The organism is Rhodoblastus acidophilus, assembly GCF_009720655.1.
GTDB lineage: Bacteria > Pseudomonadota > Alphaproteobacteria > Rhizobiales > Beijerinckiaceae > Rhodoblastus > Rhodoblastus acidophilus_A.
Map to the genome: position 1 here is coordinate 1 of NZ_WNKS01000007.1, position 56,075 is coordinate 56,075.

The following is a 56,075-nucleotide window of genomic DNA, read 5'->3' on the forward strand; positions in this document are numbered from 1 at the left end:
GACGTGAACACGGCGGAGACGAGGCGCTGGTGCGCCCCCACGACATCGTCATCCATCGCGACCCAGATAAGGCCGGCGCGGGCGCCCAGCCGGGCGTGGTCTCCCATATCGGCTTCGGCGGCCCGGTGGTGAAAGTGGAGTTGCAAACCGAAGGCAAGGATCATGTCGATGTGGAGGTGACCGCGACGACCTTCCGCGACCTCGATCTGAAGCGCGGCGAACGCGTCTTTTTTGCGCTGCGGTCACAGCAGGAATACGCGCACGATTTCGCAATCTGACGCAACCGCTCGCGGTCGCGCCGCGCGAATTTCTTGCGCCGCGCATCATGCCGACCTCGAGCAAAGCCGAGATCGGGGCCTTGAGGAATTTCAATAGGTTTGATGGTGCTGCGAGAGAGGATTGAACTCTCGACCTCTCCATTACCAATGGAGTGCTCTACCACTGAGCTACCGCAGCTGATGTCTCGGTCGCGGTGTGTGCGCCCCGGAGTGCGCGGTTTCTGCCACAGCGAAAGCGTCATGGCAAGCGCCGGTTTCGCCTTTTTCCGCATTTCCTTGAACAAGACTGGACGCGGGCTTATGAAATGCCCAGAAAGTCAGGCCATGTCCGATCCAGACAAACCCAAACAGGCGCCTCCCCTCTCGCCGCAAAAAGTGGCGGAAAAACAGCGGCTCGCCGAAGCTCTTCGCGAGAATCTCAAGCGCCGCAAGGCGCAGGCGCGCGGGCGCCGCTCCGAATCGAGCGGAAATTCTGGCCCCGAGGGCGAATAGCCGCTATAGAGCCCCAAATTTTTGAGGCGCGCAGGGCGCCGTGAGCGAGGACGGATGGATCGCATACGCATTGTCGGTGGCGCGAAACTGAACGGGACCATTCCGATTTCCGGCGCGAAAAACGCGGCCTTGCCGCTGATGATCGCCTCGCTGCTCACCGACCGCACCGTCACGCTGGAAAACCTGCCCCGACTCGCCGACGTCAGCCAGCTCGTCCGCATCCTCTCCAACCACGGCGTCGACTATTCCATAGACGGACGCCGCCAGGGCGAGGGCAGCGAGGCCGGCCAGACCGTGCATATGACCGCGCGCGAGATCGTCGACACCACCGCCCCCTACGAACTGGTCTCGCGCATGCGCGCCTCGTTCTGGGTGATCGCGCCCCTGCTCGCCCGCTGCGGCGAGGCGCGCGTCTCCCTGCCCGGCGGCTGCGCCATCGGCACCCGCCCGGTCGACCTGCTGCTCATGGCGCTGGAAAAACTCGGCGGCAGCATCGAGATTGAAGGCGGCTATGCCGTCGCCAAGGCGCCGAAAGGCTTGCGCGGCGCCGAGATCACGTTTCCAAAGGTCACCGTGGGCGGCACTCATGTGGCGTTGATGGCCGCCGCTCTGGCGCAGGGGACGACCGTGCTGCACAATGCGGCGCGCGAGCCGGAGGTGATCGACCTCGCCGAACTCCTGAACAAGATGGGCGCGAAGATCACCGGCGCCGGCCAATCCACGGTCGAGATCACCGGCGTGGCGCGGCTGAACGGCGCCAAGCATCGCGTCCTGCCAGACCGAATCGAGGCCGGCACTTACGCCATGGCCGTGGCCATGACCGGCGGCGACGTTTTGCTCGAAGGCGCGCAGGCGCATGATTTTCAGGCGGCGCTCGACGTGCTCGCGCTGAGCGGCGCGACCGTCGAATCAACAAATGAGGGCGTGCGCGTCTCGCGCAATGGCGGACCGATCCTGCCGGTGGACGTCGAAACCGCCCCCTTCCCCGCCTTCCCCACCGATCTCCAGGCGCAGTTCATGGCGCTGATGACGCGCGCGAACGGCGTGTCGCGCATCACCGAGACGATTTTCGAAAACCGTTTTATGCACGTCCAAGAACTCGCCCGGTTCGGCGCGCGGATCAAACTCGACGGCGACAGCGCCGTTGTCGAGGGCGTGCCGGTGCTCAAGGGCGCGCCGGTTATGGCGACGGACCTGCGCGCCTCCGCCTCGCTGGTGATCGCGGCGCTGGCCGCCGAAGGCGAAACCATGATCCAGCGCGTCTATCACCTCGATCGCGGGTTTGAGGCGCTCGAACGAAAACTCAGCCTGTGCGGCGCCGAAGTGGAGCGGATTTCAGCGGGCGGGTAAGGGCGGTCAGAGTTCCTTGCGCAACTGAAACCGCGTGTGCCCCCAAGGAAAATCCTCCATGCGGGCATATTCGACATAGCCGCGCCGGGAATAAAAATCCGGGGCCTGGTAGTCGAACGTGGCGAGAATCGCCCATTTGCAGCCGCGCCGCCGCCCTTCCGCCTCCGCCGCATCCAGCACGCGCGCGCCGAGGCCGCGCAGGCGAAACGCATCCTCGACCCAGACAGTGTCCAGCGCCAGCCACGCGCCGACCGTCACACCCTGCGCGCCGCCGCGCACGCGGCCCTCGCGGTCGCGCGCGACGATGCAAACGTGGCTGCGCGGATCACGCACCGGGTCTGGACCGACCTGCGCTTCGTTGTAGGCGGTCAGGCCGGCCATCAAAATGATTTGCGCCGCCTCGTCGTTTTCCGAGGCGACAACAAAATCATCGTCCTGCGCCGCGGCGCTCCCGCTCATTCGGCGGCGGCTTTGGAATAGCCGAGACGGGCGTTGAGTTCGTCGATCAGTTTGCCCGCGGCTTCGGCGACCACGGTCCCCGGCGGGAAAATGGCGCTGGCGCCATCCTTGTAAAGCGCGTCAAAATCCTGCGGCGGGATGACGCCGCCGACGACGATCATGATGTCGCCGCGCCCTTCCTTCTCCAACGCGACTTTCAACGCCGGGACCAGCGTCAGATGGCCCGCCGCCAGTGAGGAAATGCCGACGATGTGCACGTCGTTCTCGACCGCCTGCCGCGCGGCCTCCTCGGGCGTGGCGAACAGCGGCCCGATGTCCACGTCGAAGCCGAGGTCGGCGAAAGCCGAGGCGATCACTTTTTGCCCACGGTCATGCCCGTCCTGGCCGACCTTGGCGACGAGCACGCGCGGGCGGCGGCCATCGTTCTCGATGAAAGCCTCAACCTGGCGCTGCACCTTGACAATCGCGGTGGAATCCACACCCGCCTCCCGCTTGTAGACGCCGGAAATGCTCTTGATCTCGGCGCGATGCCGCCCGAACACTTTCTCCAGGGCGTCGGAAATTTCACCCACCGTGGCCTTGGCGCGCGCCGCTTCGATCGACAGCGCCAACAAGTTGGCGCCGCTTTTCGCGCCTTCGGTCAAAGCGGCGAGTTTGGCTTGCGTTTCCGCCTCGTTGCGCTCGGCGCGCAGGCGCTTCAGTTTTTCCAGCTGCTGGGCGCGCACCGAGGAATTGTCGACCTTGAGCACGTCGATGGGCTTTTCGTCGACCGGACGGTGCTTGTTGACGCCGATCACCGACTGTTTTCCCGAATCGATGCGAGCCTGTGTCTTGGCGGCCGCCTCCTCGATGCGCAGCTTGGGAATGCCGGCCTCGATGGCCTTGGACATGCCGCCGAGCGCCTCGACCTCCTGGATATGCGCCCAGGCCTTTTGCGTCAGTTCGGCGGTGAGCTTTTCGACATAGTAGGAGCCGCCCCAGGGATCGATGATCTTGGTCGTCCCGGACTCCTGCTGCAGGAAGAGCTGGGTGTTGCGGGCGATGCGGGCGGAAAAATCGGTCGGCAGCGCCAGCGCCTCGTCAAGCGCGTTGGTGTGCAGCGACTGGGTGTGGCCCTGCGTGGCCGCCATGGCCTCGATCTGCGTGCGCACCACATTGTTGAACACGTCCTGCGCGGTCAGCGACCAGCCCGAGGTCTGGCTGTGGGTGCGCAGCGGCAGGCTCTTTTCCGACGCCGGATTGAATTGTTTCACCAAATTCGCCCAAAGCAAGCGCGCGGCGCGCAGTTTGGCGACTTCCATAAAAAAGTTCATGCCGATCGCCCAGAAGAACGACAGGCGCGGCGCAAACTGGTCGACCGTGAGGCCGGCGGCGATGCCGGCGCGGATATATTCCACGCCGTCAGCGAGCGTATAGGCCAGCTCCAAGTCTTGCGTCGCCCCGGCTTCCTGCATGTGGTAGCCGGAAATAGAAATGGAGTTGAATTTCGGCATGTTTTGTGAGGTAAAGGCAAAAATGTCCGAAATGATGCGCATCGACGCCTTTGGAGGATAAATATAGGTGTTGCGCACCATGAATTCTTTTAAAATGTCGTTCTGGATCGTGCCCGACAATTTGGCCGCCGGAACGCCCTGCTCTTCCGCCGCGACAATAAAGAGGGCCAAGATGGGCAGAACCGCGCCGTTCATGGTCATGGACACGGACATCTGGTCGAGCGGAATGCCCGAAAACAGCGTGCGCATATCATAGATGGAGTCGATGGCGACGCCCGCCATGCCGACGTCGCCCGACACACGCGGATGATCGGAATCGTAGCCGCGATGGGTCGCGAGATCGAAGGCGACGGAAAGGCCCTTTTGCCCGGCCGCGAGATTGCGGCGATAGAAGGCGTTGGAATCCTCGGCCGTGGAAAAACCGGCGTACTGGCGCACGGTCCAGGGCTGGTTCACATACATGGTCGGATAAGGTCCGCGCAGGAACGGCGCCGTTCCGGGATAAGAGTCTAAGGCCGGCAAGCCCTCGACATCCTCGGGACCATAAACGCTTTTCACCGCAATGCCTTCGGGCGTCAGCCACGGCTCGGCCGAAAAAGCCGGGGCCGGCGCGCTGGCCTTGGGATCGAGGGCGAGTGTGGAGAAATCGGGAATACGGGTCATCCGGGCATCCGTGGTCAGCGTGTTTGCGCCTCTTATACTGCGCGGCGCCCGAGGGCGCCACAATCGAGCTATGCGGCTTTCGCTTAAGGGGATTGACCTGCCGCAAACCTCCGGAGCGCGACATTGCGCCTGTCTTGACCGTTACGGCATTGGTGCGCGATAGAAACCGCGCGCGCGCCCATCATGCGCCCAGATGTTTTCACGCGGCGAGGCCTCATGACCAACACGACCAAGAAATTCCTGAAAGTCTTCGAGGCCCCGATCCCCGAGGCGCCGCCGATGTGGCTGATGCGCCAGGCCGGCCGCTACCTGCCGGAATATCGCGAAATCCGCGCCAAGGCCCCGTCCTTCATGGATTTCTGCTGGAACCCGGACCTGACGGTCGAGGCGACCCTCCAGCCGATCCGCCGCTTCGGTTTTGACGCGGCCATCATTTTCTCCGACATTCTCGTCGTTCCCGACGCCATGGGCCACACGGTCCGTTTCGACGTTGGCGAAGGTCCGCGCATGGCGGCGATCACCACGCCGGAGGAAGTGGACGCGGTCGGCGAATTCAACCTGTCGCATCTGGAGCCGGTGTTCGAAGCCCTGCGCCGCGTGCGAAAAGAACTGCCGGCCGAAACCGCGCTGATCGGTTTCTGCGGCGCTCCCTGGACCATCGCCAGCTACATGATCGCCGGCAAGGGCACGCCGGATCAGGCGCCGGCCCGCCGTTTTGCTTATCGCTATCCGGCCGCCTTCCAGAAATTGATCGACCGGATCGTTGACGCGTCCATCGTTTATCTCAACGAGCAGATCAAGAACGGCGCGGAAGTCGTGCAGATCTTCGACTCCTGGGCAGGCGTGCTGCCGGCCAGGGAATTTGTGGCGTGGTGCGAAAAGCCGGTGGCGCGCATCATTGAGGGCGTCAGGGCGGTGAACCCGCAGGCGAAGATCATCGCCTTCCCCCGCGCCGCTCACAGCTCGCTGGTCGGTTTCGGCGACCGCGTCGGCGCGGACGCCGTGGGCCTCGACACCAGCCTGAACAATGCCTGGGCCAGCGAGGCTTTGTCGAAGAACCAGGTGGTGCAGGGCAATCTTGACCCGCTCGTCCTGATCGCCGGCGGCGACGCTTTGCGTCGCGAGATCGACTTCATCCGCGAGTCCTTCCAGGATTTCCGCCACATCTTCAATCTCGGCCACGGCATCCTGCCGGAAACCCCGATCGAGAACGTGGAGCTGCTGGTGGCGCGGGTGCGCGGCAAGCTGGCGTAAGTTTTTCACGTCGCATCGACATGGGAGGCCACGGTTTTCGCCGTGGCCTTTTTTTGTGCGGCCTCGCGCTCCCGAACTCAAAAGGCGCTAGAACTCCTCCCCGCAGCGAAATTTAATTTCAATCCTCTGATTTAAATCTCCTCGTAGAAACAATCCCCTCCCAAAACTCAGCCACAATATCTTGATACCTCTTGGCCAATTCGCGCGTTAAAAAAATAACGCGCAAGAAGCCCTGCTTTTTAACTCGGCAATTTGATTGACCTGATTTAGAAATGATGCCCCAATAGCCAAGCTCGTCTACAAGACGGCGCACTTGGCCAATGAGGATATTTCTATCTTTATTACCGACGTTATCAAAGTAGGTCAGAACGGCGTAGCCCATAGAGGTCCCTTTCAAGTTGGCTGGAGCGACATTCATTTCAGCTCCGACGAGAGAGCGTCACTGACTGACTGGCCAGTCATATAATTCAAACAGCAGATTGTCAAATTGACCCCATTCCGCCTTCAAGATTTTCGACACACGTTTACAAACGTGTATTTCCTCAGTAATTTCAATCCGTTCGAACAACCAAGCTGTAAATTTCTGCGCGGAAATCGCCAATCAATACAATTTACAGCACCGCCAATAATTCAAAATAAATTCAATCGCTTACGCGAATCCCGCAACAAGTGCTTCCGATTGTTCCGCAATATGGCGCAGCTCGCGCATCCGGAGCTTGAACGCAACCGGATCGAACGCTTGCGGCGGCCCACGCGCCTGATAGTTTCGCGCCAGAGACTCACCCGGAACCCACCATGTCCTCGCTCGACAAAACTCTCGCCGCCCTCGACGCTGACCGCCAGGGCGCGCTCGACCGCCTGTTTGAACTGCTGCGCTTCCGCAGCATTTCGACGGACCCCGCCTTCAAGGGCGAGGTGGCGACGACCGCCGACTGGCTCGCCGCCCATCTGCGCGAACTCGGGTTTGACGCATCGGTGCGGCCGACCGCCGGCCATCCCGTCGTCGTCGCCAAGGCCAAGGCCGCGCGTTCGGACGCGCCGCACGTGCTGTTCTACGGCCATTACGACGTGCAACCGGTCGATCCGCTGGACCTCTGGGACGCCGATCCCTTCGCGCCCACATTGAAAGAGATCGAACCGGGCCACAGCCAGATTCTGGCGCGCGGCGCCTCCGACGACAAGGGACAGTTGATGACTTTTGTCGAGGCCTGCCGCGCCTTTATGGCGAACGGCGGCCTGCCTTGCCATGTCACCCTCCTGTTCGAAGGGGAGGAGGAATCCGGCTCGGCCTCCCTGCCCGCCTTCCTCGCCGAAAACGCCAAGGAGTTGAAGGCCGACCTGATGCTGGTGTGCGACACCAACATGTGGGACCGCGACACGCCGCTGATCACCTGCATGCTGCGCGGTCTGGTCCTCGAAGAAGTGACGATCAAGGCGGCGAGCCGCGACCTGCATTCCGGCATGTATGGCGGCGCGGCGGTCAATCCGATTCATGTGCTGGCGAACCTGATCGCGGGCCTGCGCGACAAGGACGGCCACATCACCTTGCCCAAATTCTACGACGGCGTCCCGGACCTGCCGGCCGAGATCAAGGCGCAATGGGCGGCGCTGAAATTCGACGCCGCCGGTTTTCTGGGCGAGGTCGGCCTCAATATCCCGGCGGGCGAAGCCAAATATTCCCTGCTCGAACAAATCTGGGCGCGGCCGACCTGTGACGTGAACGGAATCTGGGGCGGCTACACGGCGTCCGGCTCCAAAACCGTACTGCCGGCGGAAGCCCACGCCAAATTCTCGTTTCGGCTGGTCGGCAAGCAGAACCCGCAGGAAATCGTCCAGAATTTTCGCGCCTATGTCGAGGCCAACATCCCCGACGACTGCACCGCGGAGTTTGTCAGCCACGGCGCCAGCCCCGCCATCACCCTGCCCTTCACATCCGAGGCGATCCAGCGCGCCAGCCGCGCGCTCCAGGCCGAATGGGGCAAGGCGCCGGTGCTCGCGGCGTCGGGCGGTTCGATCCCGATCGTGGGCATTTTCAAGCGCGAGTTGAAGATTGACTCGCTGATGGTCGGCTTCGGCCTCGACGACGACCGCATCCACTCGCCGAACGAAAAATACGAGCTGTCATCGTTCCAGAAGGGCGCGCGCAGCTGGGCGCGCATTTTGGACGCGCTGGCCGGGTAAGCGCAAAGTGTCAAGTCTGCGATTCGCGCGCCCTTCGTTCACGCCCTGGGCGCGCGATCCCATTTCTGACGGTTAATCAAAGCTTAAGCGCAATAGAACGTTAACCCTCGGCGGCCGGGCGCCAACGCCCTGATTCGGACGCCCTTCGTTCACGTCCTGGACGCACGATCCCGTTTCTGATGGTTAATCAGGGGTTAAGCGCAACAAACCGTTAACCTTCGGCGGCCGGGCGCCAACGCCCTGATTCGGACGCCCTTCGTTCACGCCCTGACCGCGCAATCCCGTTTCTGCCGGATAATCAAAGCTTAAGCGCAACAAACCGTTAACCCTCGGCGACCGGGCGCCAACTCCCTGATTCGGACGCCCTTCGTTCACGTCCTGGCCGCACGATCTCGTTTCTGATGGTTAATCAGGGGTTAAGCGCAACAAATCGTTAACCTGCCCGGCGGTCGCCGACAGAAGTGATTCGTGCCCGTTCCGATCCCGGTCTGGTCGCAATTTCCCGTTTCGGCGCTGCGCGGCGACCGCTCGGGCGACGATTTCTTCATTTTTTCTCATGGGTTTGAGCAGATCGCCGATTCGCGCGGGCTTTGTTCCCGCCCGGTCCCAAAAATCCAGCAATGGGACGATGACCAAGGCGCCTCCGCCAGTTTTCGTTAACACTGGCTCGCCGCTTGCAACGTCGGCGCGCACACCCCAAGTACCCAGCGACAGGAGGCGGCATGGGCGCGGAAATCCCGTTTCGTGAAAGTTTCTACCTCGGCCTGCCGAGCGATTTTTACAAAGCGGCCCAACCTTCGCCGCCTCCCGCGCCACACTGGGTGGTTTTCAATGAAAGGCTCGCCCGCGAACTCGGGCTGCCGCAGGACGCCGACACGCCGGAGCTGCTGAACCTGCTGTCGGGCGGCGCGCCCCCGAACGGGAGCAGCAACGTCGCGCTCGCCTATTCCGGACACCAGTTCGGCGTGTGGAACCCGCTGATGGGCGACGGCCGCGCGGTGATCGTCGGTGAAGTCGCCGCGCCGGACGGCCACGTCTACGACATCCATCTGAAGGGCTCGGGTCCGACCCCGTTCGCCCGGCGCGGCGACGGACGCGCGACGCTCTCGGCCATGCTGCGCGAATATTTGGTTTCGGAAGCCATGGCGGGCCTCAAAATTCCGACCACCCGCTCGCTCGCGGTCGCCGCCACCGGAGCCCCGGTCTTTCGCGACGGCGCGCGCCCCGGCGCGGTTCTGACCCGCGTCGCGCGCAGCCACATCCGTGTCGGCACATTTCAATATGCGGCGGGCCGCGACGCCACCGAAGAGCTAGGGCCGGTCCGCGTCCAGGCTCTGGCCGATGCCGCAATCCGGCGCCACGAGCCCGATCTCGCGCAAGCCGAACAGCCTTATCTTGAATTCTACCGCGCCGTCGTCGCCCGCCAGGCCGGCCTGATCGCGCAATGGATGCTGGTCGGCTTCATCCATGGCGTAATGAACAGCGACAATATGGCGATATCGGGCGAAACCATCGACTTCGGTCCCTGCGCCTTCATGGATTCCTTCAACATGCGTCAGGTCTATTCCTCGATCGACGCCGCCGGGCGCTACGCTTACAAGAACCAGCCCTCCATCGCCCAATGGAACCTCGCGCGCCTCGCCGAAAGTCTGTTGCCGCTGTTCCACAACGACGAAGCGACGGCGCTTCGCCTCGCTCAGGAGGCGCTGGCGACCTTCCCGTCGCTCTACGCGCAAAATCTCGCCGCAGGGCTGACGCGCAAACTCGGCCTGCGCCCCGGCGACCCCGACAACGAGCAGGTTATTGCGCTTCTGTGGAAGACGCTCGGCGAGACCCGGGCCGATTTCACCAACTTTTTCGTGCGTCTCACCGAGATGGCCGAGGGTTTGGACGTCGCGCCAGACGAGACTTGGGCGCCGTTCATGGAGCCGTGGCGCGCAGCCTTGGGAAAGAACGACAAGACCGAAGCGCTGGCGGCGATGCGAGTGTCCAATCCAAGAATCATCCCGCGCAACCACCGTGTCGAGCAAGCGCTGGCGGCGGCGAATGAAGGGAACCTAAAGCCGTTTCATCGCCTTTGCGCGGCGCTCCAAAACCCGTTCGAACGCGCGCCCGGCAATGCCGACTTGCAGGCGCCGCCCAAGCCCGAGGAGGTCGTTCACGAGACTTTTTGCGGCACTTGAGGCGCGATCCACGATTTGATGCGCGACTCGCGCAAGTTGGAACACAAAATTAACTGTTCCTTCACGACCCCGGCTCACATTCGCGCAGATGACGCGGCGACCGCCGCCAATCCGAGAGCCGAGGCGATGAAATTCCGCGAATTTGAACATGACGTTCTTCCGCGCATCCTGATCCCCCTGCTGGGCGGTCTGTTCGTGCTGTGCGCGATTCATTCCGGCGTCCGCGCGGCCCCTGCGCCTGCCTCGGCGCCGAAAAGCTTCATCGTCAGCGCCGCCGACGGCTATGGCGTCAATGAATGCATCAAGACGGGCGATGAATGCGCCAGGATCGTCGCCGACGCCTGGTGCGAGGCGCACGGCCACGGCGCCGCCAAGGCGTTCGGGCGCGCCGACGATGTGACCGGCGCGATTGAAAAAACCGCCGTCCGCGAAGCCCCGGCCAAAGCGATCAGCGAGGACGACGTCTTCATCCTTTGCGGCGAATAGTTCACACCAGATCGATGGGATGGAAACATCCGTTATCGTCGATCTGCGCGCCCCAGATGATTTGCGCCGCTTGGTGTTCGCTGGCGCTGAAATTCATCATCGCGCCCACACCCAAATCCAGCCCATCGATTGACTCGAGCGCTCCGACAACCTTGTCGGGGGCGGGGGAACAGGCTGCGACGCCGGCTTGTCGCCCTGGGCGGCGGCTTGAGCCCCTCGGGGCTCACGAGCGCGGCGGCCGCCAACGCGAATGCGAAAATTTGTCCGCATCGTCGCGCGCGAGCGCGGGCGTGCGTCGCGCATTGACGACGCGACATGCCTCCTCCCTGATTTCTCTGAGTTTTTCTGAGAAACCGCAATAATTAAAAAATCGTCAACCCCTTTCGGTTGAGTCCTTCACGAATCACAACGCGCGAAAGCCCAAAAAAAGCGCGCGAGCCGTGGCTCGCGCGCTGGTGACGGGGGAAACTGAGTGTCCGCTTGAAGCTATTCCGAGATCCAATCAGAGCATTTCGGCGCGGCCTCGCCGGCCCAGGGCTGGATCGGCACGGTCGAGGTCGAGTTCTGTGGCGAACCCTCGATCAGCTTGTCGGTATAGGCCATGTAGACCAGCACGTTGCGCTTGGGATCGCAACCGCGCACGATCTGCATGCGTTTGAACAGCAGCGAACGGCCTTCGCGGAACACCACGTCGCCCTGTTTCGCCTTCTCCTTGAAGGTGATTGGGCCGTACTGCCGGCAGGCCAGCGAGACCTCCGAGCGCTCCTCGGCGACCCCGAACATGCCAGCGACGCCGCCCTTTTCCGGCACGGTGTAGTAGCAGGCGACGCCGCCGACGACGGGATCGTTAATGGCGTAGGTCGCCAGCTTGTCGTTTGGCGTCAGCAGCTTGAACACCGTGGATTTACGGAAGATCAGGTCGGGGCCGCCGTCGTCGGCGCGCGAGGCGGCGGGCAGGCTCGTCAACGCCAAGGCGGCGATCAGCAGTTTTACAAGAACAGGTTTCATTTCTAGCGCTCCAAAAAGCACAGCTTATATGAGACGCAACAGCCGCAATTGGAAGCCCCCTGCGTCACATGACCCCACAGCCAAGCCTTTTCCTCTCCCACGGCGCGCCAAACCTGATCCTTTATCCTAGCGCCACCCGCGACTTTTGGCAGGCGCTGGGAAAAACCCTCGCCCGTCCCGACGCCATACTGATCATGAGCGCGCATTTCGAGACCGAGCGCCCCACGTTCGAAGCCGGCGAGGCGCCGGGTGTGATTCACGATTTTGGCGGTTTTGAACCTGAACTCTACCAGATGACCTATGCGGCGCCCGGCGCGCCGGCCCTTGCGGAGCGCGCCGGGCGCTTGGCGCAAGAGGCCGGCCTCGAACCGGTTTTCACGCGCGGCAGGGGTTTTGACCACGGGACCTGGGCGCCGCTGAAAATGATTTTTCCCGACGCCGACATCCCCGTGGCGACACTCTCGGTGCAGCCCCGCCTCTCCGGCGCGCACCATCTCGCGCTGGGACGCGCCGTGGCGCCGCTGCGCGCGCAAAACGTTCTGATCATCGGTTCGGGCGCGGCGACCCACAATCTGCGCGCCTTTTTCGCCAGCCGCGACACGCCGGACTGGGCCAACGCCTTCAATGACTGGATTTTTGCGCAAGCGACCTCACGCGATCCGGAAGGCCTGGCTGAGTGGGAGAACGCCCCGGAGGCGCGCCGCAACCATCCGACGCCCGAGCACTATCTGCCCATGCCCTTCGCGGCTGGCGCGGGCGGCGGCGGCCGAGGCGAACGCATTCACCAGGCCACGGTCGGTCCCCTGAGCCTCGACGCCTATCGGTTCGACACCGCATAGACGAAACGAGCGGCGTCGAACGCCGCTCGTTGAAGATTTGGAACAGTCAGTGGCGGCCTGCGCCTCCCCCGCCATGGCCACCGCCGCCACCATGGCCGCCACCCATGCCGCCGCCCATGCCGCCTGCGCCATGGAAGCCGCCGCCGCCGTGGAAGCCGCCGCCGCCGCCGCCAAATCCCCCCGGTGCCCCTGCGGCAGGCCTCATGTGAACGCCGCCACCGCCGCCGCCAAGCCCTCCGCCGAAACGTCCGCCACCCGGGCCGACACCGGCTTGCGGGCCGGGGCCGCCTCTCGCGGGACCAGGCCCGCGAACGAAGTCACCGCCAAACCCTGGACCGCGCCCACCGGTGAACCGACCCCCGTGTCCGCCATTCCAGCCGCGTCCGGCATATGAACCGCCGTAATAGCCAAATCCAACGCCCGGCCACCCGGCGTAATCGTCATAGGCGTAGTTGGGACCGTAGCCGTAGCCGTAGCTATCGTTCGCGTAATCGCCAGGATAATAGGTCATCGAGCCGCCCTGCGGCAGCACGGCGACGCCGGCCGCCCCCCCCGCTCCGCCGAATGCGATCAGCGACCGCGAGACATAACCCGTTCCGCTGGCGCCGGCCACGCGGCACCAGGACCCCGTACACCCGCCAACGTCGATACCCGCGCCAGCGAGAATCACCCCGATCACCGGATTTTCGACTCCCGGCCCGCTCCGGACATTAGCGTTGAAGGTGGTCACGGCAGGACGAGCCACAGCGCTCGCGCACGACGCAGCCAGCAACGCTCCGACAAATGCAGTTAAAGTGTTCAATCGCATGGCGTCGTCTCCAAAAAAAGATCAGAGCGCCATTGCGCCGCCTCGCGACACCAAAAGCCAAAAGTAAAAACCTCAGGCACGGCCCTCTACGTCAGCGATAACGCGCCGTTTTGCTTGATGGTTCCGCACGAAAAACCCCATAATGTTAGGCTGCAGTCTCAAGGCCCAGTTCCGGGAAAGCGATGATCCGACGCTGCTCGAAATCGACGCGCGCGACGATCCACTCGTTGCGCTCCAGTTCGCCGAGCATGCGTCGCGCGCGACTCGGCGAGGCGCTGCCAAAAAAACCGGCGATTTCCGCGTCGTCAGGACAGGGCTGGCCCGCGGCGGCGGCGCGGCTGAGATAGAGGAACACGCTTTGCAGGTCGCCCGGCAGCCGCGCGGCGATTTCGACCGCCCGCGCCCAACTCTCCTCGTCGGCAGCTTCAAAGGCCTTTTTCGCGCGAAAGATGGTCAGGCGACGGCGGAAGTCGGCGAGATCGGGGGCGCCAGGCCCCAGACGCCGGATGCGGCAGCGCAACTGAAAATCCCGGTGCAGGGTTTCCGCCGCCTGCTGCGCCGCTTTGGCCTCGCCGACGATCTGGCCGATGATCTCCTCGATCGTGGCCTCGCGCTCCTCATCGGTCAGTTCGGGCGGCGGCGCAGCGACAATGTCGGGCGCCGGGGTCTCGATCTGCGAAAAAATCTCCAGCAAACGCTCGGGCTTGGGCGCAATGCGCACACGTGGCGGCGCAGGGGCCTCGCCAGGCGCGAAAATCAGGTTTTGCAGCGCCTCGGCCTCCATCGCTTCGGGGAGAGGCGCCAGTTTAGGCGCCGCGCCGCGATCCGCCGTCTCCACCTCGCCGATTTTTACCCGCAAAGGCCGTCGGGAGATCGCGGGGCCGAGCCCCACAAAGGCGCCGCGCTCCAGATCGCGGAACATTTCGGCCTGCCGCCGCTCCATTCCCAAAAGGTCGGCGGCGCGGGCCATGTCGATATCCAAAAAAGTGCGGCCCATCAAAAAGTTGGACGCCTCCGCCGCGACATTCTTGGCGAGTTTGGCGAGGCGCTGGGTGGCGATCACCCCGGCGAGGCCGCGCTTGCGTCCCCGGCACATCAAATTGGTCATGGCGGCGAGGCTCAGCCGCCGCGCCTCGTCGGAGCCGTCGGAGGCGGCGGCGGGGGCGAAAAGCTGCGCCTCGTCCACCACCACCAGCGCCGGGAACCAAAGGGCGCGATCGGCGTCGAACAGGGCCCCCAAAAACTGCGCGGCGGCGCGCAATTGGGCGTCTGCCTCCAGCTCTTCGAGGTTGAGCACGACGGAGACGCGGTGTTCGCGCACGCGGGCTGCGATCGCCGGCAGGTCGCGCTCGCATTCGGCGGCGTCGAGGGCCAGATGGCCGTAGCGCTCGGCGAGCGAGACGAAATCGCCCTCGGGATCGATGACGATCTGCTGGACCAGTCCGGCGCTCTGCTCCAGCAGCCGACGCAGCAGATGCGATTTGCCCGAGCCGGAATTGCCCTGCACCAACAGGCGCGTGGCGAGCAATTCCTCCAGGTCGATCAGCGCGGGCGCGCCAAGCGCCGCGGCGCCGATATCAATGCTGCGCCCCATAAACTTCCTCGTTCAGGTCGGGGCGGAGGTGATAGCACTCGCTGCGCCGCGCACAAACCGGCAGCAATGCGCCGTTCACAACAAATTTTCGGTGCTGGTCTTTTCAGGTTCGCGCCTCGAGAGGAAATGGCGGCGCTCGCGGATCCATTCGCGCGTCTGCTCGAAGGCGAGCCGGAACACATCCAGACCTTCCGCACTGAGGGTTTTGGCCCGCAAGGCTTCCAGGAGTTCGTGGAGAATCCGATCGAGGCTTTCGTCGGCGGCGTCGAGGTTTTCGACACGCGACTCGTGACGGACCCGCACGGCGATTTCGAGCACCTCCTGGGTGAAATCGCCGGCCGAAGGCGTGGAGTCGCGCGTCCATCGCCCGAAAAACCAGATCATGAACGAGCCGACCGCGCCCGCGACCGGCGCGCCGAGGTAAAGGTAATCGCCATAAAGGTCGATAAACGTCTTTTCGTCGTCATCGACATATTGCGTGGCGCCGCGATGGGCGAGCATCGGCGCGCTCTTATCGGTGTCGGGCGGAGCGATCGCGTCGGCGAATTCGCCGTTGATGGCGAGATCACCCTTGTTCTCCAGGATGAGACGGGTCAATTCGGCGCCGATGGCGTCGCGAAGATTGCCGCGCGTCACCAGACGGACTTCCAGCGACAAGGTGGACAGATCGTCCGCCGGCAGCAGCGGGGAGGCCGAAAACAACCCCTTCTCCACCGTCTCTTCCGCCAGGCCCTTGACTTTCTTGGCGAGCGCCGCCGCGTCGGGAATGTCGGCGAAGCTCACTCTGTTCTCCTGCGTCAGCCCGCGCAGTAGATTGCCTTGCAACAATTTCGACTGGGGGACAACGGCGAAGACCAAATTTGCGGCGCCGGCGCGAAACGCCGCCTGAACGCCCGCGGCGTCGGGCGGAATGACCAGGCGGCGATCGGCCTGCGGCAGCACGTAGGCGGCGAGGATCCCGCGCAGCAGCGCCTCGTTGGCCGCGCCGGAGCTCGCCAGGATCAGTTTACGGTTGCGCAGCGCCGCAGCAGTGTCGGCCTCCTTGCCGCGATGGGCGACGAGGACGACGATTTCCTTTTCCAGAATGGCGAGCGCGCGGGCTGCGGCCGGCAATTTCGCGTCCGAGCGCGCCACCAGCAGATCGCATTCGTGATGCTCGAAAGCGGAAACAAGGTCCTGCACGGGCGTGATGGCGATGCGGATGCGGCTCGTGCGGGTGGCGACGAGTTGCTGCAAGCGCTCGGCGAAGCGCTGGTCGACACCGCTGCGAGACACGCAAAATTTCAGGATCTTGGCCTGATCCATCCACATCCGCTCGGCCTTGATCGCCAGAAAGGCCGCCAACAGGCTCAGCGCGATGAACGCAATCCACAGCAGAACGCGCCTGAAAACGCTGACGCGCCTGACCGGCGCGCGCTCAAGACTGTCCTCCCACCCGGGTTCAGGCCCCTTGCCTTCCATCAACGCCTCCGACGCCAAGGTCTTGGTTTGAACACGATCTTTTCCGAAAACACGGTCTTGTACAGCAGAACATTGGCCTTGGGCGTCTGGTGGTGTATGAGGTGCGCCTTCCCAAGGTTTTACGCGAAAAATCGCGCGGAGAGTAGAAATGGAACGGTGGTCGCCCGACAGCTGGAGGTCCAAGCCGATCGTCCAGGTCCCCACCTACAAGGACGAGGCGGCCCTCGCCGATGTGGAAAAGCAGATCGCCGGCTTCCCCCCGCTGGTGTTCGCCGGCGAGGCGCGCAAGCTGAAGAGCCAGCTGGCGAAAGTCTGCGCCGGCGAGGCTTTCCTGCTGCAAGGCGGCGACTGCGCCGAGAGTTTCGCGGAACACTCCGCCGACAACATTCGCGATTTCTTCCGCGTGTTCCTGCAAATGGCCGTGGTCATGACCTATGGCGCATCCATGCCCGTGGTCAAGGTCGGCCGCATCGCCGGACAATTCGCCAAGCCGCGCTCGGCGCCGACCGAAACCATTGATGGCGTGGCGCTCCCCTCCTATCGCGGCGACATCGTCAACGACATCGAGTTCACGCCTCAGGCGCGCGAACCCGATCCTCGCCGCCAGCTCATGTCCTATCGCCAGTCGGCGGCGACGCTGAACCTTTTGCGCGCCTTCGCCACCGGCGGCTACGCGAACCTCGAAAACGCGCATCGCTGGATGCTCGGCTTCGTCAACGACAGCCCGCAGTCCGAGCGCTATGCCAAGCTCGCCGACCACATCACCGAAACCCTCGGCTTCATGCGCGCCATCGGGTTGGACCCTGAGCATCACCCGGAGATGCGCCAGACCGACGTCTACACCTCCCATGAAGCCCTGCTGCTTGGCTACGAACAGGCGCTGACCCGCGTGGATTCCACCAGCGGCGAACATTACGCCTGCTCCGGTCATTTCCTTTGGATCGGCGACCGCACCCGCCAGCCCGACCACGCCCACGTCGAATACATGCGCGGCATAAAAAACCCGATCGGCCTGAAATGCGGCCCGTCCACCACGCCGGACGGGCTGTTGCAGCTGATCGACATCCTCAATCCCGCCAACGAACCGGGCCGCCTCACCCTGATCTCGCGCTTCGGCGCCGAAAAGGTCGGCGACCACCTGCCGGCGCTGATCCGCGCCGTGCAGCGCGAGGGCCGCTCCGTCGTGTGGTCCTGCGACCCCATGCACGGCAACACGGTGACCGCCAGCGGCTACAAGACCCGTCCCTTCGACAAGGTCATGCAGGAAATTCGCAGCTTCTTCGACGTGCACCGCGCCGAGGGGTCTTATGCCGGCGGCATCCATCTGGAGATGACCGGCAACAATGTCACGGAATGCACGGGCGGCGCCCGCGCGCTGTCGGAGGCCGACCTGCGGTCCCGCTACATGACCTATTGCGACCCCCGTCTGAACGCCGAGCAGGCGATCGAAGTCGCGTTCCTGGTCGCGGAGAAGCTGAAGCGCGACCGTCTGGCATCGGCGTCCGCCCACGCGGCGGAGTAAACGGGCTGAATGGGGGGGATCGCACAATTTTTGACGGCCCTGGGGCGGCTCTCCGTCGCCCTGGCCCTGAGCGTCGCGTCGCCGGCCGCCGCCCAGACTCGGATGTGGGACCCGACAAACTCGGAATCCGTTTGCGAGGCGCTTCGCGCCGCCATCGACGCCGCGCCGGCCGGCGACGCCGCCGCGGCGCAGGCGGCGGCGCAAGTTCGCGGGGAGTACGACCGCCTGGCCGCGCGCGCCGACGCCATTGGCTGCAACAACCAGCAATTCCTGTTCTTCGGATCGCCGCCGCCGCCGGAATGCGGCGGGCTCCGGCAACGGCTCGCCGGACTGCGGGCGCAATATGAATCGCTGCGCGCCCGCGCCGGCGACACTGGCCGCCGGCAGGCGCTGATCGCCCGATATACGGAACAATGCGGCGACCTGCCTCGTGAGGACCAGGCTCCACGCCAGGCGGAGCAGGGCGGAGCCTACGGCGGCGCCGAGGCGGTTTGCGTGCGCAAGTGCGACGGCTATTATTTCCCGCTCACGCCCGCCATGAGCAGCGCACGAACCAACCAGCTCCGCGACCTCTGCCAGGCATCGTGCCCGAACGCGGAGACCGGCCTGTATTCCCGCTCACCCCATGCCGACATTTCCAATGCGGTCTCGGCCGATTCGGGCGACCGCTACGAAGACCTGCCCAACGCGCTCAAGTTCGCCAAGAAACTCGAACCCTCCTGCTCCTGCCGCGCGCCGAAGCAGAGCTGGGCCGAGGTTTTGGGCCGCGCGGAGCAAATCTTGACCGAGATCGAAGGCGAGCGGCCGGGCGAAGGCCCGCTGACGGCGAAACAGGCCGACGAGCGCTCGCGCGTCCAGCCTGCGGCGCCGGCGGTCGCAGCCCAAACCCCGCCCAAGCCGAAGAAAAAGCCCAAGCCGGCCGCACCTGCGATTTCACCCTTCGACGCTCCCTCCCCCTTCTGATAAGATTTCCGAAGGATCAGTTCGGAAATCCTATTCCGCTCGCGCGGAAATCCGCCCTTCGCCTGAAGGATTTCCGCGCGATTTCGTTTTCGCGGATTGCGAAGTGATCTTGCGGAAACCGTCTGCGACGAACAATCCTCGCGGACAGTGAGCGCGGATCAGGCGCCAAGCCTCGCCGCCGCCCTGTGCCTGCCGATCAAAGGCAGCAACTTGGCCAGCTCCGGCCCGGCCTCACGCCCCGTCAGGGCGAGGCGCAAGGGATGGAAGAGATCGCGGCCTTTTCGCCCCGTCGCCTGCTTCAGCGCGCCGGTCCAGGCCCCCCACGTTGTTTCGTCCCAGGGTTCCGGCGGAAGGTTTTCAGCCGCGGCCCTGGCGAACTCAGCCTCCAGCGCGTGCGGCTCGATTTCGCCCTCGACCACCGCCCACCAATCCGAAATATCGGCAAAAATTTCCAGATTGCCGCGCGCGCAAAACCAGAGCGGCTCCGCCTTGTGGCCGACAATATCCAGCGCCTCCAGCCGGTCGCGCACCGCTTCGTAGCTCAGCCCATGCAACACGCGCTGCGACAGCGCTTTCAGCTCTTCGCCGTCAAAGCGGGCGCTGGAGTGCGAGATGGCGGAGAGATCGAACAGGCCGGCGAGTTCTGGCAGGCTGTGCACAGGCTGCACCGCGATGGACGAACCGGTCAGCGCCGCCATGGCCGCCACGGCCAGAGTCTCGATCCCGGCCTCGCGCAGGCCAGCGATGGACAGCGCCCCGGTGCGCTTGGACAGCCCCTGCCCATCCGCGCCGATCAGCAGATTATGGTGCGCGAACTGGGGCGCGCGGCCGCCCAAAGCCTCGAACAGCTGAATCTGCACCGCCGTGTTGGTGACATGGTCCTCGCCGCGAATGATGTGGGTCACGCCCGAATCATGGTCGTCCACCACCGACGGCAGCGTATAGAGATAGGAGCCGTCCTCGCGGATCAGGACCGGATCGGAGAGCGAGGCGCAGTCGATGTGGCATTCGCCGCGCACCAGATCTCGCCAATGCACGGTTTCCGGATCGAGCTTGAACCGCCAGTGCGGACGCCGCCCCTCGGCATCCAGCGCCGCCCGCTCCTCAGCGGACAAATTCAGCGCCGCCCGGTCGTAAACCGGCGGCGCGCCGCGCGCGATCTGCAACCGGCGCCGGCGCTCCAGTTCCTCTTGCGTCTCGTAGCAGGGATAGAGACGCCCCTCCCGCCTCAGCCGCTCCGCCGCCGCGTCATAAAGCGCGAATCGCTCGGATTGCCGGAATTTGCGGTCGGGCTCGACGCCGAGCCAGGCGAGATCCACCTCGATGCCGAGCGCATATTCCTCGGTCGAGCGCTCGGCGTCGGTGTCGTCGAAGCGCAGGATAAAAGTCCCGCCATGCTTTCGGGCGAAGAAATAGTTGAGCATCGCCGTGCGGGCGTTGCCAATGTGGATGCGGCCCGTCGGCGACGGCGCGAAGCGGACCACGGGGGCGACGAAATCGCCCGATGTCAAGGGATCGGTCATGCGCTCGGTTTAGCGCTTTTGCGCCTCCGCGTCATCTCGCACGGGCGGCTGTCATCAAGCCGTGAAAAAAGTTCCGCATAAGCGCAACAGGCGGTGGGCCTGAAAACGAATATTTGACAGAAAGATCGGCGCGAATGACCGGCATGATCGCGGCGGGCGTGTGCATCGCCCTTATCCTCTTCAACCTTTTTTCCCTCGGAGTCGTGGTCTGGCGCTGCCGTCGGCGCACCGAGCCCCTCAGCCTTCGCCTCGCGCAAACCGGATTCGCCGATCCTACGCCGCCCGTGTCGATCGTGCGCCCGGTCTGCGGACTCGAACCCCATTCCGAACTGACCCTGCGCTCGACCTTCGCGTTGGATTACCCGGATTACGAGGTCATTTTCTGCGTCCAGAAGAAGAATGACCCGATCATCCCGCTGGTTCAAAAACTGATCGCCGAACAGCCGGAAGGACGCGGCCGTCTCCTGATCGGCGACGATCCGATCAGCCCCAACCCCAAGCTCAACAATTGTTTCAAGGGCTGGCAGGCGGCCAAGCACACCTTCATCGTGCTCGCGGATTCCAACGTGCTCGCGCCCCGCGACTACCTCCAGCAGATGCTGGTCCGCTTTGCGCCGGATGTCGGCCTGGTCTGCTCGCCGCCGCTCGGAATCATGCCGAAAGGCCCGGTGGCCGAACTGGAATGCGCCTTCCTGAACTCGTTCCAGGCGCGCTGGCAGTTCGCCGCCGCCGCCTTCGGCATCGGTTTTGCTCAGGGCAAGAGCATGATGTGGCGTCGCGAAATCGTCGAGGAGGCCGGCGGCATTGCGGCGCTGGCGTCGGAAATCGCCGAGGACGCCGCGGCGACCAAACTGGTGCGCGCCGCCGGCATGAAGGTGGCCCTCGTCGACCGCCCCTTCGGCCAGCCACTGGGCAAGCGCACCTTGCGGGCGATCTACCAGCGCCAGACCCGCTGGGCGCGCCTGCGCCGCGCCTCGTTCCCCCAAATGTATGCGCCGGAAATTCTGGTGGGCTCGGTCATCCCCATGCTCGCGGGCGCCTATGCGGCGCGCGATTTCGGCTTCGAACCCTGGACCGCCGCCGCCCTGGTGGCCTTGGCCTTCGCCATCCCCGAATCCCTGGCCAATCTGGCGCTGCGCTGGCCAACCAACTGGGTGTCGCCGCTCGCGATCGTCGCGCGCGACTGGGTGTTCGCCGTGATCTGGATCGACGGTTGGCTCGGCGACGATTTCGTCTGGCTCGGCAATTCCATGACCGTGCGCGAAGCGTCCGACGAACCCGCCGACCGCGCGGCGTAAACTATTCCTCGAACCTCGCGCCGGCGGAAAACTCCGGCGCGAGCGCCGCATCAGGCGTCTGCGCGGGCAAGCCGGGGTCGCGGAACCGATTGACAATGGGGTAGCGCCGGTCGCGACCAAAATTCTTCTTCGTCACCTTTACGCCCGGCGCCGACTGGCGGCGCTTGTATTCGGCGAGATAAAGCAGCCGCTCGATCTTTTTCACCGTCTCGGACTCATGGCCTCGCGCAACAATTTCGGCGACGCGCATGTCCTTTTCGACAAGACATTCAAGCATGTCGTCGAGCGCCTCGTAGGGCGGCAGCGAATCCTGATCCTTCTGGTTCTCGCGCAATTCGGCAGTCGGCGGTTTGGTGATAATGTTTTCGGGGATCACCACGCCATCAGGGCCGAGCGCGCCAAAAGGCTTCCAGCCGTTGCGCAGCCGGCAAAGCCGGAACACCTGGGTCTTGTAAAGATCCTTGATCGGGTTGAAGCCGCCGTTCATGTCGCCGTAAAGCGTGGCGTAGCCGACCGACATTTCGGACTTGTTGCCTGTCGTCACCAGCATCGGCCCGAATTTGTTCGACACCGACATCAGGATGATCCCGCGCGCCCTCGCCTGAATATTCTCCTCGGTGACGCCACGCTGCGTTCCCGCGAATAGTCCGGACAGCGCCGCTTCCACACCCTCCACGGCAGCGGCGATCGGCGTGACGTCGTAGCGCAAGCCCAGGGCGCGGGCGCAGTCTTCCGCGTCTTTCAGCGACTCGCCCGAGGTGAATCGGTACGGCAGCATGATGGCGTGGACTTTGTCCGCGCCAAGCGCATCGGCCGCCATGGCGGCGCAGAGCGCGGAATCGACGCCGCCCGACATGCCCAGCGCCACGCCGGGAAAACCGTTTTTCTGGACATAATCGCGCAGGCCCAGCACGCAGGCGGCGTAATCGGCCTCGTCATCGCCAAGCTGCGAAGCAGAAGGCGCCTCGACGCAGCGCCAGCCATCGCCGACGCGCTCAAACACGACGCGCGCCACCGCCTCCTCGAAGGCCGGCAACCGCCCCGCCACGGCGCAATCGGCGTTGACAACAAAACTGGCGCCATCGAACACCAGTTCGTCCTGGCCGCCGATCTGGTTGAGATAGACCAGCGGCAGGCCACTCTCGACGACGCGCGCGGTCGCCACGGCGAGGCGTTCATCGTCCTTGCCGCGCCAATAGGGCGAACCGTTGGGCGAGAGCAGGATTTCCGCGCCGGTTTCAGCCAGCGTCTCCGCCACATCGGCCTGCCAAATGTCCTCGCAAATCGGAAGCCCGAGCCGCACGCCGCGAAAACTGACCGGCCCGGGCGCCGGGCCGGGATGGAACACGCGCTTTTCGTCGAACACGCCATAGTTGGGCAGATCGACCTTGAAGCGCACGGCGGCGATGCGCCCCCCGTCCAGCAGGGCATAGGCGTTGTGGCAAAACCCGTCCTGCATCCACGGCAGGCCCATCAGGACCGCCGGGCCGCCATCGGCGGTGTCGCGGGCGAGATCGTCGAGCGCCGCGCGGCATGCGTCCTGGAACGCCGGCTTGAGCACAAGGTCCTCAGGGGGATAGCCGGCGAGAAAAAGCTCGGAGAACATGACGAGGTCCGCGCCCAGCTCCGCCGCGCGCTTGCGCGCGCTTTTCGCGCAGGCGAGATTTTGATCCACGGCGCCGACCGTGGAATTGACCTGGGCGAGGGCCAGAACGAGGCGATCGAGGGGGGCAGTCATGAAGACTATTTAGGCGAGGTTTCGTGGCCCGTCCATCCGCACGGCGGTTCCTTTGATTCGGAAGCCTTGCGGCGGATTCCCGCGAGCGAAAATGTGTGAATCCATCAGCGACAACCCGAATTGGAGGTTGTCGTATGCCCTCGGAATGCGAATTGTTCGCGCGGGCCGCGCGATTTCGTTTTCGCGGATCGCGAAGCGATCTTGCGGAAACCGTATGACAAGTTGCGCATTGGCAAAGGAGAAGAGTTGTGTCCATCAAATTGAATTTGATCAACCAGTCCGATGACCTAAACAATTCGAGCGTCGTAATTTTTCAGAAAAATGTCGCCACGGATTTCGATGAACGCGCCGTCGCCTGGCGGGTCATTCGCTCTTGCGGCCAGGGAGACAATCATCCCTTCGAATTCCCGATCGAATTCACGGTCGGCGCCGCCGACGGCTACGGCAACACCACGCCGCAGATGCCGGCGCAATTCGGCCAGATGTTCTCGATGGAACGGACGTCCTCCGGCGACCGCCTCTGCCTGAACGGTCCCTCGACCAATCCGACCGAAGTGCAGGTGCTGAACAATCTGCCGAAAGGCGCGATTACCGCGAACATTTACAAGAGCGGCAGGCTTCTGGCGACGAAGGTTGCGATCGCGCCGCAACAAAAAGCTGTCTTCCAGTTCAAGCCCACGATCTGGATCGGCGTCGCATCGCAGGTCGTAGAAGGCGAAATCATGAATGCGGCGATCATGTGTTCGGTGAACACCGAGCTTTCGCTGCTTGGTGTTTCCAGCGCCGACATTGTCATGACAGGCGGCGGACAGGGCTCAAATCCAAGGCCGTTCCAGTTCAATCTCACCAATATCGTCAGGGCCTGACGGCGTCGGCCATCCGCTCCGTCACGGAGCGGACAGCTTCGCTCGGCTCGCACCAGCCCCTATGTGTGGGCCGGCACAAACGCACCCGGCGGGATCATGCCCTGCACATAGGCCAGATAAAGCGCGTCCAATTGCGCCCACAAAACGTTGCACTTGAAGCGCACGGCCTCGACGCACGCCTCCTGCTCCTCGCGAGTGCGGGCGTTCTTCTTGATATAGTCCAGCGCGAAATCGGCGTCGCGCGGCGCCTGGGTCAGGCGGCGGCGAAAATAGGCCATCACGTCCTCGCCGATAAAATCGTAATTCTCCAGCATGCCGGCGATGCGCTCGCGGTGGATTTTCGGCGCGAACAGTTCGGTGAGCGACGACGCCACCGCCACCACCAGCGGCTGTTCGGTGACGAAGCGCACATAGGCCTCCACGGCAAAGCGCGTGGCCGGCAGCGCCGCCTTCTTCGACATCACCGTCGCCCGATTGAGGCCCAGGCCATCGGTGAGGATCAGCCAGCGCTCGATGCCGCCCTGCTCCTGCTCCAATCCATCATGGTCGTGGATGCGGTGAATCCACTCGCGGCGCAATTCCCGGTCGTCGGTGCGCGCCATCAGCGCGGCGTCTTTTCGCGGGACCGCCTCCTGGTAGCAATAGCGGTTGAGCGCCCAGGCCTGCACCTGCCCCTTGTTCAGCTTGCCGCCATGCAACATCTGATGGAAGACGTGCTTGTCATGATAGCGCTCCGCGCCCACGGCGCGAATGGCGGCCTCAAACTCGTCATGCGTCAGCAGCGAATCGCCGGACATTTCCTCTCCCCTTATTTTTATGACGCTATAGAATTACCATCGTCGTCTTCACGCGACGATGGGTAAAAAGGCGCAAGCTCTCTCAACTTTGTAAGATTTTCGTCACGCGTTTCTCGCGGCATGTCGATTGTAAGCCGACGTTTGACTTGCGCCGGGGCGCCACCCAAGAAAATCACCTCATCGGCAAGCAAAAGCGCGTCATCAAGATCATGCGTGGCGATAAGAACCGTCATGCGCTTCGCGGAAATCCTTTGCGCCAGCAGTGTCCGCAGCCGCCGGTGCAGGCCGAGATCGAGAGACGCAAAGGGCTCGTCGAGCAGCAGCAGATCGGGCTCGACGGCGAAAGCCCGGGCCAGCGCCACGCGACGGGCGAGGCCGAGCGACAATTGTCCGGGATAATCGCCGCCGCGCCCGTCGAGTTCGAACGCCGCCAGCGAGGCGTTCAGCGCCTCGTCAGTCAGCCCAGGCGCGGCTAGCCTCAGATTGTCGGCGACGCTGCGCCAGGGAAGCAGGCGCGGCTCCTGAAACGCCATGCCGATCCGCCCGATCGGAAGGGCGATCGATCCGCCCGTCGGCATTTCGAGACCCGCGATCAGCCGCAGCAAGGTGGACTTGCCGCCGCCGGAAGGCCCCAGCAGCGCCGCCACCCTGCCCCCGCCAAGCGTCAAGGAAAAATCGCGGAACACCTCGCGCACCCCGCCGCCGGCGCGCGCAAAATTCTTGGCCAGCCCGGATATTTCAATCGCCATGGCGACGCCACCAGCTGGCCGAGCGCTCGGCGGGACGCAGCACAAACGTTTCGGCCAGCACCATCAGGGCGACAAACGGCAAGGCATAGGCGAGCAGCAGCCGCAGGTCGAACAGTTGAAACGCCATGTTCATCTTGAAGCCGACGCCGTTGGGACGCCCCATCAGTTCGACCACCAGCACGATCTTCCAAACCAAGGCGAGTCCCCCGCGCGCGGCGGCGGCGAAATAGGGAGCCAATTGCGGCAGCCGAACGTCTCGCCAGCGCCGCCAGCGCGAAAACGAGAAGACGTGCGCCATTTCGTCGAGCGCGGGATCGAGCGCACGCGCCCCCTCGCGAAGCGTCACCACAGCATTGGGAAATTTGTTCAGCGCGATGGCGACCAGGGCCGAAATCTCGTTCAGCCCGCCCCAGACATAGGCGAGGATAATGACGACCAAAGCCGGGGTGTTGAGCGCGATCACCAGCCAGGGATCAAGCATCCGGTCGAGCGCCGGGCTGCGCCCCAGCGCCAGACCCAGCGCCGAGCCCGCAACCATCGCCAGCGAAAAACCCGCGAGCACGCGCGCGAGCGTCAGCCCGAGATTGAACTGCATGTCGCCGTTGCGCCATTCCTGGGCAAAGGTGGCGGCGACCTGCGCCGGCTCAGGCAGATGCTGCGGCCCGAGCGCCATCGCTCCGAGCTGCCACGCCAGGAGAAAAAAACCGAGCGAAATCAGTCGAATCATGGCGCCCAGTAGAACAGGGAGCGGTCGAGTTCGCCGTCGCCCCCGACCAGTTGCGGCCCGCCGAGTTTCGCCAGGACCTTGTAGAGCGCGGCGGCGTCCGCGACTTCGCTGTCGAGCGTATCCGTGGGAATGCCGGCGCGATAATAACGGCGCACGATGGCCTGACCCGCCGCGTCGGGAAGTCCGGTCATGCCGGCGATTTTCGCGAAGGCGGAATCGTCCTCGGCGATGAGTTTCTTCGCCTGCGCCATCATGGTGAAGAACCGCGCCAGCGCCGCTCCCTGCCGCGCGGCGAAGGCGGGAGTGAATACATAGCCGGTGACGATCACGGGGTTTTTGGCGCCCAGTTCCTTTTCGACGTCGATCAGGTCGACAGCCCGACCAAAGCCCTTGGCCTCAAGTCGCGCGCAAAACGTCCAGAACTCCAGCGCGGCGTCGATTTCGCCTTGCGCGAGTTTTTCCGCCAGCAGGGCGGGCGCGCCATAGACGATAGTCGCCTGCGACTTCAGATCGACGCCCTGTTTCAGCCCCCAGGCTTGCAGCAGCAGCCAGCTCTTGTCGAGCGGGCCGCCGGCAACGCCCAGCTTTTTCCCCACCAGATCAGCCGCTTTGGCAAATTTTTGCGGCTCCTTCGCCATCACTGCGCCAAGCGCGGTCGAGTGGGGATAGAACAGCAGGGGCTGGCCGATATTGCGCTCGCGCGCCACCCACAGCCAATCGGAAATGATGATGTCGGCGCCGCCGCCGATCAGCGCGATCTTGCCGGCTTCGGTGGTCGCGAGTTCGGTGGTTTCGAGGTCGAGGTCGGCGGCCTTGTCGAGACCGTAGGCGCGCGCCACCGCGAGCTCCCAGCCGAACGTGCCGGTCGCCTGAATGGCCAGACGAATTTTTTCAGCGGCCGAGGCCGGCGCGACCGCCAGCAGGCAAGCGACTATAAGGATCGAAATCCGCGAAAACATATCAAAACCTCGATCAATGCGTGGGCTTTCCGCCGTCGAGCGACAGCTGCGCGAAATCCATCTTGCCGACTTCGATCGCCGCCTTGGTGCGGCTGTAAACGTTCAGCTTGCGAAGAATTTCCGAGACATGCGCCTTGACCGTCGTTTCAGCGACGCCGAGTTCATAGGCGATCTGCTTGTTCTGCAGACCGGCGCGGATCATGTCGAGCACGCGCAACTGCTGTGGCGTGAGGTCCTGCAAGCGGCGCAGCATGTCGCCGCGCTCGATCTCGGAAGGCTGCGGCTGGCTGATGTCGCGGAACCGCTCGGGCACATAGATCGAGCCGTTCAGCACCTCGTTGATGGAATGGGCGAGTTCGCTCTTGGACGTCGCCTTGGAGACGAAGCCGGCGACGCCCATCGACAGCAAGTCGCGCACCACGCGCGGGTCTTCGTGGCCCGACACCACCATGACAGGCAGATGCGGATGGGCGGCTCTGATGCGCACGAGTCCCGACAGGCCCGAGGTTCCCGGCAGGAACAGGTCGAACAGGCCGAGGTCGATGTTTTTTTCGCGGCTCAACACCTCCAGCGCCTCGTCGATCGAGGTCGCCTCGAAAATCTCGCAGGTCGGCCGCTCCATGCGCACGGCGCTTTCCAGCGCCTCACGGAACAGCGGATGATCATCGACAATGAGGATGCGGGTCATCGGGAGCGTTTCCAGTGCAGTCTTCTTTTTCGTCGCCGGCTTTTCACACGGCGTTTTCTCGACAAGAGTTTGCGCCGTGCCGGGCCAGGGCGCAAGCCCCGACGAAAGAAGGGCGACCGTTCGGCCGCCCTTCCTCTCGCAACGCTGTTTCGCCTCGGCTCAGTTCGCGGCGGACTTGGGCGGCAGCTTGAACACCCAGTAGGAGCCGCCCTGGTTGATGCCCTTGAAGGACTTGGCGACTTCGCCGCCCCACAGCGGCACCGCGCCACCCCAGCCGGCGGCGATGCCGATATATTCCTCGCCGTCCTGTTCCCAGGCGATCGGCGGGGCGACAATGCCGGTGCCGACGTTGAACTTCCACAGTTCCTTACCGGTCTTGGCGTCGAGCGCCTTCAGATAGCCTTCGGGCGTGCCGTAGAACACCAGGCCGCCGGCGGTGGTCAACACGCCGCCCCACAGCGGAGCCTTGTTGTTGACCTGCCACTTGATGGTCATGCTGACGGGGTCGAACGCCTTGAGCGCGCCGATGTGGTCGTCGAAGATCGGCTTGATGTTGAAGCCGGCGCCGAGATAGGCCGCGCCCTTCTTGTAGACGACCGGCTCGTTGTGGATGTCCATGCCCCATTCGTTCGCCGGGACGTAGAACAGCTGCGTCTGGGGCGAATAAGCCATCGGCATCTGGTTTTTGCCGCCGAGGAAGGACGGAACGGCGAACACCGTCTTGCCCTGCTTGCCGTCTTCCGACTTGGTGGGATCGCCCGGACGATTTTCGTCGATGAACACGGGACGGCCGTTCTTGTCGATTTCCTTGGCCCAGCTGATTTTTTCCACGAACGGCTTGGCGGCGATGAACTTGCCGTTGGTGCGGTCGAGCACGTAGAAGAAACCGTTGCGGTCGGCGGTGGCGACCGCCTTCGTGGTCTTGCCATCCTTCTTCAGGTCGAACGAAATAACTTCGTTCACGCCATCGAAATCCCAGCCCTCATGCGGGGTGGTCTGGAAGGCCCATTTGAGTTCGCCGTTCTCCGGATCGATGGCGAGGCGCGAAGCCGCCCACTTGTTGTCGCCCGGACGCAGCCAGGAGTTCCAGGGAGCCGGGTTGCCCGCGCCGTAGAAGATGGTGTGGGTGTCCTGATCGTAGGTGCCGCCGAGCCAGGTTGCGCCGCCGCCGGTCTTGTACATGTCGCCGGCCCAGGTCTCGTTGGCCTTGCCGGTCATGCTCGACTCCTGGCCCTTGTAGGTGCCCATCAGGCCCTCGAGGGTCGGACGCGTCCAGACGATTTCGCCGGTGTTGACGTCGCGCGCCTCGACGCGGCCGACCACGCCGAATTCACCGCCGGAGACGCCGGTCACGACCAGTGCGCCATTGGCCTTGGTCGGCACGATCATCGGGGCGGCGGTGTTGGAATAGCCGGCCTTGAAGTCGTCGATGGCCTTGTGCCAGACCATCTTGCCGGTCTTGTAGTCGAGCGCGACGATCTGCGCGTCGAGGGTCGAGAAATAAACCTTGTCGCCGTAGAGGGCGGGACCGCGGTTGATCACGTCGCAGCAGGGCATGATGCCTTCCGGCAGGCGCGCGTTATATTCCCAGATCTTTTCGCCTGTTTTAGCGTCCATGGCATAGAGGCGGCTGTAGGAGCCGGTGACGAACACCATGCCGTCGTGGACGAGCGCTTGCGCCTCCTGGCCGCGCTGCTTTTCGCCGCCGAAGGAAAAGGACCAGGCCGGAACCAGATTCTGCACGTTCTTGGTGTTGACCTTGTCGAGGATGCTGTAGCGCTGGCCTTGCAGACCGATGCCGTTGGTCAGGACTTCCTTCGGATTCTTGGCGTCATTCAGGATGTCGGCGTCCGTGACGGGGCCGGCGAAGGCGCCGCCCATGGCCAACCCCAATATGGAGACGCTGGCGAGAATAGTGCGTTTCATGAGTCCCATTCCTCCCAAGAAGTGGCCCGTTTCGGAGCCGTATTGCGAGACGCGGCGATTCTCGCCGCATCCCAGCCCTTTTTGGCGCGCTGATGATACGTCGCGCCAAGAGTCGGCGGCAAGGCCTTGAGCCTTGCCGCTTATCTGTCCCGCGCCGGCTGGCGCCATTCGACGCCGTAGGACGCGAAAATCCTCTTCAGTTCGCCGCTGTCGGCCAGCGCCGTCATCTGACGGTCGATCTCGTCGCCGAGATCGACGGAATCCGCCTTCACCGCGCCGCCGATCGCGATTGTCCTGGCCAGCTTGTGCTGCGGATGAATGATGGTCACCGCGCGCGTTGACGTATGGGCGAGGTGCTCGACCAGCGCGGACTCGCCATAGAAAGCGACAACTTCTCCCTTTTCATAAGCTTGCGCCGCCTTGCCTTCGCCGCGCACGTGCACGACATTGTTAATGAGCTTGTGGTCGCGCGCCGATAGCAAAATGATGTCGGCCAACGTGCCGATATCCACCGCGACCTTTTCGCGCTCGAACAGCGAGAAGTCCTGAGCCTCGGCCGCATTGGCGGGATCGACCGCCATGGCGTATCCCTCCGTCTGATAGGGGGCGGTCAGCTTGATCTTGTCGTTCGCTTCCTCCACGCGCGGATCGTTGGGCACGTGCAGCATCACGTCGCCCGGCGCCTCGCCGAGGATGGAGCCGCGCCAAACCCCGTTGCGCAGATCGTCGTTGAGATTGTCGTCCGGGCGCAGCACGAGATAGTCGACCTTTAAGCCCAGCGCCTTCGCCAGCGCCGCGCCGATCTCGACATCGATGCCCTTGAGACGCCCGTCCTCCTGCCAGGACCACGGACGATAGTCGCGATAGACCGTGACGCGCAGCACGCCAGCCGATTTGACCACATCGAGCGGACGCGCCTGCGTCGGGCCAGCGACGAGCGCGCCGCCGAGAACGGCGAAAACAAGAAAAGCGCTGATGGCGCGCATAAGAATCAGTCGCCTGCGTAGCGGGAGTCGAGATAGGTGCGGATCGTCCACATGGCTTCCTGGGACAGGATGCCCTCGAAGGCCGGCATTTTGGTGATGCCGTTCTGGGTGTAGCCATGGCGGATGCGGTTGAGGAACCAGGCGTCGCCCTCCTCGCCCTTGTCGAGATAGCGCAGGTCGGGCGCGATGCCGCCGGACTCGGCTTCGATGCCGTGGCAGCGGGCGCAATTCTGGTTGAAGCCGGACTTGCCGATCTTCAGCGCCAGTTCATTGCCGCGATAGGGATTCTTTTCCAGCCAATCCGTGCCGACGGGCGGCAGGCCGGTGGTGTCGATGGCTTGGGGCGTCACGTCGCCATGGGCGAGGACGCGGCCGGCGCCGGCCATCGAAAGGCACACAACGAGGGAGAGCCCGAGTTTGCGGGTAAAAGACGACACGTTTTCCTCCAGTATTTTCCCTGATCTTAGACGGCGCCCTCCCGAGGGGAATTGTACTTTGGCGCCCTCGACGAACAATGCCGCCATCGCAGGTCAAATCACGGGGACGATTGAATCTATGCGATTGATTCACATGAGATTTCAAGATTCAATCTTTTGACGCCACACGTCCGGCGCCAAAAGTTTTCAGACGTCGCCAACGACCTTGACCGGCGCCATGCGACGCGGCGTAAATCCCCCAACCTCGTCCGAGGACTCGCGCGCGGCGATCTCGCCGATCAGATGATGCAAAGGCGATTTCGAGCAGATCGGATCGGTGGCCGCGGCGTCGCCCGCCAGCGCCAGCGCCTGACAGCGGCAGCCGCCGAAATCCTCGTTCTTGCGCTCGCAGGAGCGACAGGGCTCCTTCATCCAGTCCGTCCCGCGAAAAGCGTTGAAGCCGGGCGAGTCGGCCCAGCAATCGCCAAGCGATTTTTCGCGCGCGTTCCAGAACTCGAGATTCGGGATCGTCTCCGCCGCATGGCACGGCAGCACTTTTCCCGTCGGCGTGACGTTGAACGTCAGCCGTCCCCAGCCGCTCATGCAAGCCTTGGGATATTTGGCGTGATAGTCGGGCGCGACATGGTCGATGACGATGCGTCCCTTGTACAACTCGCGACGGGCCTCGACCTCGGCATAAGCCTTTTCGCTCTGCGCGCGGGTCGGCATCAGATGGGCGCGGTTGCGCAGCGCCCAGCCGTAATATTGGGTATGCGCGATTTCGATTCGCCGCGCCCCGAGTTTGACCGCGAAATCCACCATCTCGGCCGCGCGAGAAATATTGATGCGATGAATCACGGCGTTGACCGTGAGCGGCATTCCGGTTTCCGCCACCCAGTTCGCCACCTCGAGTTTTTTTGCAAAGCCGCCGCGATACCCACCGATGGCGTCGGCGCTCTCGGGCTCTGCGTCCTGAATCGACAATTGCACGTGATCGAGTCCGACGGCGACGAGATCGTCAAACAGTTTTTTTGTCAGCCCGACGCCAGAGGTGATCAGATTGGTGTAGAGCCCGACCTGTGCGGCATGGGCGGTCAATTCCAGCAGGTCGCGCCGTGACGCCGGCTCGCCGCCCGAGAGATGCGCGTGCAGAACGCCAATCTCGGCGGCCTGAGAAAAGATGCGCTTCCACTCCTGCGTGGACATTTCGGCGTCGCGCCCCGCCATCTCCAACGGGTTGGAGCAATAGGGGCACGACAGGGGGCATCGATAGGTCAGTTCGGCCAGCATGCCCGTCGGCGGGGGAAGAGGTTTCATAGGCCCAGCATCCGTTTGTCATAGAGGCCGGCGAGCAGCGCGCGCACGTCGCGCTCGACCACGGCGCGGTCGGCCTGATATTTTTGAGTGAGTTCATCGACAATGCGCGCAAGCGGCGCCGCGCCGTCGCAGCGCTGCAAGATGTCGACGCTGATTCCGTTGAGGCGCAAGAATCGCTCCGGCGCGAGCAGCACCCAGCACTTGCGCACCTGGTCGTGCTTCAGCCGCACGCCGCGCAGCAGATAAGGCCGGGCCTCTCCGGTAAAATCATCTTCGGTCAAACCAAGACCTCCGCGGTGTCGATCGCCATGCCGTCGAACGAAATCTCCCAGCCCGCGGCCTCGACCTGCGCCCTCTCGGGCGAATCGCACAACAGCGCCGGATTGGAATTGTTGATGTGGATGAAGACGCGCCGCCTGATCGCCACGCCGGCGAGTTCGCGCATCGAGCCCTTGATCCCGTTCATCGCCATGTGCCCCATGCGCCACGCGGTCTTGCGCGACAGACCAAGGCGGATCATCTCGTCATCTTCGAAAGTCGTGCCGTCGAAGAAAACAATCTCCGCCCCGTCGAGGCGTTCGCGCAGCGCGTCGGTCATGCGCGCGCAGGAGGGCATGTAATAGAAGCGGCGCCCGCCCCGTTCGATTTCGAGCCCAACTGTATATTCGCCCTCAGCGCCGAGTTCGATCTCCGCCTCGTTGGCTGACTCTGTATATAGGGGCGCTTTTCCCGGAGTCACGAAGGGGGTGATGGCAAAACCCAGGCCGGTGTCGACGGGCTCCTCCAGCTTGACCGTGCTGCGCGCGACAAGCTCGGCGTTGAGCACGCCAAACACCCCCCCGCTCGCGCAAGCCATCACGGCTTCGGTGGCGAAAAAAGTGAAGGGCTGCATCTCACGCATCACCAGCAGGCCCGCGATATTATCGATGTCTCCGTTCGGTGCGAACACGGCTTTCACGGGCGAATGCCGCAAGGATTTCGGGTGCAGCGCCGGATTGTCGATGATCTGCTGGCGCAGGTCCGGCGTCGCTGACAGGATCATCCAGTCCTCGCCGTTGGCGCTCACGGCGAGGCTCGCCTGCGTTCGCCGTTTGATTCGCGGGCTGTTGGCGTAAGCGAGGCGGCAATTTTCGCAGAGGCAGTTCCATTGCGGCAGGCCGCCGCCCGCCGCCGAGCCGAGCACAAGAAAGCGCATATCGACCGATCTCGAGAAATGAACAGGCTATGGCGCAGGCGAGGCCGGCCCCCGCCGCAAAAAAGCGCGCGCCAGCCTGGGGAGCGGCGGCGCGCGAAAACACTTCGGTTTCAGAATTCCGCGGACATATAGGCGGTGATTTCCATGCCCACGCAGATTTCGCACACTTGCGGCGTCGTCCAGTTCGTCATTGGCTTCCATCCCCTGTTTCCGGGCTTTTCGCCCATTTTGTCGCGCATCGGCGCATTTGCAAGGATAGTGGAGGCTGTCTGCGCGTCTACGGCGCCAAAGTAGCAAGCGAAAATCTTGTGCAACGCAGCATTTGGGCGGGACTCGTCAAGTATCAGCTTTTCCACCCGGCCAGGGCAGAGGGTCAATCCCACTAAAGAGCAGTATCCTGGGTCGCGTGACCGTGATTACCTTCCAGTGTGTTGAAATCATAATCTTGAAACGACATGTCCTGGGGAGGCCATGCGACAACAGGAGGCGCGTTCACGCGCCGGGGCCAGCGCGCCGCCTCGCCACGTTCAAGGCGACAGGCCGCGCCGGCCCATAATCATGTGTCGACCCCCGGCCCGTGTCTCGTGAGTTTCGAACGGTTTTGCCGCCAGCGGCGGCCGGCTCGATAAGCGCAAACGCGCACCAAGTGGAGGAACGTGAATGTACCAGGAAGCTGTAGCGCAACTGACAGGCAAGAACCTGATCAAGGCCAAGTTTGAGAACTTCATCGGGGGACAGTGGGTCGCCCCGGTCAAGGGCCAGTATTTCGACAATCTGTCGCCGATCAGCGGCCAGGTGCTGTGCAAGGTGCCGCGCTCGACCGCCGAGGACATCGAACTCGCGCTCGACGCAGCGCACCGGGCCAAGGAGTCCTGGGGCCGCACCCCCGCCGCGCAGCGCTCTCATGTCCTGCTCAAGATCGCCGACCGCATCGAGAACAACCTCGCGACTCTGGCCCTGGTCGAAACCCTCGACAACGGCAAGCCGATCCGCGAAACCACCTATGCCGACGTGCCCTTGCTGGCCGACCACTTCCGCTATTTCGCCGGCGTGTTGCGTTCGCAGGAAGGGTCGATTTCGGAAGTCGACCACGACACCATCGCCTATCACTTCCATGAGCCGCTCGGCGTCGTCGGCCAGATCATTCCCTGGAATTTCCCGCTGCTGATGGCCGGCTGGAAGCTGGCTCCCGCGCTCGCCGCTGGCAATTGCATCGTCATGAAGCCCGCCGAGCAGACCCCGGTCAGCATCCTCGTGCTGATGGAGTTGATCGCCGACTTGCTGCCGGAAGGCGTGTTGAACGTCGTCAACGGTTTCGGCGCCGAAGCCGGCCGCGCGCTGGCCTCCAGCAACCGCATTCGCAAGATCGCGTTCACCGGTTCGACCGCGACCGGCCGCACCATCGCCCACGCCGCAGCCGACAACCTGATCCCGGCCACGCTGGAGCTGGGCGGCAAGTCGCCGAACATCTTCTTCGCCGACGTGCTCGCCGAGGACGACGACTTCTTCGACAAGGCGCTCGAAGGTTTCACGCTCTTCGCCTTCAACCAGGGCGAAGTCTGCACCTGCCCCAGCCGCGCCCTGATCCAGGAATCGGTCTATGACCGCTTCATGGAGCGCATCGTCAAGCGCGTGCAGTCGATCAAGCAGGGCAACCCGCTCGACATGAGCACCCAGTGCGGCGCGCAGGCTTCGCAGATGCAGATGGAGAAGATCCTCTCTTACATCGACATCGGCAAGCAGGAAGGCGCCCAGTGCCTCACCGGCGGTCGTCGCGCCACCATGACCAACGAACTCGCGAACGGCTATTACATCGAGCCGACCGTGTTCCACGGCAACAACAAGATGCGCATCTTCCAGGAAGAAATCTTTGGACCGGTGGTTTCCGTGACCACCTTCAAGGACGAGGCGGAAGCGCTCGAGATCGCCAACGACACGATCTTCGGCCTCGGCGCGGGCGTGTGGACCCGCGACATCAGCCGCGCCTACCGTTTTGGACGCGGCATCCAGGCTGGGCGTGTGTGGACCAACTGCTACCACGCCTATCCGGCCCACGCGGCCTTCGGCGGCTACAAGGAATCCGGCATCGGCCGCGAAACCCACAAAATGATGCTCGACCACTACCAGCAGACCAAAAACATTTTGGTGAGCTACAGCCCGAAGGCGCTGGGCTTCTTCTGAGAACGAAAAAAGGCCGCCCCGGCGAACCGGGGCGGCCATGAAAATTTTGATGCGCGGCGCCGGCGACGGGCCGCGCAGTTTTATATCAGCGAGCAACCATGTCGGCGCCGGAACGAGTCATCGCCACCGAGGAAACCCTGCGCTGGATCGAACGCCTGCGCGAAAAGCATGGCGCGCTGCTGTTCTACCAGTCCGGCGGCTGTTGCGAAGGCTCTGCGCCCTTGTGCAATCCGTTGGAAGGCTATTACGTCGGCCGGCGCGACATTCGGCTCGGCGAGATCGGCGGCTGCCCCTTTTACATCCGCGAAGACCAGTTCGAATACTGGCGCCACACCCAGCTGATCATCGACGTCGTGGAGGGCGGCTCCAACGGTTTCTCATTGGAAGCGCCAGAAGGAATCAGCTTTCACACCCGCTCACGCGTCTTTTCCGACGCGGAGAGTGTAGCGCTCGCCGCCGCCGGAGAACCGCCGCGCGGCGGTTAGCTCAATTTTCGACCCTCACGCGCAGAAAGTGTGAAAAGACCTATTGCGCCCGAGGTCGATAACGGCTAAGTAACAGCCCACAGCGAATGCACAAGCGGTTTGCGGCACGCAACTTCTTGTTTCATATCGAAAAAAGCGCCGACCACCCCAAGGTCGGAGAGCGGTTGGGGCCATAGCTCAGTTGGGAGAGCGCTTCAATGGCATTGAAGAGGTCGTCGGTTCGATTCCGTCTGGCTCCACCAAAAACACCTGAAATCAAGCAGACTATCGCGTGCGTGCTCTAATGAAAATCGCGCGACCTCGGCATCACCCGCACATCGCGCGGATGCCGCGCGCGATCGGCGCGCCGTTGCAGCCCCTCTGCCAGATGGGCCAGTTCGTCTGAACGATCGTAAATCCGCAGCGCCAGCAGATGGACGACGCCGGCCCAACTTTTCTGCACCCGTCCCTCCACCGCCATCAACCGCGCCGCCATGGTCTCCCTGCGAAATTTTTCGAAAAGACTGGCGTAAACCGCGACGTTGATCACGCCGGTCTCATCCTCCAGCGTGACAAAGATCATTTTTCCGTTCCCCGGCCGCTGCCGCACCAGCACCAAACCCGCCGCCTTGCGCCACGCGCCATTGGAGCAACCCGCCAGAACCCGGGCGCTGGAAAATTTTTCGCGTGAAAAAATCGGCCGCAGCAAATGCATGGGATGGGCGTTCAACGTCAGCCGTAAACTCTGGTAATCGGCGACGACCTGCTCGCCAACGCCGAGCGCCGGCAACACAGCATCCGGCTCTTCCGCCAATTCCCCGATTCCCGCCGCCTCAAACAGGGGCAACGGTTTTTCGCCCGGCAGACGCCTTGCGGCCCACAGGGCGACGCGTCGATCAAACCGCTCGCGCGGCTCAAGAGTGAGCGCGCGACAGGATCGAAAAGCGTCGGCGTCGGCCAACACTTTGAGCGCACGCGAAGAGAGATTCGTTCGCGCGGCGCAGGCCTCTAAAGTCTCGAATCCCTGACCTCTCGCGGCGACCAATTTTAAAATTTCGTCCTCGCGCAATCCGCTGATCTGGCGAAAACCGATTCGCAAGGCGAGGCCGTTCTCGCCGCGCTCCAGCGTGGAGTCCCAATGGGAAGCGTTGACATCGACCGGGCGGATTTCGACCCCATGTTCGCGCGCGTCACGCACGATCTGCGCCGGCGCATAAAACCCCATCGGCTGGGAATTGAGCAGCGCGCAGGCGAACACGGCGGGATGACGGCATTTCAGCCAGGCGGAAATATAGACGAGGATGGCGAAGGAGGCGGCATGGCTTTCCGGAAAGCCATAGGAGCCAAACCCTTTGATTTGCTCGAAACAGCGCTGCGCAAAGTCGCGCTCGTAGCCGCGTGCGCACATACGTTCGACCATCAGCTTCTCGAACTGGCCGATCTCACCAAGATGCCGGAACGTCGCCATGGCGCGGCGCAGGCGATTGGCCTCCGCCTCGGAAAATTCGGCCGCCACCATGGCGAGGCTCATCGCCTGCTCCTGAAACAATGGCACGCCAAGGGTTTTTCCTAGAACGCTTTCCAATTCGTTCGGATCGCCTCGCCCCTGCGCCGGCGAGGGAAACGAAACCGGCTCCAGACCCGCGCGCCGGCGCAAATAGGGATGCACCATGTCGCCCTGAATCGGACCGGGACGCACGATGGCGACCTCGATCACCAGATCGTAAAATTTTTGCGGCCGCAAATGCGGCAGCATGTTCATCTGCGCGCGGCTTTCGACCTGGAACACGCCGATGGAATCGCCCCGGCAAAGCATGTCGTAGACGGCGGCCTCTTCGCGCGGAACATCGGCAAGGCCGATGCGCAATCCCTCATGCGCCGCGAGCAGTTCAAATCCCTTGCGGATGCAGGTGAGCATGCCAAGCGCCAAGACATCGACCTTCATCAGTCCAAGCGTGGCGATATCGTCCTTGTCCCATTCCAAAAAGGTGCGGTCGGCCATGGCGGCGTTGCCGATCGGGCAGAGCTCGTCGAGCCGCCCGCGCGTCAGCACGAAGCCGCCGACATGCTGCGAAAGATGGCGCGGGAAACCCAAAATTTTGCGCGCGAACAACAGCACCTGGGCGATGACGGGATTATCGGGATCAAGCCCCGTCCCGGCGAGATGCGGCGCGCCATGCGAGCCCCATTGCATTGACGACAGCACGCCGATCATGTCCTCGGACAGCCCAAAAATTTTTGCGACATCGCGCAGGGCGCTGCGCGAGCGATAACACACGACTTCCGCCGCCAGCCCGGCGCGCTCGCGGCCGTATTTGGCGTAAATATGCTGGATGACCTCTTCGCGCCGCTCATGCTCGAAATCGACATCGATATCGGGCGGCTCGCGCCGCTCCGAGGAGATGAAGCGCGCGAACAAAAGATCGTTCACCGCCGGATCGACGGCGGTGATGCCGAGCACATAGCAGACGGCGGAATTGGCCGCGGAGCCGCGCCCCTGGCACAGAATCCCTTTTTCCCTGGCGAAGGACACGATGTCGTGGATGGTAAGGAAATAGGGCGCGTAATCAAGCCGGGCGATCAAGGCCAGTTCGCTCGCAAGGAGGTCGAGCACCTTTTGCGGGGCGCCATAGGGATAAAGCTCCGGAAGAGCACGGCGCACCAGTTCTTCCAGCCAGGCCTGCGGCGTCCAGTCCTTTGGAACGGGCTCGTCGGGATATTCATAGGCGAGTTCGCGCAAATGAAATTTTACACGCGACAAAAGGACCTGAGTTTGCTCAATGGCCTCGGGCGCATCGGAGAAAAGGCGCGCCATTTCTCCCGGCGCCTTTAAATGCCGTTCGGCATTGCTCTCCAGGAGTCGGCCCGCCTGCGCCAGCGTGACATGCTCGCGCACACACGTGAGCACATCCTGCAAAGGGCGGTCTTCGGGACTGGCGTAAAGCACATCATTATGCGCGAGAATTTTGACGCCCTGTCGCCTCGCGGCCTCCCGCAGAGCATGCAGCCGGCGCCGATCCCCTCCCCCGCGCGGCATGGCGACGCCCAGCCAAAGCCCCGCGCATTTTTCCTTCGCTCGGGTCAGAAAAATTTCAAATTTTTGCGGCGCTGACGGCGGCAAGAGGATCAGCAAGAGGTCGCGCGAATCCGCCAGCAGATCTTCAAACGCAAGCAGGCACTCGCCCTTTTTCGCGCGCCGTTTTCCCACGGTGAGCAGACGGCACAATTGCCCCCATCCCGCGCGGTTTTGCGGATAGGCGATGACATCGGGCGCGCCGTCGGAGAAGACCAGACGCGCGCCGGACACGAACTTGAAGTCTTGCGCTTCGCCCTCGCAAGAATCCTCCAGCGCGCCGACCGCGCGGACCACGCCGGCGACGGAATTACGATCGCACAAGCCGAGGCCCGAATAACCCAGCTTCAATGCTCGTCCGATCAGCGCTTCCGGTTGCGAGGCGCCGCGCAGGAAGGAATAGTTGGAGGCGCAAGCCAGCTCCGCATAAGTCATTGTTTCAATACCGGTTTTTCCTGCGGCAAGGCCTATGCGAACAGCCCATGAATGAACCAGCGCGGCGTGCCCTCACCGCGCTCGTAGAGTCCGTGGCGGAACAGCCAAAACCTGCGTCCCTCCACATCCTCGACGCGGTAATAATCCCGCTCCGGCGCCTCCAACCCTTGAGTCCGCCAATCCGGCGCGATGCGTTCGGGCCCTTCGGCGCGCAACACGTCATGCATTTTGCGTCGCCAGCGGAATCGCGCCGGAGGTCCATCCGGCGCAAGCGCCACGACTTCGACCGGTTGCGGCGGATCGAACAAGGTGAGCGGTCGCGCTGGCGGTTCGCCAGCAATCGGCGCCGACCATTCGGACGGCGGCGCGGAGACGGGAGCGGTGCGGCTTTCGCGCTCCGGTTCATGCGAATCCCCGCGCATAAAACGCAGAACGCGCGCGCGACCGAAACGCGTGGTGAGGCGGTCGAGCAATTCCCTCAACTCGCGCTCGCTGTCGCTCTGAGGGGCGCCTTCAAAACTCTCCTGAAGGGCATCGCATTTTTCCGCACGCGGGACAGCGAGGCGTAGGGCGTCGTAACCAAAACCTGGGTCCAGAGGATCGGCAAGCGAGTCAAGCTTTTCGCGGAACAACTGCGCCAAAAAATTTTCGTCGCGCGTCGGCCGCAAGGTTTCGACATCGAGACAGCGCACATGGCCATCGGCGCGAAAAAAGGACAGCTCGAACCGGCGCCCACCTTCGCCGCGCTGCTCCAACAGAAACGCGGCTTCGCGCAGCAGATCGGCGATGACGGCATCCAAAACCTCGCGCGCAGAAAAAGGTTCGAGAAAATGCCGTTCGACCATGCGCTCGGGGGGCGGCCGCAACGGCGTAATGCGGCGATCGGCTCTGCCAAACACACGTTCGAGCCGATACGGAAATTCATTGCCAAAGCGGGCGGCGAACATCCGCGTCGGCCGCGCCGCCAGATCGCCGAGAGTTTTGAAACCAGCGCGATGGAGAGCGAAATGGGCGTCCTCGTCCGCTTCCAGTGCTGCGAGCGGCAGGTGCGCGACGGCGGCTTCCGCATTGTCCTTGAAAACACCGCCAGAGGAAAAGCGCGCCAGGGCGCGCGCGCAATCGGGCGACGGCGCGACGGCGGCCCGAGCCGCAAAACCCCATGCGGAGAAATCGGCGATGATGCGCTGGCGCATCGCCTCTTCGCCGCCGAACAGATGCGCGCAACCGGCGATGTCGAGCACGAGGCCATGCGGTTCGTCGAGCGCCGTCAGCGGCGTATAGCGCGCGCAGCGCGCCGCGAGATTGAGCAGCAGGTCGCAATCGGCTTTTGGATCAGCGGGCGCGACGACGAGGCGCGGCGCGCGCGCGCGCGCATCAGAAAGCGACAGGCCGGACGCCAATCCCTGTTCAAGGGCCGCGGGATCGAGTGCGTAAAGTCTTTGAGCATTGGCGCGCTTTTCCACCAGCGCGAAGGGGCCGTCATCCGGCGCGCCGCCGCAGATTCGAAGTCGCTCCGTCGGCAAAAAGGGAAGGAAGAGCGCGAGGTAAAGCCGCATCGTCCGGCTCTGAGATTTGATGAAACAGGCCCTGGTCACGCAACCACTCCAAACGCCACGAACGCTCCGCCGCGCCGCCACGATGGCGCAGCAAGGTGATTTCAAAACCGGGAGAGCCCGGCGCATTGGCTGCAAGCGCACGCGAGGGACAGGCGCGCGCTCGCCAGCGGGAAGCGGCGGCGCTGGAGCCGGTCTGCGCATCCTCAAGACCGACGCGCAGCAGGAACAGGGTGACGCCGGATTTTTCCGCCGCTCGCGCCAGCCGCAAGGTGGCGGTGAGATTCAGCACAGACGGCGCCCCAAAAATTTCGATCAGGGCCGCGCCGAGACTCTTGCAGCGCGCCGCCTCGACCCCGGCGCGCAGCACGGCTTGCGCGTCGCGCCCGCGCACCAGCGACAGGAGCGCGGGGTCGACGCCAAATTCCGCAAGACCGATCCCGTTCAGCCGCCCGGCCTCGTCATCGAGAAAATCCGGCCGCGCCCATAGCAAAGGCCGCGACGGCGCGGCGCGCCGGGCCAGGGCGAGACCAAAACCGGCTGCGGCCGACCAATCGGCCCAGGACGCATGGACTTCATGCAGGGCGGCGCGGTTCAGTCCGCCGCCAAGAAACTGATCCACTTCGCTCTCGCCCAGAGCGAAGGCCGCCTCGCGTTCTGGCGCAAAACCATGCCGAAGCGCGATCCGGGCGAGTTCCAGACGCAAGTCGTCCAAAATTTTGACGCGAGACATCCTTCGCCCCTGTGCATGACATGCATGGCGTTTTCACGAGATTGTTCCTGTTATGTTCCTATAAAAACCGAAATGCGGAGAGAGTCAAGAGACATGCCGAAAACACAAAAAAGCCCCGCCCGGCCAGAGCCGGGCGGGGTGAATTTTGATACCCCCGAAAGGGAGGGTCAGGCGCCGAGACTGTTCTGATAATGCGCTTCCGCGAGGGCGCGACGCAGATTGACGACTTCCTCGCGCAGGCTTTGAATCTCCAGCATAAGGTCATCGACCCGGCGCTCATAGCCGTCGATCAGGGTTTGCAACCGAGCGTCCAGCGCGGTCTGCATTGCGGGTCCGCGATTGACCAGGGCGAGAAGGAAGCCGCCGACAGCGGTCAGCGCGCTGGCGCCCAATGTCACCAGCCAGTTGGGAATCTCGCCAATCATGACATTGTCGTCCTCTGAACGGATGAAGCGCCGCCTCACGAAGCGCGTTCGGCCTGCGATCATCATTTCGACGAGGAAACGGCGACGGTCGAGGCGATGCCGCCAAGCGTCGAGCAGAGCGACATCGAGACGTTCACGACTTTGGTCGTCGTTCCGGTGCGCACGACCTGCCCGCCGGAATTCGCCACCTGTTCGGCGACCAGCGCGATATTCGCGACCGTGCTGATATCGCAAGCAAAAATTTGCGCAATGGCGGCCGCTGTCCTGGCGTGCTGCTGAATTTGATCGGCAGTAATCGGGGTTTTCGAGGACATGGCCGAAGCCGGCAGGGCCGCGAACAGGAGCGCGCACGCGATGAGCTTTTTCATGGCATCCTCAGGTGAAGACGGCCGCGCCGGATTCGGGGTTGATCCCATCCTTTCCGAGCGGCCTGGATGGGGTAACCTTGATGAGATCCCAGTCAGGCGGGAACGTCTCGTAAAGCGCGACGAGCGCCTCGGCGAGGGAAATGGCGAGCGCCACGTTCCTGGCGACGGCGACCGGGAGCACGGGCGCAAGCGCCTTGTCGAGGGCCAACCCGGCGGCCAGCCCTTCGGAGATCGTCGCCTTGCCGGCGGCGAGGTCGATCAGGAATCTCACCGCCAGTTCAGCAGCAGCCACATCCTGGCCAATGGTTCCCGTCGCCGCCGCGGCGCCCGCAGGCGTCTTGGCCGCGTCGGAAACCCACGAGGCGAAGCGGTCCCAGACGCTCATTTCGTCGCCACAGCCGCGCCGACCAAATCGGCGGAGGCGTCAGCCGGGACAACACCCAGCGCGGACAGCTTGGCGAGGATCAGCGGGCGCAAGTTGGCGCCGAGCCATTTGGAAATCGCGGGCGCCGATGCAACCGCATATTGTTCGGCGGCGGCCAGAACGAGGTTGGTCGTTTCCAGCGTCAACGTCTTGCCGTGAACCGCGCCCTCGACCGCGCCGACGCCGTAATTGACGGCCTTGGCGATCAGATCGTCGGTCAGCAGCACTTTGACATAGGCGGGGGCCCATTTGGCGACGACGAAAGACAGGAGCGCGATGGCGATGGAGCCGAGCGACGCCAGCGCCGACGACACCCAGGCGCCCCAGGGCACAACGATCGAAGTGGGCGCAGCCCCATCGCCGGCGAAAGCGGCGGAAGCCATGCCGAGGCACAGAAGGCACGCGGACGCGAACGCCGTCCTGGCGAACAGGCTTATGTTCATGTTGGTTTCCTTTCAGGACTGCCGGCGTCGTAAAGGCCGCGCATCGCCGGCCGGCGCCCGACGCGCAGGTTGGTCGGTCAGGCGACCGGATGTCTGGAGAAGTAATTTTCCCAGTATTCAGCTTTTTGGCCGCGCTTGGCGCATTGGCCGGGCGCGCCGGGCCGCTCCCAGAAGCGACATGCGGCATAGCCGGCGTCGTAGGCGCTTTTTGCCTGTCTGATCGCCGTCCATGCGCGCTTCTCGGTGTGCGTCAACTCCCAGAACGCAGCCTTCAGTTGATCGTCCAACGGCGGCGATTCGCGCAGATCAACGCCGCAGCCGTTGCGAATGGCGTCGACGCGCTCGGCATGCCATTGATGGAGTCCGAAGGCCAGGCCATGATCGCCAACCGCCTTGGTGTTGAGAGAGCTTTCGGCGTCGGCCTGGGCGAGCAGGCCGCAGGCCTGTTCGAAGGTTAAACCGCGCGCCGTCCAGAATTTTATGATGGTCGCCGCGGCGGCCTGGTAGGCCTTGTTGTCCATGGTCGTCTCCAGAAGCCGGGCGCCTTTGCCCGCGAGTTCGCGCAGCACGTCGAAAAGCTCGGTCACGGCACGAAATGGCCAACAACGAGGGCCGCTCCGACAATGAGGAGGATGAAGCCAAGGTTCGCGGTCGGCGGGTTCTTGTTCATGGCGACGGCGCCGGCGAGGATGAGGATCAGGCCTGCGCTCATGCCGCCAGAGCCGTCTTCAACCGTGCGATAAAATCCGGCTTGTCGACGCGCGCGCCAGGGCAATCGTGGTGATCCCTCTTGCATTCCCGGTGGAAACGCAGCGTCGCCGGATCGAGCTTGAGAACGCCACAGAGCGCGGCGATCGCCGCGACGGCGTTGTAACGAACCTTGGCGCCGTCGCCGCTGTCAAAAGCCTCGGTGGAGAAATCGCCGACCATTTCGACGCCGATCGAGATTTTGTTGAAGCAGGAAGCGTGCACGCCATCCTGCTCCAGATCGCAGGCGAGCCAGATGAAATCCGGCGCAACGAAGAGGTGCGGGCCGCTGTGCCAGCCGAGGCCCTTGTAGTAGGCGTTCAGGTTGCGGACGCGCTTGGCGCCGCCCTCTCTGCCGGCGCCCAGCCTCGCCCATTGCGCAAGGTTCGGCGCGCCGGTGTTGTGCAGGGTGACGAATTGAGGCCGCCAGCCGCCCGCCCACTTGAGTGTCGAGACATACGCCTTGAATTCCGCCGCGCTGAACGCGCGCGGATGGGTCAGGAAAGTCATGGTCTATCTTTCGGGAGAGCCGCGCCTATTGCGCCGGGAACCAGCTTGTTCCGTCAGTGATCATCGCGCGGCCGACGCCTGCGGCGAGCGTCGTGGGGGAGCCCGTGATTGCATTGCCGTCGTTGTCTTGCACGGTGAGCGCAGTGATCCCCCCAATAGACGACATCCAGAACATTTGCCCGGACGTGCCCGTAATCGGGGGCAGTTTGATTGTCTGCGACGCCACGACGCTGGTGTTTTTCAGGATGAGCCGATCCTTGCCCGCCGCCGGGGTTCTGACCGCGCCCGGCGTCACGCTTGCCGAATCGACGAACGCCGTTCCTCCGTCGTGGTGGGCTCCGGCAAAGACGATTTTTCCACCTGTGTTCGCATTGAGGATGATCGAAGAAGGCTTTCCGCTCGCGCCCCCAATCGCGAGCGTCCCTGTGGCGTCGCTATACTGGAGCGCCGTCACGGTTCCGTTATCGTGACCGTAGAAATTATATCCCGCGACTTGGTCCGACCCAGAGAGCGGCTGCGCCCAGCCATGCGCCATCGCAGAGCCGAGACCGAGCGGGCCGAACCCTCCGATCGTGTTGACGATCTGGTTGTTCTGGACCTGAGAATTCGCTGGGATATTGCCGAGGAACCCATAGGCGATCGTTCTGGCTGTCTGGTTGTCGACGCAGGAATTGTTTCTGATGACCCAGCCAGTTCCCGTGGACGGCGCAAGCTGGAAGCAAACACCTGACGTTCCTCCGGATCCGGAGTTGAAAATCTTGTTGTTTTCGATAGTCAAGGCGCGAGCGCCGCTCGTGATCTTAATCGCTGGCGATGTCGAAGCGCCGCCATAGCCGTAAGATGAGTTCCCGGATATGTCGGACTTCTCAATGGCCGAAAGCGCGATGTCGCCGAGCGACAAGTTTTGCTTTCCGTTGTCGCGCAAAATGTTGTTTTGTATCTTGATGTTATAGTGGTTCTTAGTCTCGTCCGAGTGCGTGCCGATACTGGCTTCAATGCCGACACGGCCGTTCCCATACAGAATATTATTTGCAATAACAATATCGTGGCTCAACGCCTGAGAGTCATTGTCGTTATAGACACCAATTCCTGAGACGTACCCGTTGGAGATGACAGAATTGGTTATCCCAGAGTTCCAAACTCCTTTATAGAAAACAAAGCTGCCGTCATTGTCGATGTTGTCGATTTTCAAACGATCAGCCCAACAATTGTTAGAGCCGGCGGCAAACTCCGCTGAGTTCGCCGCGTTTTTCATTGTTACATTCGCGACAAAACAGTTTGTTGCCCCGACGATGTTAACCGGCCAGTGGTGAATGTTCTGGATAGTGATATCTCGGATGACCAAATTCGATGCCGTCGGCCCCGATGTAATACCGCCCACGCCAGCTCCTGGCGCTTTGGTGGCGACATCCCTGTTCCCGTCGATGACGCCAGAGCCGTCCACGGTCACATTGTCAGCGCCAGAGGCTACGATCAGCACAGATGCAATCGGGCCGTCAGGGGCTTTAAGCGTGCCGTCAATCGTGAGGCGCGAGTTCGAGCGCAGCACGAGCGATTCCGCGCGGCAGACCACACCAGTCGGGATCAGCACGCGCGCGTGACCAGCAGCAGCGGTGAGGATGTTGCGTAGCGCCATCGAATCCGTGGTTGTTCCATCGCATTTCGGAGCGGGGAGCGCGCCGTACCCGCTCAATACGTTGACCGTCGCTGTCATCGCCGACAGGTCGCCGGTCGCGCTGCTTGTGCCGCCGTCCTGAACACCAAGAACAGGCGTCGCCCCTGGATTCCTCGCCAAGGCGGGAGACGCCAGCAGCAAGGCGAGAAGAAAAGCTATGAATTTCATGATTACCCGCCCTCAAGCCGAAATGGCCGCCACGATCGCGGGCGGCACAGGGTTGAATCCCGCACTCGCGGCAAAGGCGGGGGTGGTCAAGAACAACGCGGCGACGATGAAACTGTTGATCATGTTTATCCCGCTCGAACAAAGAATCCGGAGGCGTCGAAGAAGGCTTGACCGCTGGCGACCGGAACGGAACCTGAAGACATGCCGGGCAAGGCGGCGATGAGCAATTGCGCCAGAGCCGCCGCCTGAGATGAAGAGAGCGCGGCGAACGACGCCGCCAGCGCGTCCGGCGTGAGGCTCGCTGCCCCAGCCGCGGCGGCTTGCGCGCTTTGAGCAGCCGCCGCGGCGCTTTGAGAAGCCGCGACCTCCGCCGCCTGCGCGGCGGTAACGGCCGCCGTCAACGTGACCGGCAGCGCAGAAGGCGCCGTCTCACCCTGTGCAACAACGGTGTCGCCCGGCGGAAGCCCGATTGCCACGGCGTCATTGGTGCGGCGCGTGACGCCCTGCACGAACTCCATGCGCCCGGAAAACAGCGGCGTGATGCCGCCGTTGGTCAATTCCAGGCGACAATCGTAAACAAGACGGGCCGGCATTTGCGCCATGTCTGACGCTGGCGCCGAGAAGACGCAAAGACCCGTCGCCGGGTCGAATGAAGCCACGCCGCCACTGACATTCGTCGAACACCACTCGTAAATCGGCGGGTCGGTTGCGAGGGCGGTCACGCGCGCCTGCATGCGAATGGTCGAGGCGACGAGGTCGTAAACCTGCGAGAGGTTTGACAGGTCGCGAGTCAATCTGAACGTGACGTTTGTCGCCGCACGGAGATTGTAGATCTTGGTCATTGCGACACCTGCATGGCGCGGCATGATTGCAGCCGGATGGTTGCGGACACCGGGTCGCCCGCGGCGAAGGTGACAAAGAAGCTGAGTTGCGCGCTGAAAGTCCCCGAGCCCTGGACGGAGGCGGCAGGCGTCAGTTCATCCAGCGTCAGGACATTGCCGAGACTGGTGCTTGTCACGCCCGGCGCGCCGTTGGCGATGTTGGCGTCGTTGAATTCCACCGCGCTCGCGCCATGGCGCGCCGCCCAGACGTTGTATGTGTTGGACGCCAGACCCGGCGGCGTGAACGTTCCGCCCGTCGCCTGGTCGTAATATTGCAAAGCGACGCCTTTCACGCCGTAGAGGTGACCGTTGACGCCAGCCGAGATTTTAACGCGGCAAATGGCGCGATGAGATTGGCCGGCTGTAAAGGCGGTGGCGATCGGAGCCTGAATGAGCTGGGACAACGTCACCTGGGGCGCGCCGGAGCCTGCATAGCCTTGAAGCTGGATGACGAAATCGTCATTGCCGTCTCCGAACGGATTTTGCTCCACGCCATAGGACAAGCCCAGCACGCCTTGGGAGAGCGCTGTGGTCGATCCGGAATCCGCAGTCAGTGTCCAGCCATTGGGAACGCCCTTGACGACGGTCGCGCCGATGCCAGAGCCGGATGGAGTTCCCGTATTGGCGAGCGGCGACGCGGTATTGGTCTGAAGCGAGTAGATGTTGGAGCCATTGATGCTGTTGCCTAAGAATGAGGCCGGGCTCGTGCTGTCGTTCTGAACGAAGGCCCAATTGTAGATGGAGCCGGACAGGCTCGCGGTGGCGGGAGACGCCATTTGCACCAGACCGTTGGCCGCATCCACGCACGCAACGGTCGCTCCGTTCAAGGCCGATTGAATCGCGTTGTAGAAGTAGAGCTTTGATCCGGTCTTGAAGATGGATTGCGCGGTCGCCTGCGGGATCGCCGTCAGAGCGGTTCCGCCGACATAGACGTTCGAAAGATAGTAATTCTTGGTCGTGGCCGGGCACGCCGATGTCTGCGCCGCCGTAGAGGTCACGCTCGTGCCGTAGAAGAAATAATTTTGCGCGGCGGCCGGCGAAAACGGCGGGCTGTCCGGGATGGCGGATGTCTGGCTCGCCGCCTGCAGCATCGCGTTGGCGATCAACGCGCCGCCGTACGGGCTGGGGTGCAAGCCGTCCACCGAAGTGTACGGCAGGTTGAAGTAGTAACCCCCGGAGGCTACGGCCACCGGATCGAGATGGGCGTTCCAGGTCGAGGCGACATGAACCCAGGGATAGAGCCCTGGACATTGCGCGCCGGAGACGCCGGGATAAGTCGTTCCGGAGATTGGATCGGTCCACGAACCGCACGAGGTCGCGTTGAGCCAGTTGTGGATCGTCGTCAAATAGGTCGAACCGGCCGGAGCGTTGTTCGACTTCCAGCGATAATAAATCGCGATTTTCTTGCCGGCGTCGGCGCTGTTGAAGGTGAAGACGCCATTGCTGACCGCATATTGCCCCTGCGCGGGCGCCGAGGCCACAAGCGTCAGCGCGACGCCGTCATTGACGCCGGCGCTGAACGTCACGCCGGAGGCGCCTGTTCCGCACGAATAGGTGTTGGCCGGCGTTCCCGACGTCGTGGTTCCGCAGGGCGCGAAAAACACTTGCTGCGTGTCCCAGTAATTCGTCGCGTTGACCGCCGTAACCGTGTAGGGCGAGCTCGACGGGATGGTCCAGACCTCAGGCGCGCCAAGCGCGCTGTTGTTTGCACGCGAAAAACCTTCAGCGAGACCGCGCGGCGTCTCGTCGCCGACGATCACGATCTTGTTGGCCGCCGTGGGGCCGAAGGCGTTGAAGATCGCCTGGAGGGCGGAAATGGCGTTGGCGGCGCCGCGATTACCGTCGTTGGTGCCGGCGAGCAGGAAGACGGTTTGCGCAGGGTCGGTGACGATGGAATATGAGCCGCCGAAATAGGCGCCGCCGTTGGCTTTGTTGGTGTCGAGGTCGGTGATGGTGGCGCCGGCGGCGCTGGTCGCGGTGAAGGGCGCATAGGTTGTGAACGCCGAGACCGTGGCGGGACGGGCGAGCGCGACGGCGGATCCCGCCGTGGTGGAGGCGGTGATGCAGTTCGCGGGCACTGTGACGCTCGGCGTCGCGCTGTTATAATCGGTGATCTGGCAGCCGAAATTGGTCACATTGGCGATGGTGATGTAGTCGCCGGCGGCCGGCGAGCCCGAAAGGCCGGTGAGAGCGATGGTGAGCGGCGCGCTCGGGTTGGGGCTGATCGCCGAGGTCAGCGTGGCGTTGGCGCCGTTGAAGCAGGGGTAGCCGATCGTCGAGGCGTCGCTGCAATATTGGGTCGTCGCATTCAGGCGCCCGGCGATGCCGGCGGTGGTCTGCGCGCCGACGCCGTAGTTCCATCCGACCTCGGCGAGATACCTGTTTCCGGAAAGCGGAAACAGCCAGCCGGCGTAGCCGTTCGAATAGTCGGTGGCCACGGTGAAGGATGTTCCGGACCAGGGGGGGAAGATGGTGGAATTGGCGGTGCGGGAATCACCGAATGCGACCGCGTAATTGTTCACCAGCGTCGGCTGGATGTAGCTCCTGCCAGGCCCAACAAGATGCGCCCCGCCCCCGAGGATCGTCGCGCCGCCGGCATTATAGAGACGCTGCGCGGCGAAAAGCGGCGGTTTGTTCGCCTGCGCCGCCTCGGCGACTTGCGCCGACGCCAGCATCGAGGCTGCGAGCGAAAATCGAACAAGGCGCATCAGTAGACCTCAATGAACGAAACGGTCTGGGAGCCCGAAGCGGTGATTGCATAAACGGCGGCGCCGCCGGTAATGGTGATGCCCTGGCCTTGCACGCCGGCAAGGAACAGGCCGGTTGCGGCCGTGACGGCGGAGCCGCCGATGTAGACGGCGGTGGTCCCGTGATTGGCGATGGTGACTTCCTTTCGACCCGCGCGCGCGGGAACGATCTGCGACGCCGAATTCGCAACGCTGATTTGGCCTGTAGCGAGGTTCCCGTAGGTTTCGGTGGTCGCGACCGGATTGGCCTGGGAGACTGCAGAGCCGCCGAGCGCGAGATTGACCGAGCCAATGACATTGGCGCCGGCGGGAAGGCTGGGCAGCGACGAGACGCCGACCGACTGTCCCGACCAGGTCACGCTTAGCGTTCCCGAGAGTTTCGACCAGATTGCGGAAAGCCAGCCGGTGAGGCCGGAGCCCCCGGTGGGCATGGCGGCGCCGGTGATCGCCGCGCCGCTGTCAGTGGTCGTCACGCCGGCGCTGAAGGTAACCGGCAAGGGGTTCGAGGGGGCGACGGCGGCGAGGTTGCCAAGGGCGTTGACAAAGCCGATTTCCGTCGCGCTTGTCGGCGCAGTTGAGCCGGCGGCGCCGACGCTGGCGTTGGAGCCGCCGCCTCCCCCGCTGAAACTCGTGACCTTGTTGCCGGCGCCGTCTTCGATGACAATGCCGCGGCTGACCGACCCGTCCGGGTTTTTCCATTCCATGAGAGGCTCCGAATTGTTTTGCCGCGCCGCGCCCGTGCATTCAGAGCGTGGCGGCCAGTGTGAACAGGTCGTCGAGGTCGGCGTCGGTCTTGCTCTTGGCGACGCCAAGGGCGGTGATCAGCGCGTTTGAACGCGCAAGAGTCTGGTTGCCCAGAATCGCCATCTGCGCGGCAAATCGCCGCGCGGCCGGCAGGCTGGCGACGGCTGCGGAAAGGCTCGGCGGAATCGCTTCGACAGCAAGAAGGGCTTTCGCCCTGTCTTCCGTGACAATCCACTCTTGCGCCGCCGGCTGGAAGAACTCTCGACAAGTGACTCGCGCTCGAACGCGCGCGGCTTTCGCGGGTGCTGTCGCCGTCTTGCCGGCGTCAATCCAGGCAAATATCGGCTTGCAAGTCCTTATTCTCCGGATCGACTGGGATGCAGGCTCCGTCTGATAAGATCACCGTCTGTGCGTCATTGGCGAGAGCGGAATTTGTAAGCGAATATGTAAAGCCAACGATCAAATTTCCGCAGCCGCGGTAAAGTGCATTTTGGCGACATCATGCGCCTGGAATGACACACCACCCAACGTGATGCTCGCGTTGAGCTGATTGATGGTCACGACATTGGCTGCAACCGATGACGCAGCGTTTTGCAGATAGACCGACGCTGTCGCGCCCGTGTGGGCATTGTACAGCGTGACCGATGGCGCCGCGCGCATCGGAGCGGGAAACGCGATGTTGATCGATGCGTTACTCGCGGCGTCCGAAGTTGGGCCATTGGCCAGGACGATGGCGCTCGCGTCCTGCGACGCCGTTCCTGGCGCAGTCCCCGAAAGATAGGATGAAACGAAATAACGCTGGCACATCGCCATCTCGACGCTTATCGGCCGACGCTCGAACAGCGTCACGACGGTTCCTGGTTCGAATTGCGGCCTCAAAATCGTTCCTGTCGAAAACTCGACGTTGGTCTGGCTGGCCGCATTCAGTCCCGTCGAGACGAAGGGCGCGCTGGCGTAACTGCCCGAGCCCGAATAACCTGCGCCTTGCCAGACGCGGGCCTGGGCCGTCCCCGCGTGCGACAGGGCGTAGGCGCCACCCTCAACCAGAGACGCCTCGACCGGCAGGATCAGCGAGCCCGACGTCACAGTGATCGTCGTGTCGAGCCCGCTTGTGGAGAACGTGTACGTGCCGCCGCTCGCGCCCGCCTTGACGCCGTCGTGACCATAGGCGCCGGCGGCCAGCGTCACCGTCCCCGAGACGGCGCGCTGGTTGATGGCGAAGCTGGCGTTGCGGAGACGATTGCGGAAGCCGGCGGGCGCGCCCGCGGCTATGCCTTGCGGGAAGGTCGGCTGGCCCGTGGCGGCGTTGACCACGAAGGCTTCCGTCCATGTCGATCCGTTCGCCGAAACTTTTATGTGGAGATTGTCGTCGCCGGCGAGGCCGATCTGCGCGCGCCCTGAAAAGCCGTCCTGGAACAGAATGGAGGCGGTGTTGGCGACGGCCGATTTGTTGATCGTGAGGTTGAAGCTGGTTCCGTTGAACAATGCGGAAGCGCCATAGACCGACAGCGGGTTGGTCGCATCGGCCGGGGTTCCGACGCCGATTGCCGGAAGGCTGGACGCCGCGCGAGACACGAGCGTCCATTTCGTCCCTCCGTTGCTTTGCAGCAGGACGAACCCGTACGGCGAATTGATGGCGATGGAAGCGGCGCCGTCGATCCTGTCGGAGCCGCTGGCTGCGATGGTCGCCGTGATCGTCGACGAAGCAGCGCCGCTTTCGTCGAAGATCCCGAGCGTGACGCCGGTCGGAAAGCTCGCCGCAGATGGCAGCGTCAGTGTCCGCGCCGCCGTCAGCGCGGAGACGCCAATCATCCGATCCGTCGTGAGAATGGTGTAATTCACGTCGGTCACGGTCGAGCGCGCGGCCAGGATCACCTCGGACAATTTCGCCACGGGCCAACCGCCCGGAGTCGCGCCATCGTGGACGGTGAGGCGGTTGTTTGTGGTGTCGACGATCAGTTCGCCCTGCGCGCCGGTGAAGGCGGCGACATTCGCCGCCGTGTCGCGGCGGCGCTTCAATTGAACGGACATCTGGTTTTCCTGAATCAGTTGGAAAGCGAACCGAGATCGATGATAGCGGTGACCTGCGAGGAAAGGTCGCCGAAGTCGTCTGTCTCGGCGACAGGCTGGACGACCAGTCCGAAGTCCAGGGGCGCGCCGATCGCCAGACTGGCCGTGACGGGACCGACCGCGCCGACGCCGTCAATCTTGTGGCTGTAGGCGACGCAGGTGGACAGGTCCTGAAGGCCGCCCCCAAAAATGTTGTAGCTCTGGAACTTCAGGTAAACGGTTTTCCCGATCTGCGCCGTCGACAGGTCATAGCGCAGGATCGCGGAATCCAGCGCGCAGAACGTGGAGCCGGCGGCGTGCGCGCCCGCCGGGAGCGTCGCGAGACCGCGGTAGAGCCCGGCGAGCCGGAACCGATCGGGGCCTGTGAGCGTCGCCGTGGTGAAGCTGAGATATTCGCCATCGACATAGCAGAGCGTGACCCCTGCTTCGGCGGCGATCGCGGAAACCGAGTCCAGGACCCCGGCGCTTTGCGAGAGATCGACGTTGAGCAGATTGACGGCGTCGGGGTTCGCCCCGCTGTAGACCGGTAAGGGCGTGGCGAGCACGCCCTGCGAGGCCGGAGACGCGATGGTGGCGACGCGAAGATAGGAGGCGCCGTCGAGCGACGCCCAGACGTAACATCCACCCCAGTTCGAATCGCCGGCCTGACCGCTCGCGCCGATCCACAACTGCGTGACGCCGTCGGTGAGGCTCGGCGGCGGCTCAATGATGAGCGGCGTGTTGACGGGTGGCGCGGCCGCATTGGCGTCAGGCGCGCCGTTGGTCCGACTTTGGGTCGGGTAGCGCGTCGCCGTGGCGACGCCTTGCGGGAATTCTTCGGCGGTGATCGAGAGCGCGCCTTCAGAATCCTCTTCGATCTCGACGATCCGCACCACGGTTGCATTCAGCCCGAGAGCCGTGTCGGTCAGCGTGACGATATCCATGGGTTCGAGGAGGCAGAACTCCATGGACAGCTTGAAGCTGAATGTATTGCGAATGTAGAGCCCGCGTTGCAGGATCAATTGCGCCGACGTCTGCGCCGACAGCGTATCGCAGATTTCGTGCGCGGCGATGGTCGAGCCGATGCGTCGACCGTAGCGGTTGATGGCGCCCTGGTCGAAGGCGACAATGGGACCGGTGTTGTACGAATCCGAGCGCGCCTGGATTTCGATGGCCTGCTGATTGTAGGTGGCGTAGGGGTCCGAGCGCGTGATCTTGACGGGGTCTTCGCCTTCAATGTTCAGGAAATCCTCGTCATCGAGGTCGTAGATCGGGACGAGGTTCGGCGTCCAGGTTTTCTGCAAATCGGCGGAGCCGCCGGTGACGGGACTGTCGCCGTAAGGGATGATCTTCAGCAAGCCGCCCGACCACACGGCGGTCGAATTGGTGAGCTTTAGCCAGCGCGTTAGGATGGAAGACGCGGTCTCCGGCATGTTGAGGACCGGACTGATGGCGAGATAATTGGCCCAGCAATAGGTCTGGTAGGAGCTGTCGCCCGAATTCGCGTAAAGCGACGTCGCGTCGATGGAGGAGGCGGGGAAGCCCACGCCATATTGTGGATTGGTGAGGAAATCCGAAATGACCTGCGCAGGATCTGCGTCGACGCCATTGACGCCGGCGCCGTAGAGAACGCCATGGACCTCGAAATTGTTGTCGCCGATGCTCGCCGAGGCGCCGAGATTGTAGTTGGCGCTGGCGACATAGGCGACACCGGGATAGTTCAGGGCCTGGCTCGGAAACGCCGTCGCGAGATAGGACCAGATATCCTGGGGAGACGCGCCCTTGAACAGACTGAGCCCGAGCGCGACCAGATTTGTCGTCGTGCTGGAGGTCTGCCAGACTTGGCCTATGCCGGTGATCGGCCCCTCGCATATGCCCATCATGATCGAACAGGCGTAATTGTAGCCGGTCGTTCCGCCTTTGCCGCCGCCCTTGCCGCGGGCGCGTTGCGCGATGGCCTTGAAGTTTTCGTACCAGAAGCAGTTCGGCGCGAGCACATTGGCGCCGTAAACGATCGGAACGGGCACGCAACTGGATGTCGTCTGGACCTGCAGGCCAGAATATTTGGTGATCTGGGTGTTGACGTTTCCAGCGCCGAGAAAGCCCATCGGCTAAACCTCCGGTTGGGGCCAGATCGAGAACCAAGCGAGCTTGCGCCGGGGATCGGTCAGGACGGGATTTTGCGACAGCCGCTCCTCCACGACGCAACCGGCGTCGTGATAGGCGTGGATGATCG

General features: G+C 63.5%; 54 protein-coding genes, 2 tRNA genes and 1 pseudogene (1 of these 57 running past the window's edge). 17 read left to right on the top strand and 40 right to left on the bottom strand.

From position 1 onward, the window contains the following. Window positions 1-278, top strand: a 278-nt coding sequence (locus GJ654_RS09685; protein ID WP_155445958.1) for a TOBE-like domain-containing protein, incomplete at its 5' end; no start/stop codon positions are given. Window positions 279-381: 103 nt separating this feature from the next. On the opposite strand, the gene GJ654_RS09690 is transcribed toward GJ654_RS09685, so the two are convergent. After that, window positions 382-456, bottom strand: a tRNA-Thr gene (locus tag GJ654_RS09690). 146 nt (window positions 457-602) lie between these two features. On the opposite strand from GJ654_RS09690, the gene GJ654_RS20775 reads away from it, so the two are divergent. Then, window positions 603-770, top strand: a complete 168-nt coding sequence (locus GJ654_RS20775; RefSeq protein WP_196305494.1) for a hypothetical protein — start codon at window positions 603-605, stop codon at window positions 768-770. A gap of 54 nt (window positions 771-824) precedes the next feature. Further along, window positions 825-2,120, top strand: a complete 1,296-nt coding sequence (gene murA / locus GJ654_RS09695) for a UDP-N-acetylglucosamine 1-carboxyvinyltransferase (protein ID WP_155445959.1) — start codon at window positions 825-827, stop codon at window positions 2,118-2,120. 6 nt (window positions 2,121-2,126) lie between these two features. Here murA and GJ654_RS09700 read toward each other — a convergent pair whose 3' ends face one another. Both GJ654_RS09700 and scpA read right to left on the bottom strand, forming a co-directional pair. After that, on the bottom strand, window positions 2,127-2,579 hold the full coding sequence (locus tag GJ654_RS09700) for a GNAT family N-acetyltransferase (protein ID WP_155445960.1): 453 nt from the start codon (window positions 2,577-2,579) through the stop codon (window positions 2,127-2,129). Further along, window positions 2,576-4,735 (bottom strand): methylmalonyl-CoA mutase, encoded by a 2,160-nt coding sequence (scpA, locus tag GJ654_RS09705; RefSeq protein WP_155445961.1) that lies wholly within the window; start codon window positions 4,733-4,735, stop codon window positions 2,576-2,578. Before scpA ends, GJ654_RS09700 begins: the two co-directional genes overlap by 4 nt. Before the next feature lie 216 nt (window positions 4,736-4,951). Between scpA and hemE the strand changes: the two genes are divergently transcribed. Then, window positions 4,952-5,989, top strand: a complete 1,038-nt coding sequence (hemE, locus tag GJ654_RS09710) for a uroporphyrinogen decarboxylase (RefSeq protein ID WP_155445962.1) — start codon at window positions 4,952-4,954, stop codon at window positions 5,987-5,989. Between the two features lie 118 nt (window positions 5,990-6,107). On the opposite strand, the gene GJ654_RS09715 is transcribed toward hemE, so the two are convergent. Continuing rightward, window positions 6,108-6,407 (bottom strand): hypothetical protein, encoded by a 300-nt coding sequence (locus tag GJ654_RS09715; protein ID WP_155445963.1) that lies wholly within the window; start codon window positions 6,405-6,407, stop codon window positions 6,108-6,110. A 377-nt stretch (window positions 6,408-6,784) separates the two neighbouring features. On the opposite strand from GJ654_RS09715, the gene GJ654_RS09720 reads away from it, so the two are divergent. From GJ654_RS09720 to GJ654_RS09735, 4 genes are all read left to right on the top strand, one after another. Further along, window positions 6,785-8,170: a M20/M25/M40 family metallo-hydrolase gene (locus GJ654_RS09720; protein WP_155445964.1), complete on the top strand. Its 1,386-nt coding sequence runs from the start codon at window positions 6,785-6,787 to the stop codon at window positions 8,168-8,170. Window positions 8,171-8,638: 468 nt separating this feature from the next. Further along, on the top strand, window positions 8,639-8,830 hold the full coding sequence (locus GJ654_RS09725; RefSeq protein WP_155445965.1) for a hypothetical protein: 192 nt from the start codon (window positions 8,639-8,641) through the stop codon (window positions 8,828-8,830). 62 nt (window positions 8,831-8,892) lie between these two features. Further along, complete coding sequence (locus GJ654_RS09730) at window positions 8,893-10,353, top strand: protein adenylyltransferase SelO (protein WP_155445966.1); 1,461 nt, start codon at window positions 8,893-8,895, stop codon at window positions 10,351-10,353. Window positions 10,354-10,479: 126 nt separating this feature from the next. Further along, complete coding sequence (locus GJ654_RS09735) at window positions 10,480-10,839, top strand: hypothetical protein (RefSeq protein ID WP_196305495.1); 360 nt, start codon at window positions 10,480-10,482, stop codon at window positions 10,837-10,839. 486 nt (window positions 10,840-11,325) lie between these two features. On the opposite strand, the gene GJ654_RS09740 is transcribed toward GJ654_RS09735, so the two are convergent. Further along, on the bottom strand, window positions 11,326-11,847 hold the full coding sequence (locus GJ654_RS09740; protein ID WP_155445967.1) for a CreA family protein: 522 nt from the start codon (window positions 11,845-11,847) through the stop codon (window positions 11,326-11,328). Between the two features lie 68 nt (window positions 11,848-11,915). Between GJ654_RS09740 and GJ654_RS09745 the strand changes: the two genes are divergently transcribed. Both GJ654_RS09745 and GJ654_RS21180 read left to right on the top strand, forming a co-directional pair. Next, a complete protein-coding gene (locus GJ654_RS09745) occupies window positions 11,916-12,686 on the top strand; it encodes a DODA-type extradiol aromatic ring-opening family dioxygenase (RefSeq protein ID WP_155445968.1) in 771 nt (256 codons plus the stop codon). Window positions 12,687-12,735: 49 nt separating this feature from the next. Further along, window positions 12,736-13,080 carry a hypothetical protein gene (locus GJ654_RS21180; RefSeq protein WP_246664693.1) on the top strand — a complete coding sequence of 115 codons (345 nt, stop codon included), beginning with the start codon at window positions 12,736-12,738 and terminating at the stop codon, window positions 13,078-13,080. A gap of 186 nt (window positions 13,081-13,266) precedes the next feature. On the opposite strand, the pseudogene GJ654_RS21680 reads toward GJ654_RS21180, so the two are convergent. The 3 genes and pseudogenes from GJ654_RS21680 to GJ654_RS09760 all read right to left on the bottom strand — a co-directional run. Beyond that, window positions 13,267-13,494: pseudogene (locus tag GJ654_RS21680) on the bottom strand (SH3 domain-containing protein); the annotation flags it as partial. 145 nt (window positions 13,495-13,639) lie between these two features. Then, window positions 13,640-15,088 (bottom strand): ATP-binding protein, encoded by a 1,449-nt coding sequence (locus GJ654_RS09755; protein WP_155445970.1) that lies wholly within the window; start codon window positions 15,086-15,088, stop codon window positions 13,640-13,642. A gap of 75 nt (window positions 15,089-15,163) precedes the next feature. Further along, a complete protein-coding gene (locus tag GJ654_RS09760) occupies window positions 15,164-16,549 on the bottom strand; it encodes a hypothetical protein (protein WP_155445971.1) in 1,386 nt (461 codons plus the stop codon). 148 nt (window positions 16,550-16,697) lie between these two features. Here GJ654_RS09760 and GJ654_RS09765 point away from each other — a divergent pair, with 148 nt between their 5' ends. Together GJ654_RS09765 and GJ654_RS09770 are read left to right on the top strand one after the other, a co-directional pair. Further along, window positions 16,698-18,071 (top strand): class II 3-deoxy-7-phosphoheptulonate synthase, encoded by a 1,374-nt coding sequence (locus GJ654_RS09765; RefSeq protein WP_155445972.1) that lies wholly within the window; start codon window positions 16,698-16,700, stop codon window positions 18,069-18,071. Between the two features lie 9 nt (window positions 18,072-18,080). Further along, entirely contained in the window at window positions 18,081-19,034 is a 954-nt protein-coding gene (locus GJ654_RS09770) for a DUF2865 domain-containing protein (RefSeq protein WP_155445973.1), read from the top strand. Between the two features lie 158 nt (window positions 19,035-19,192). Here GJ654_RS09770 and gltX read toward each other — a convergent pair whose 3' ends face one another. Continuing rightward, window positions 19,193-20,557: a glutamate--tRNA ligase gene (gene gltX, locus GJ654_RS09775; RefSeq protein ID WP_155445974.1), complete on the bottom strand. Its 1,365-nt coding sequence runs from the start codon at window positions 20,555-20,557 to the stop codon at window positions 19,193-19,195. A 134-nt stretch (window positions 20,558-20,691) separates the two neighbouring features. Between gltX and GJ654_RS09780 the strand changes: the two genes are divergently transcribed. Beyond that, the gene (locus GJ654_RS09780; protein WP_155445975.1) at window positions 20,692-21,855 is read left to right on the top strand and encodes a ceramide glucosyltransferase; all 1,164 of its coding nucleotides are present in this window, start codon (window positions 20,692-20,694) and stop codon (window positions 21,853-21,855) included. Window position 21,856: 1 nt separating this feature from the next. Here the strand turns inward: GJ654_RS09780 and GJ654_RS09785 are convergent, their stop codons facing one another. Then, the gene (locus GJ654_RS09785) at window positions 21,857-23,593 is read right to left on the bottom strand and encodes an NAD+ synthase (protein WP_155445976.1); all 1,737 of its coding nucleotides are present in this window, start codon (window positions 23,591-23,593) and stop codon (window positions 21,857-21,859) included. Between the two features lie 248 nt (window positions 23,594-23,841). Between GJ654_RS09785 and GJ654_RS09790 the strand changes: the two genes are divergently transcribed. After that, window positions 23,842-24,459, top strand: a complete 618-nt coding sequence (locus tag GJ654_RS09790; RefSeq protein ID WP_210350819.1) for a hypothetical protein — start codon at window positions 23,842-23,844, stop codon at window positions 24,457-24,459. A gap of 59 nt (window positions 24,460-24,518) precedes the next feature. Here the strand turns inward: GJ654_RS09790 and pqqC are convergent, their stop codons facing one another. From pqqC to pqqA, 12 genes are all read right to left on the bottom strand, one after another. Further along, window positions 24,519-25,256, bottom strand: coding sequence for a pyrroloquinoline-quinone synthase PqqC (gene pqqC, locus GJ654_RS09795; RefSeq protein WP_155445977.1), 738 nt, complete (start codon window positions 25,254-25,256; stop codon window positions 24,519-24,521). 17 nt (window positions 25,257-25,273) lie between these two features. Next, window positions 25,274-26,005, bottom strand: a complete 732-nt coding sequence (locus GJ654_RS09800) for an ABC transporter ATP-binding protein (RefSeq protein ID WP_155445978.1) — start codon at window positions 26,003-26,005, stop codon at window positions 25,274-25,276. Next, window positions 25,995-26,732: an ABC transporter permease gene (locus tag GJ654_RS09805; RefSeq protein ID WP_155445979.1), complete on the bottom strand. Its 738-nt coding sequence runs from the start codon at window positions 26,730-26,732 to the stop codon at window positions 25,995-25,997. Before GJ654_RS09805 ends, GJ654_RS09800 begins: the two co-directional genes overlap by 11 nt. Continuing rightward, complete coding sequence (locus GJ654_RS09810) at window positions 26,729-27,691, bottom strand: ABC transporter substrate-binding protein (protein ID WP_155445980.1); 963 nt, start codon at window positions 27,689-27,691, stop codon at window positions 26,729-26,731. Before GJ654_RS09810 ends, GJ654_RS09805 begins: the two co-directional genes overlap by 4 nt. A gap of 13 nt (window positions 27,692-27,704) precedes the next feature. Further along, window positions 27,705-28,379, bottom strand: coding sequence for a response regulator (locus tag GJ654_RS09815; protein WP_155445981.1), 675 nt, complete (start codon window positions 28,377-28,379; stop codon window positions 27,705-27,707). Window positions 28,380-28,538: 159 nt separating this feature from the next. Next, window positions 28,539-30,305 (bottom strand): PQQ-dependent methanol/ethanol family dehydrogenase, encoded by a 1,767-nt coding sequence (locus GJ654_RS09820; protein WP_155445982.1) that lies wholly within the window; start codon window positions 30,303-30,305, stop codon window positions 28,539-28,541. Between the two features lie 140 nt (window positions 30,306-30,445). Then, entirely contained in the window at window positions 30,446-31,291 is an 846-nt protein-coding gene (locus tag GJ654_RS09825) for a substrate-binding periplasmic protein (RefSeq protein ID WP_155445983.1), read from the bottom strand. Window positions 31,292-31,296: 5 nt separating this feature from the next. Further along, window positions 31,297-31,728, bottom strand: a complete 432-nt coding sequence (gene pedF, locus GJ654_RS09830) for a cytochrome c-550 PedF (protein ID WP_264586217.1) — start codon at window positions 31,726-31,728, stop codon at window positions 31,297-31,299. Between the two features lie 186 nt (window positions 31,729-31,914). Continuing rightward, the gene (gene pqqE, locus GJ654_RS09835) at window positions 31,915-33,024 is read right to left on the bottom strand and encodes a pyrroloquinoline quinone biosynthesis protein PqqE (RefSeq protein ID WP_155445985.1); all 1,110 of its coding nucleotides are present in this window, start codon (window positions 33,022-33,024) and stop codon (window positions 31,915-31,917) included. After that, entirely contained in the window at window positions 33,021-33,305 is a 285-nt protein-coding gene (pqqD, locus tag GJ654_RS09840) for a pyrroloquinoline quinone biosynthesis peptide chaperone PqqD (protein ID WP_155445986.1), read from the bottom strand. Before pqqD ends, pqqE begins: the two co-directional genes overlap by 4 nt. Continuing rightward, complete coding sequence (gene pqqB / locus GJ654_RS09845; protein WP_155445987.1) at window positions 33,302-34,219, bottom strand: pyrroloquinoline quinone biosynthesis protein PqqB; 918 nt, start codon at window positions 34,217-34,219, stop codon at window positions 33,302-33,304. The genes pqqD and pqqB overlap by 4 nt, the downstream gene beginning before the upstream one ends. A 110-nt stretch (window positions 34,220-34,329) precedes the next feature. Beyond that, the gene (gene pqqA, locus GJ654_RS20780) at window positions 34,330-34,602 is read right to left on the bottom strand and encodes a pyrroloquinoline quinone precursor peptide PqqA (protein WP_196305497.1); all 273 of its coding nucleotides are present in this window, start codon (window positions 34,600-34,602) and stop codon (window positions 34,330-34,332) included. Window positions 34,603-34,879: 277 nt separating this feature from the next. Between pqqA and adh the strand changes: the two genes are divergently transcribed. From adh to GJ654_RS09865, 3 genes are all read left to right on the top strand, one after another. Beyond that, window positions 34,880-36,400, top strand: coding sequence for an aldehyde dehydrogenase (gene adh / locus GJ654_RS09855; protein ID WP_155445988.1), 1,521 nt, complete (start codon window positions 34,880-34,882; stop codon window positions 36,398-36,400). A 98-nt stretch (window positions 36,401-36,498) separates the two neighbouring features. Further along, on the top strand, window positions 36,499-36,885 hold the full coding sequence (locus GJ654_RS09860) for a DUF779 domain-containing protein (protein WP_155445989.1): 387 nt from the start codon (window positions 36,499-36,501) through the stop codon (window positions 36,883-36,885). Between the two features lie 166 nt (window positions 36,886-37,051). Beyond that, a tRNA-Ala gene (locus GJ654_RS09865) sits at window positions 37,052-37,127 on the top strand. 38 nt (window positions 37,128-37,165) lie between these two features. Here GJ654_RS09865 and GJ654_RS09870 read toward each other — a convergent pair. The 18 genes from GJ654_RS09870 to GJ654_RS09945 all read right to left on the bottom strand — a co-directional run. Further along, window positions 37,166-40,372 carry an error-prone DNA polymerase gene (locus GJ654_RS09870; protein ID WP_155445990.1) on the bottom strand — a complete coding sequence of 1,069 codons (3,207 nt, stop codon included), beginning with the start codon at window positions 40,370-40,372 and terminating at the stop codon, window positions 37,166-37,168. A 32-nt stretch (window positions 40,373-40,404) separates the two neighbouring features. Further along, window positions 40,405-41,928 carry a Y-family DNA polymerase gene (locus GJ654_RS09875; protein ID WP_196305498.1) on the bottom strand — a complete coding sequence of 508 codons (1,524 nt, stop codon included), beginning with the start codon at window positions 41,926-41,928 and terminating at the stop codon, window positions 40,405-40,407. Then, window positions 41,852-42,658, bottom strand: coding sequence for an ImuA family protein (locus GJ654_RS09880; RefSeq protein WP_155445991.1), 807 nt, complete (start codon window positions 42,656-42,658; stop codon window positions 41,852-41,854). Before GJ654_RS09880 ends, GJ654_RS09875 begins: the two co-directional genes overlap by 77 nt. Before the next feature lie 167 nt (window positions 42,659-42,825). After that, complete coding sequence (locus GJ654_RS09885) at window positions 42,826-43,083, bottom strand: hypothetical protein (protein ID WP_155445992.1); 258 nt, start codon at window positions 43,081-43,083, stop codon at window positions 42,826-42,828. Window positions 43,084-43,145: 62 nt separating this feature from the next. Continuing rightward, the gene (locus GJ654_RS09890; protein ID WP_155445993.1) at window positions 43,146-43,451 is read right to left on the bottom strand and encodes a hypothetical protein; all 306 of its coding nucleotides are present in this window, start codon (window positions 43,449-43,451) and stop codon (window positions 43,146-43,148) included. A 7-nt stretch (window positions 43,452-43,458) separates the two neighbouring features. Next, complete coding sequence (locus GJ654_RS09895; protein WP_155445994.1) at window positions 43,459-43,836, bottom strand: hypothetical protein; 378 nt, start codon at window positions 43,834-43,836, stop codon at window positions 43,459-43,461. After that, window positions 43,833-44,318, bottom strand: a complete 486-nt coding sequence (locus GJ654_RS09900; RefSeq protein WP_155445995.1) for a hypothetical protein — start codon at window positions 44,316-44,318, stop codon at window positions 43,833-43,835. The genes GJ654_RS09895 and GJ654_RS09900 overlap by 4 nt, the downstream gene beginning before the upstream one ends. 77 nt (window positions 44,319-44,395) lie before the next feature. Then, the gene (locus GJ654_RS09905) at window positions 44,396-44,905 is read right to left on the bottom strand and encodes a phage tail tip lysozyme (protein ID WP_155445996.1); all 510 of its coding nucleotides are present in this window, start codon (window positions 44,903-44,905) and stop codon (window positions 44,396-44,398) included. Further along, window positions 44,902-45,030: a hypothetical protein gene (locus GJ654_RS21445; RefSeq protein WP_264586218.1), complete on the bottom strand. Its 129-nt coding sequence runs from the start codon at window positions 45,028-45,030 to the stop codon at window positions 44,902-44,904. Before GJ654_RS21445 ends, GJ654_RS09905 begins: the two co-directional genes overlap by 4 nt. Next, window positions 45,027-45,575: a peptidoglycan recognition protein family protein gene (locus GJ654_RS09910; RefSeq protein ID WP_155445997.1), complete on the bottom strand. Its 549-nt coding sequence runs from the start codon at window positions 45,573-45,575 to the stop codon at window positions 45,027-45,029. Before GJ654_RS09910 ends, GJ654_RS21445 begins: the two co-directional genes overlap by 4 nt. 25 nt (window positions 45,576-45,600) lie before the next feature. After that, window positions 45,601-47,418 (bottom strand): hypothetical protein, encoded by a 1,818-nt coding sequence (locus GJ654_RS09915; protein WP_155445998.1) that lies wholly within the window; start codon window positions 47,416-47,418, stop codon window positions 45,601-45,603. A 125-nt stretch (window positions 47,419-47,543) separates the two neighbouring features. Next, window positions 47,544-48,260 (bottom strand): hypothetical protein, encoded by a 717-nt coding sequence (locus GJ654_RS09920; RefSeq protein WP_155445999.1) that lies wholly within the window; start codon window positions 48,258-48,260, stop codon window positions 47,544-47,546. Next, window positions 48,257-51,007 carry a hypothetical protein gene (locus GJ654_RS09925; protein ID WP_155446000.1) on the bottom strand — a complete coding sequence of 917 codons (2,751 nt, stop codon included), beginning with the start codon at window positions 51,005-51,007 and terminating at the stop codon, window positions 48,257-48,259. Before GJ654_RS09925 ends, GJ654_RS09920 begins: the two co-directional genes overlap by 4 nt. After that, window positions 51,007-51,750, bottom strand: coding sequence for a hypothetical protein (locus GJ654_RS09930; protein ID WP_155446001.1), 744 nt, complete (start codon window positions 51,748-51,750; stop codon window positions 51,007-51,009). Before GJ654_RS09930 ends, GJ654_RS09925 begins: the two co-directional genes overlap by 1 nt. 40 nt (window positions 51,751-51,790) lie before the next feature. After that, window positions 51,791-51,913, bottom strand: a complete 123-nt coding sequence (locus GJ654_RS21450) for a hypothetical protein (protein ID WP_264586219.1) — start codon at window positions 51,911-51,913, stop codon at window positions 51,791-51,793. Between the two features lie 336 nt (window positions 51,914-52,249). Further along, window positions 52,250-53,821 carry a hypothetical protein gene (locus GJ654_RS09935; protein WP_155446002.1) on the bottom strand — a complete coding sequence of 524 codons (1,572 nt, stop codon included), beginning with the start codon at window positions 53,819-53,821 and terminating at the stop codon, window positions 52,250-52,252. 14 nt (window positions 53,822-53,835) lie between these two features. Next, window positions 53,836-55,947 carry a phage tail protein gene (locus GJ654_RS09940; protein ID WP_155446003.1) on the bottom strand — a complete coding sequence of 704 codons (2,112 nt, stop codon included), beginning with the start codon at window positions 55,945-55,947 and terminating at the stop codon, window positions 53,836-53,838. A 3-nt stretch (window positions 55,948-55,950) separates the two neighbouring features. Next, window positions 55,951-56,075, bottom strand: partial view of an NlpC/P60 family protein gene (locus tag GJ654_RS09945; protein WP_155446004.1) — the 3' portion only. Its footprint extends 331 nt past the window's final position; the window shows 125 of its 456 coding nt (coding positions 332-456); the start codon falls outside the window, past its right edge; its stop codon occupies window positions 55,951-55,953.

What these genes read in the sequence shown, in the direction of transcription:
- GJ654_RS20775 (WP_196305494.1), top strand. Translation starts at nt 603, where the DNA reads ATGTCCGATCCAGACAAACCCAAACAGGCGCCTCCCCTCTCGCCGCAA.
- murA (WP_155445959.1), top strand. Translation starts at nt 825, where the DNA reads ATGGATCGCATACGCATTGTCGGTGGCGCGAAACTGAACGGGACCATT.
- GJ654_RS09700 (WP_155445960.1), bottom strand. Translation starts at nt 2,579, where the DNA reads ATGAGCGGGAGCGCCGCGGCGCAGGACGATGATTTTGTTGTCGCCTCG.
- scpA (WP_155445961.1), bottom strand. Translation starts at nt 4,735, where the DNA reads ATGACCCGTATTCCCGATTTCTCCACACTCGCCCTCGATCCCAAGGCC.
- hemE (WP_155445962.1), top strand. Translation starts at nt 4,952, where the DNA reads ATGACCAACACGACCAAGAAATTCCTGAAAGTCTTCGAGGCCCCGATC.
- GJ654_RS09715 (WP_155445963.1), bottom strand. Translation starts at nt 6,407, where the DNA reads ATGAATGTCGCTCCAGCCAACTTGAAAGGGACCTCTATGGGCTACGCC.
- GJ654_RS09720 (WP_155445964.1), top strand. Translation starts at nt 6,785, where the DNA reads ATGTCCTCGCTCGACAAAACTCTCGCCGCCCTCGACGCTGACCGCCAG.
- GJ654_RS09730 (WP_155445966.1), top strand. Translation starts at nt 8,893, where the DNA reads ATGGGCGCGGAAATCCCGTTTCGTGAAAGTTTCTACCTCGGCCTGCCG.
- GJ654_RS09735 (WP_196305495.1), top strand. Translation starts at nt 10,480, where the DNA reads ATGAAATTCCGCGAATTTGAACATGACGTTCTTCCGCGCATCCTGATC.
- GJ654_RS09740 (WP_155445967.1), bottom strand. Translation starts at nt 11,847, where the DNA reads ATGAAACCTGTTCTTGTAAAACTGCTGATCGCCGCCTTGGCGTTGACG.
- GJ654_RS09745 (WP_155445968.1), top strand. Translation starts at nt 11,916, where the DNA reads ATGACCCCACAGCCAAGCCTTTTCCTCTCCCACGGCGCGCCAAACCTG.
- GJ654_RS09755 (WP_155445970.1), bottom strand. Translation starts at nt 15,088, where the DNA reads ATGGGGCGCAGCATTGATATCGGCGCCGCGGCGCTTGGCGCGCCCGCG.
- GJ654_RS09760 (WP_155445971.1), bottom strand. Translation starts at nt 16,549, where the DNA reads ATGGAAGGCAAGGGGCCTGAACCCGGGTGGGAGGACAGTCTTGAGCGC.
- GJ654_RS09765 (WP_155445972.1), top strand. Translation starts at nt 16,698, where the DNA reads ATGGAACGGTGGTCGCCCGACAGCTGGAGGTCCAAGCCGATCGTCCAG.
- GJ654_RS09770 (WP_155445973.1), top strand. Translation starts at nt 18,081, where the DNA reads ATGGGGGGGATCGCACAATTTTTGACGGCCCTGGGGCGGCTCTCCGTC.
- gltX (WP_155445974.1), bottom strand. Translation starts at nt 20,557, where the DNA reads ATGACCGATCCCTTGACATCGGGCGATTTCGTCGCCCCCGTGGTCCGC.
- GJ654_RS09780 (WP_155445975.1), top strand. Translation starts at nt 20,692, where the DNA reads ATGACCGGCATGATCGCGGCGGGCGTGTGCATCGCCCTTATCCTCTTC.
- GJ654_RS09785 (WP_155445976.1), bottom strand. Translation starts at nt 23,593, where the DNA reads ATGACTGCCCCCCTCGATCGCCTCGTTCTGGCCCTCGCCCAGGTCAAT.
- pqqC (WP_155445977.1), bottom strand. Translation starts at nt 25,256, where the DNA reads ATGTCCGGCGATTCGCTGCTGACGCATGACGAGTTTGAGGCCGCCATT.
- GJ654_RS09800 (WP_155445978.1), bottom strand. Translation starts at nt 26,005, where the DNA reads ATGGCGATTGAAATATCCGGGCTGGCCAAGAATTTTGCGCGCGCCGGC.
- GJ654_RS09805 (WP_155445979.1), bottom strand. Translation starts at nt 26,732, where the DNA reads ATGATTCGACTGATTTCGCTCGGTTTTTTTCTCCTGGCGTGGCAGCTC.
- GJ654_RS09810 (WP_155445980.1), bottom strand. Translation starts at nt 27,691, where the DNA reads ATGTTTTCGCGGATTTCGATCCTTATAGTCGCTTGCCTGCTGGCGGTC.
- GJ654_RS09815 (WP_155445981.1), bottom strand. Translation starts at nt 28,379, where the DNA reads ATGACCCGCATCCTCATTGTCGATGATCATCCGCTGTTCCGTGAGGCG.
- GJ654_RS09820 (WP_155445982.1), bottom strand. Translation starts at nt 30,305, where the DNA reads ATGAAACGCACTATTCTCGCCAGCGTCTCCATATTGGGGTTGGCCATG.
- GJ654_RS09825 (WP_155445983.1), bottom strand. Translation starts at nt 31,291, where the DNA reads ATGCGCGCCATCAGCGCTTTTCTTGTTTTCGCCGTTCTCGGCGGCGCG.
- pqqE (WP_155445985.1), bottom strand. Translation starts at nt 33,024, where the DNA reads ATGAAACCTCTTCCCCCGCCGACGGGCATGCTGGCCGAACTGACCTAT.
- pqqB (WP_155445987.1), bottom strand. Translation starts at nt 34,219, where the DNA reads ATGCGCTTTCTTGTGCTCGGCTCGGCGGCGGGCGGCGGCCTGCCGCAA.
- adh (WP_155445988.1), top strand. Translation starts at nt 34,880, where the DNA reads ATGTACCAGGAAGCTGTAGCGCAACTGACAGGCAAGAACCTGATCAAG.
- GJ654_RS09860 (WP_155445989.1), top strand. Translation starts at nt 36,499, where the DNA reads ATGTCGGCGCCGGAACGAGTCATCGCCACCGAGGAAACCCTGCGCTGG.
- GJ654_RS09870 (WP_155445990.1), bottom strand. Translation starts at nt 40,372, where the DNA reads ATGACTTATGCGGAGCTGGCTTGCGCCTCCAACTATTCCTTCCTGCGC.
- GJ654_RS09875 (WP_196305498.1), bottom strand. Translation starts at nt 41,928, where the DNA reads ATGCGGCTTTACCTCGCGCTCTTCCTTCCCTTTTTGCCGACGGAGCGA.
- GJ654_RS09880 (WP_155445991.1), bottom strand. Translation starts at nt 42,658, where the DNA reads ATGTCTCGCGTCAAAATTTTGGACGACTTGCGTCTGGAACTCGCCCGG.
- GJ654_RS09885 (WP_155445992.1), bottom strand. Translation starts at nt 43,083, where the DNA reads ATGATTGGCGAGATTCCCAACTGGCTGGTGACATTGGGCGCCAGCGCG.
- GJ654_RS09890 (WP_155445993.1), bottom strand. Translation starts at nt 43,451, where the DNA reads ATGAAAAAGCTCATCGCGTGCGCGCTCCTGTTCGCGGCCCTGCCGGCT.
- GJ654_RS09895 (WP_155445994.1), bottom strand. Translation starts at nt 43,836, where the DNA reads ATGAGCGTCTGGGACCGCTTCGCCTCGTGGGTTTCCGACGCGGCCAAG.
- GJ654_RS09900 (WP_155445995.1), bottom strand. Translation starts at nt 44,318, where the DNA reads ATGAACATAAGCCTGTTCGCCAGGACGGCGTTCGCGTCCGCGTGCCTT.
- GJ654_RS21445 (WP_264586218.1), bottom strand. Translation starts at nt 45,030, where the DNA reads ATGAGCGCAGGCCTGATCCTCATCCTCGCCGGCGCCGTCGCCATGAAC.
- GJ654_RS09910 (WP_155445997.1), bottom strand. Translation starts at nt 45,575, where the DNA reads ATGACTTTCCTGACCCATCCGCGCGCGTTCAGCGCGGCGGAATTCAAG.
- GJ654_RS09915 (WP_155445998.1), bottom strand. Translation starts at nt 47,418, where the DNA reads ATGAAATTCATAGCTTTTCTTCTCGCCTTGCTGCTGGCGTCTCCCGCC.
- GJ654_RS09920 (WP_155445999.1), bottom strand. Translation starts at nt 48,260, where the DNA reads ATGACCAAGATCTACAATCTCCGTGCGGCGACAAACGTCACGTTCAGA.
- GJ654_RS09925 (WP_155446000.1), bottom strand. Translation starts at nt 51,007, where the DNA reads ATGCGCCTTGTTCGATTTTCGCTCGCAGCCTCGATGCTGGCGTCGGCG.
- GJ654_RS09930 (WP_155446001.1), bottom strand. Translation starts at nt 51,750, where the DNA reads ATGGAATGGAAAAACCCGGACGGGTCGGTCAGCCGCGGCATTGTCATC.
- GJ654_RS21450 (WP_264586219.1), bottom strand. Translation starts at nt 51,913, where the DNA reads ATGGCGATTCTGGGCAACCAGACTCTTGCGCGTTCAAACGCGCTGATC.
- GJ654_RS09935 (WP_155446002.1), bottom strand. Translation starts at nt 53,821, where the DNA reads ATGTCCGTTCAATTGAAGCGCCGCCGCGACACGGCGGCGAATGTCGCC.
- GJ654_RS09940 (WP_155446003.1), bottom strand. Translation starts at nt 55,947, where the DNA reads ATGGGCTTTCTCGGCGCTGGAAACGTCAACACCCAGATCACCAAATAT.